Source organism: Neisseria sp. P0014.S009, assembly GCF_051958155.1.
GTDB lineage: Bacteria > Pseudomonadota > Gammaproteobacteria > Burkholderiales > Neisseriaceae > Neisseria > Neisseria flavescens_C.
Genome location: NZ_JBQCVS010000007.1, coordinates 57,672 through 114,304, shown reverse-complemented (window position 1 = coordinate 114,304; position 56,633 = coordinate 57,672). Strand labels below are relative to the sequence as shown.

Annotated in this window: 53 protein-coding genes and 4 tRNA genes (1 of these 57 only partly in view); 39 read left to right on the top strand and 18 right to left on the bottom strand. The window is 48.9% G+C overall.

The features are described from left to right. The first annotated feature begins 455 nt into the window (after positions 1–455). A complete protein-coding gene (locus tag ACTHS4_RS07200) occupies positions 456–2,315 on the top strand; it encodes an acyltransferase family protein (RefSeq protein WP_070825906.1) in 1,860 nt (619 codons plus the stop codon). Positions 2,316–2,390: 75 nt separating this feature from the next. Beyond that, the gene (tyrS, locus tag ACTHS4_RS07195; protein ID WP_440365651.1) at positions 2,391–3,686 is read left to right on the top strand and encodes a tyrosine--tRNA ligase; all 1,296 of its coding nucleotides are present in this window, start codon (positions 2,391–2,393) and stop codon (positions 3,684–3,686) included. A 170-nt stretch (positions 3,687–3,856) separates the two neighbouring features. On the opposite strand, the gene hslO is transcribed toward tyrS, so the two are convergent. Further along, positions 3,857–4,753 carry an Hsp33 family molecular chaperone HslO gene (gene hslO, locus ACTHS4_RS07190; RefSeq protein ID WP_440365650.1) on the bottom strand — a complete coding sequence of 299 codons (897 nt, stop codon included), beginning with the start codon at positions 4,751–4,753 and terminating at the stop codon, positions 3,857–3,859. A 260-nt stretch (positions 4,754–5,013) separates the two neighbouring features. Here hslO and ACTHS4_RS07185 point away from each other — a divergent pair, with 260 nt between their 5' ends. Both ACTHS4_RS07185 and ACTHS4_RS07180 read left to right on the top strand, forming a co-directional pair. Next, positions 5,014–5,643 carry a C40 family peptidase gene (locus ACTHS4_RS07185; RefSeq protein WP_440365649.1) on the top strand — a complete coding sequence of 210 codons (630 nt, stop codon included), beginning with the start codon at positions 5,014–5,016 and terminating at the stop codon, positions 5,641–5,643. An 8-nt stretch (positions 5,644–5,651) separates the two neighbouring features. Then, on the top strand, positions 5,652–5,873 hold the full coding sequence (locus ACTHS4_RS07180; protein WP_004519529.1) for a hypothetical protein: 222 nt from the start codon (positions 5,652–5,654) through the stop codon (positions 5,871–5,873). Positions 5,874–5,954: 81 nt separating this feature from the next. Here the strand turns inward: ACTHS4_RS07180 and ACTHS4_RS07175 are convergent, their stop codons facing one another. Genes ACTHS4_RS07175 through dxs form a run of 3 tightly spaced genes read right to left on the bottom strand, consistent with a single transcriptional unit; the run spans position 5,955 to position 10,330 of the window. After that, positions 5,955–7,355: an L-serine ammonia-lyase gene (locus tag ACTHS4_RS07175; protein ID WP_440361970.1), complete on the bottom strand. Its 1,401-nt coding sequence runs from the start codon at positions 7,353–7,355 to the stop codon at positions 5,955–5,957. Positions 7,356–7,394: 39 nt separating this feature from the next. Continuing rightward, positions 7,395–8,405, bottom strand: coding sequence for a glycosyltransferase family 2 protein (locus tag ACTHS4_RS07170; RefSeq protein WP_070625169.1), 1,011 nt, complete (start codon positions 8,403–8,405; stop codon positions 7,395–7,397). 35 nt (positions 8,406–8,440) lie between these two features. Continuing rightward, positions 8,441–10,330 (bottom strand): 1-deoxy-D-xylulose-5-phosphate synthase, encoded by a 1,890-nt coding sequence (gene dxs / locus ACTHS4_RS07165; RefSeq protein WP_440365648.1) that lies wholly within the window; start codon positions 10,328–10,330, stop codon positions 8,441–8,443. A 133-nt stretch (positions 10,331–10,463) separates the two neighbouring features. On the opposite strand from dxs, the gene orn reads away from it, so the two are divergent. The 6 genes from orn (at position 10,464) to ACTHS4_RS07135 (ending at position 15,272) form a co-directional block, all read left to right on the top strand. Continuing rightward, positions 10,464–11,021 carry an oligoribonuclease gene (orn, locus tag ACTHS4_RS07160; RefSeq protein WP_039862353.1) on the top strand — a complete coding sequence of 186 codons (558 nt, stop codon included), beginning with the start codon at positions 10,464–10,466 and terminating at the stop codon, positions 11,019–11,021. A gap of 63 nt (positions 11,022–11,084) precedes the next feature. Continuing rightward, complete coding sequence (gene queD, locus ACTHS4_RS07155) at positions 11,085–11,507, top strand: 6-carboxytetrahydropterin synthase QueD (RefSeq protein ID WP_003748900.1); 423 nt, start codon at positions 11,085–11,087, stop codon at positions 11,505–11,507. A 73-nt stretch (positions 11,508–11,580) separates the two neighbouring features. Further along, positions 11,581–11,952, top strand: a complete 372-nt coding sequence (locus ACTHS4_RS07150; protein ID WP_070825899.1) for a DUF1304 domain-containing protein — start codon at positions 11,581–11,583, stop codon at positions 11,950–11,952. Between the two features lie 106 nt (positions 11,953–12,058). Continuing rightward, positions 12,059–12,694 carry a 7-carboxy-7-deazaguanine synthase QueE gene (locus ACTHS4_RS07145; RefSeq protein ID WP_070825898.1) on the top strand — a complete coding sequence of 212 codons (636 nt, stop codon included), beginning with the start codon at positions 12,059–12,061 and terminating at the stop codon, positions 12,692–12,694. Positions 12,695–13,025: 331 nt separating this feature from the next. Beyond that, positions 13,026–14,612: an L-lactate permease gene (locus ACTHS4_RS07140; protein ID WP_049332627.1), complete on the top strand. Its 1,587-nt coding sequence runs from the start codon at positions 13,026–13,028 to the stop codon at positions 14,610–14,612. Between the two features lie 297 nt (positions 14,613–14,909). Next, positions 14,910–15,272, top strand: a complete 363-nt coding sequence (locus tag ACTHS4_RS07135; RefSeq protein WP_003748906.1) for an ACP-like domain-containing protein — start codon at positions 14,910–14,912, stop codon at positions 15,270–15,272. A gap of 140 nt (positions 15,273–15,412) precedes the next feature. Here ACTHS4_RS07135 and dnaN read toward each other — a convergent pair whose 3' ends face one another. Both dnaN and dnaA read right to left on the bottom strand, forming a co-directional pair. Beyond that, positions 15,413–16,516: a DNA polymerase III subunit beta gene (dnaN, locus tag ACTHS4_RS07130; protein ID WP_070825897.1), complete on the bottom strand. Its 1,104-nt coding sequence runs from the start codon at positions 16,514–16,516 to the stop codon at positions 15,413–15,415. Between the two features lie 105 nt (positions 16,517–16,621). Beyond that, the gene (gene dnaA / locus ACTHS4_RS07125; RefSeq protein ID WP_070825896.1) at positions 16,622–18,187 is read right to left on the bottom strand and encodes a chromosomal replication initiator protein DnaA; all 1,566 of its coding nucleotides are present in this window, start codon (positions 18,185–18,187) and stop codon (positions 16,622–16,624) included. Between the two features lie 318 nt (positions 18,188–18,505). Between dnaA and rpmH the strand changes: the two genes are divergently transcribed. From rpmH to yidC, 4 genes are all read left to right on the top strand, one after another. Beyond that, complete coding sequence (rpmH, locus tag ACTHS4_RS07120) at positions 18,506–18,640, top strand: 50S ribosomal protein L34 (protein WP_002214728.1); 135 nt, start codon at positions 18,506–18,508, stop codon at positions 18,638–18,640. A gap of 2 nt (positions 18,641–18,642) precedes the next feature. Continuing rightward, on the top strand, positions 18,643–18,984 hold the full coding sequence (gene rnpA / locus ACTHS4_RS07115; protein ID WP_070825895.1) for a ribonuclease P protein component: 342 nt from the start codon (positions 18,643–18,645) through the stop codon (positions 18,982–18,984). Then, positions 18,981–19,202 (top strand): membrane protein insertion efficiency factor YidD, encoded by a 222-nt coding sequence (gene yidD / locus ACTHS4_RS07110; protein WP_063069052.1) that lies wholly within the window; start codon positions 18,981–18,983, stop codon positions 19,200–19,202. Before rnpA ends, yidD begins: the two co-directional genes overlap by 4 nt. 118 nt (positions 19,203–19,320) lie before the next feature. Further along, positions 19,321–20,967: a membrane protein insertase YidC gene (gene yidC / locus ACTHS4_RS07105; RefSeq protein ID WP_070825894.1), complete on the top strand. Its 1,647-nt coding sequence runs from the start codon at positions 19,321–19,323 to the stop codon at positions 20,965–20,967. Positions 20,968–21,062: 95 nt separating this feature from the next. Here the strand turns inward: yidC and ACTHS4_RS07100 are convergent, their stop codons facing one another. Both ACTHS4_RS07100 and ACTHS4_RS07095 read right to left on the bottom strand, forming a co-directional pair. After that, a complete protein-coding gene (locus ACTHS4_RS07100) occupies positions 21,063–21,773 on the bottom strand; it encodes an SAM-dependent methyltransferase (protein ID WP_070825893.1) in 711 nt (236 codons plus the stop codon). Positions 21,774–21,827: 54 nt separating this feature from the next. Then, the gene (locus ACTHS4_RS07095; protein WP_070825911.1) at positions 21,828–22,418 is read right to left on the bottom strand and encodes a Maf family protein; all 591 of its coding nucleotides are present in this window, start codon (positions 22,416–22,418) and stop codon (positions 21,828–21,830) included. Between the two features lie 55 nt (positions 22,419–22,473). Between ACTHS4_RS07095 and ACTHS4_RS07090 the strand changes: the two genes are divergently transcribed. The 10 genes from ACTHS4_RS07090 to ACTHS4_RS07045 all read left to right on the top strand — a co-directional run bounded on the left by ACTHS4_RS07090 (position 22,474) and on the right by ACTHS4_RS07045 (position 30,595). Further along, positions 22,474–22,977 carry a YceD family protein gene (locus tag ACTHS4_RS07090; protein WP_004520416.1) on the top strand — a complete coding sequence of 168 codons (504 nt, stop codon included), beginning with the start codon at positions 22,474–22,476 and terminating at the stop codon, positions 22,975–22,977. 33 nt (positions 22,978–23,010) lie between these two features. Beyond that, entirely contained in the window at positions 23,011–23,190 is a 180-nt protein-coding gene (gene rpmF, locus ACTHS4_RS07085) for a 50S ribosomal protein L32 (RefSeq protein ID WP_002240035.1), read from the top strand. Positions 23,191–23,282: 92 nt separating this feature from the next. Then, entirely contained in the window at positions 23,283–23,807 is a 525-nt protein-coding gene (locus tag ACTHS4_RS07080; RefSeq protein WP_150537211.1) for a phosphoribosyltransferase, read from the top strand. Between the two features lie 121 nt (positions 23,808–23,928). Beyond that, positions 23,929–24,999, top strand: coding sequence for a phosphate acyltransferase PlsX (gene plsX / locus ACTHS4_RS07075; protein WP_150537210.1), 1,071 nt, complete (start codon positions 23,929–23,931; stop codon positions 24,997–24,999). 152 nt (positions 25,000–25,151) lie between these two features. Beyond that, positions 25,152–26,114 (top strand): beta-ketoacyl-ACP synthase III, encoded by a 963-nt coding sequence (locus ACTHS4_RS07070; protein ID WP_070825887.1) that lies wholly within the window; start codon positions 25,152–25,154, stop codon positions 26,112–26,114. 51 nt (positions 26,115–26,165) lie between these two features. Next, positions 26,166–26,513 (top strand): DUF1294 domain-containing protein, encoded by a 348-nt coding sequence (locus ACTHS4_RS07065; protein ID WP_070825886.1) that lies wholly within the window; start codon positions 26,166–26,168, stop codon positions 26,511–26,513. A gap of 9 nt (positions 26,514–26,522) precedes the next feature. Next, a complete protein-coding gene (fabD, locus tag ACTHS4_RS07060) occupies positions 26,523–27,449 on the top strand; it encodes an ACP S-malonyltransferase (protein WP_070825884.1) in 927 nt (308 codons plus the stop codon). A gap of 73 nt (positions 27,450–27,522) precedes the next feature. After that, positions 27,523–28,524 (top strand): hypothetical protein, encoded by a 1,002-nt coding sequence (locus ACTHS4_RS07055; RefSeq protein WP_070825883.1) that lies wholly within the window; start codon positions 27,523–27,525, stop codon positions 28,522–28,524. Positions 28,525–28,784: 260 nt separating this feature from the next. Then, positions 28,785–29,504: a hypothetical protein gene (locus ACTHS4_RS07050; protein ID WP_440365647.1), complete on the top strand. Its 720-nt coding sequence runs from the start codon at positions 28,785–28,787 to the stop codon at positions 29,502–29,504. A gap of 236 nt (positions 29,505–29,740) precedes the next feature. Then, the gene (locus tag ACTHS4_RS07045; protein WP_084824536.1) at positions 29,741–30,595 is read left to right on the top strand and encodes a glycosyltransferase family 2 protein; all 855 of its coding nucleotides are present in this window, start codon (positions 29,741–29,743) and stop codon (positions 30,593–30,595) included. Between the two features lie 248 nt (positions 30,596–30,843). On the opposite strand, the gene galE is transcribed toward ACTHS4_RS07045, so the two are convergent. Continuing rightward, complete coding sequence (galE, locus tag ACTHS4_RS07040; protein WP_371460486.1) at positions 30,844–31,860, bottom strand: UDP-glucose 4-epimerase GalE; 1,017 nt, start codon at positions 31,858–31,860, stop codon at positions 30,844–30,846. A gap of 315 nt (positions 31,861–32,175) precedes the next feature. Between galE and fabG the strand changes: the two genes are divergently transcribed. The 6 genes from fabG (at position 32,176) to ACTHS4_RS07010 (ending at position 35,652) form a co-directional block, all read left to right on the top strand. Then, on the top strand, positions 32,176–32,922 hold the full coding sequence (gene fabG, locus ACTHS4_RS07035; protein WP_070825879.1) for a 3-oxoacyl-ACP reductase FabG: 747 nt from the start codon (positions 32,176–32,178) through the stop codon (positions 32,920–32,922). A gap of 268 nt (positions 32,923–33,190) precedes the next feature. Then, the gene (locus ACTHS4_RS07030) at positions 33,191–35,173 is read left to right on the top strand and encodes a monovalent cation:proton antiporter family protein (protein WP_070825878.1); all 1,983 of its coding nucleotides are present in this window, start codon (positions 33,191–33,193) and stop codon (positions 35,171–35,173) included. A gap of 69 nt (positions 35,174–35,242) precedes the next feature. Further along, positions 35,243–35,318 (top strand) — tRNA-Val (locus ACTHS4_RS07025). Between the two features lie 33 nt (positions 35,319–35,351). Beyond that, positions 35,352–35,428 (top strand) — tRNA-Asp (locus tag ACTHS4_RS07020). A 39-nt stretch (positions 35,429–35,467) separates the two neighbouring features. Beyond that, positions 35,468–35,543 (top strand) — tRNA-Val (locus ACTHS4_RS07015). A gap of 32 nt (positions 35,544–35,575) precedes the next feature. Further along, a tRNA-Asp gene (locus ACTHS4_RS07010) sits at positions 35,576–35,652 on the top strand. A gap of 291 nt (positions 35,653–35,943) precedes the next feature. Here the strand turns inward: ACTHS4_RS07010 and dacB are convergent. Beyond that, on the bottom strand, positions 35,944–37,356 hold the full coding sequence (gene dacB, locus ACTHS4_RS07005; protein ID WP_371460256.1) for a D-alanyl-D-alanine carboxypeptidase/D-alanyl-D-alanine endopeptidase: 1,413 nt from the start codon (positions 37,354–37,356) through the stop codon (positions 35,944–35,946). 70 nt (positions 37,357–37,426) lie between these two features. Next, complete coding sequence (locus ACTHS4_RS07000; protein WP_440365646.1) at positions 37,427–38,854, bottom strand: MFS transporter; 1,428 nt, start codon at positions 38,852–38,854, stop codon at positions 37,427–37,429. 136 nt (positions 38,855–38,990) lie between these two features. Here ACTHS4_RS07000 and ACTHS4_RS06995 point away from each other — a divergent pair, with 136 nt between their 5' ends. The 3 genes from ACTHS4_RS06995 to ACTHS4_RS06985 all read left to right on the top strand — a co-directional run bounded on the left by ACTHS4_RS06995 (position 38,991) and on the right by ACTHS4_RS06985 (position 41,722). Then, a complete protein-coding gene (locus ACTHS4_RS06995; RefSeq protein WP_440365645.1) occupies positions 38,991–39,557 on the top strand; it encodes an NADPH-dependent FMN reductase in 567 nt (188 codons plus the stop codon). 144 nt (positions 39,558–39,701) lie between these two features. Continuing rightward, a complete protein-coding gene (locus ACTHS4_RS06990; RefSeq protein WP_063068250.1) occupies positions 39,702–40,370 on the top strand; it encodes a response regulator in 669 nt (222 codons plus the stop codon). Between the two features lie 38 nt (positions 40,371–40,408). Further along, positions 40,409–41,722 (top strand): ATP-binding protein, encoded by a 1,314-nt coding sequence (locus ACTHS4_RS06985; protein ID WP_440365644.1) that lies wholly within the window; start codon positions 40,409–40,411, stop codon positions 41,720–41,722. A 130-nt stretch (positions 41,723–41,852) separates the two neighbouring features. Here the strand turns inward: ACTHS4_RS06985 and aroB are convergent, their stop codons facing one another. From aroB to pilM, 7 genes are all read right to left on the bottom strand, one after another. Continuing rightward, positions 41,853–42,932 carry a 3-dehydroquinate synthase gene (gene aroB, locus ACTHS4_RS06980; RefSeq protein ID WP_440365643.1) on the bottom strand — a complete coding sequence of 360 codons (1,080 nt, stop codon included), beginning with the start codon at positions 42,930–42,932 and terminating at the stop codon, positions 41,853–41,855. Between the two features lie 22 nt (positions 42,933–42,954). Then, positions 42,955–43,467, bottom strand: a complete 513-nt coding sequence (locus ACTHS4_RS06975) for a shikimate kinase (protein WP_440365642.1) — start codon at positions 43,465–43,467, stop codon at positions 42,955–42,957. A gap of 132 nt (positions 43,468–43,599) precedes the next feature. Next, a complete protein-coding gene (pilQ, locus tag ACTHS4_RS06970; protein WP_107697146.1) occupies positions 43,600–45,732 on the bottom strand; it encodes a type IV pilus secretin PilQ in 2,133 nt (710 codons plus the stop codon). 20 nt (positions 45,733–45,752) lie between these two features. After that, positions 45,753–46,295 (bottom strand): pilus assembly protein PilP, encoded by a 543-nt coding sequence (locus tag ACTHS4_RS06965; protein ID WP_107697145.1) that lies wholly within the window; start codon positions 46,293–46,295, stop codon positions 45,753–45,755. 15 nt (positions 46,296–46,310) lie between these two features. Next, on the bottom strand, positions 46,311–46,982 hold the full coding sequence (locus ACTHS4_RS06960; RefSeq protein WP_004520855.1) for a type 4a pilus biogenesis protein PilO: 672 nt from the start codon (positions 46,980–46,982) through the stop codon (positions 46,311–46,313). After that, a complete protein-coding gene (locus ACTHS4_RS06955) occupies positions 46,982–47,605 on the bottom strand; it encodes a PilN domain-containing protein (RefSeq protein ID WP_107867828.1) in 624 nt (207 codons plus the stop codon). Before ACTHS4_RS06955 ends, ACTHS4_RS06960 begins: the two co-directional genes overlap by 1 nt. Positions 47,606–47,609: 4 nt before the next feature. Next, positions 47,610–48,701, bottom strand: coding sequence for a type IV pilus assembly protein PilM (pilM, locus tag ACTHS4_RS06950; RefSeq protein ID WP_070713662.1), 1,092 nt, complete (start codon positions 48,699–48,701; stop codon positions 47,610–47,612). 153 nt (positions 48,702–48,854) lie between these two features. Between pilM and ACTHS4_RS06945 the strand changes: the two genes are divergently transcribed. From ACTHS4_RS06945 to ACTHS4_RS06920, 6 genes are all read left to right on the top strand, one after another. Then, positions 48,855–51,251, top strand: coding sequence for a penicillin-binding protein 1A (locus tag ACTHS4_RS06945; protein ID WP_440365641.1), 2,397 nt, complete (start codon positions 48,855–48,857; stop codon positions 51,249–51,251). A 60-nt stretch (positions 51,252–51,311) separates the two neighbouring features. Continuing rightward, the gene (locus ACTHS4_RS06940; protein ID WP_440365640.1) at positions 51,312–52,148 is read left to right on the top strand and encodes a PHP domain-containing protein; all 837 of its coding nucleotides are present in this window, start codon (positions 51,312–51,314) and stop codon (positions 52,146–52,148) included. A gap of 135 nt (positions 52,149–52,283) precedes the next feature. Continuing rightward, positions 52,284–53,126, top strand: coding sequence for a class II glutamine amidotransferase (locus ACTHS4_RS06935; protein WP_049333539.1), 843 nt, complete (start codon positions 52,284–52,286; stop codon positions 53,124–53,126). Positions 53,127–53,325: 199 nt separating this feature from the next. Continuing rightward, on the top strand, positions 53,326–53,778 hold the full coding sequence (gene nrdR, locus ACTHS4_RS06930) for a transcriptional regulator NrdR (RefSeq protein ID WP_003748978.1): 453 nt from the start codon (positions 53,326–53,328) through the stop codon (positions 53,776–53,778). A gap of 14 nt (positions 53,779–53,792) precedes the next feature. Beyond that, the gene (ribD, locus tag ACTHS4_RS06925) at positions 53,793–54,896 is read left to right on the top strand and encodes a bifunctional diaminohydroxyphosphoribosylaminopyrimidine deaminase/5-amino-6-(5-phosphoribosylamino)uracil reductase RibD (protein WP_070825870.1); all 1,104 of its coding nucleotides are present in this window, start codon (positions 53,793–53,795) and stop codon (positions 54,894–54,896) included. 574 nt (positions 54,897–55,470) lie between these two features. Next, positions 55,471–56,633 carry the 5' portion of a nucleotide sugar dehydrogenase gene (locus ACTHS4_RS06920; protein WP_070460459.1) on the top strand. Its footprint extends 145 nt past the window's final position, so the window shows 1,163 of its 1,308 coding nt (coding positions 1–1,163); the start codon lies at positions 55,471–55,473; its stop codon lies beyond the right edge, outside the window.

The following is a 56,633-nucleotide window of genomic DNA, read 5'->3' as shown; positions in this document are numbered from 1 at the left end:
CGGGTATCCGGGGAGGATTAAGGGGATATTTGGGTAAAATCAGGAGTAATTAGGAGCGGAAATAGACGAAAACCTGTTTTGGAGTTTCAGCTGTCGAAGGAAGGGCTTTTTTGCAAAGGTCTCCTCCCATTTATTACCGACGCTTCACCTAAAAATAGCGCAAGGTTACATCATCAATAACAATACCACTGATATGACAATAAATAATTAAACAATATCACATCGTATTGATTCATTATAAAAACAACATATTAAATATTATGTTGAAACTATCAACTTTATTCCTACTCTAATCTAATCCTATTCAAACGCATATCATCAGCAATCATTCTAAGAAGGCAAACAAACTGCCCAGTACTGACAAACGATGGCTGATCTCTGAAATGCTACCATTCTCGGCAGGAATCACTTTTCAGACGACGCTATTAAAATAAACTAATTAAAATCAAAATATTATGAGAAAAGTTTTATCTTACCGCCCAGATATTGATACATTGCGTGCCGTTGCTGTTCTATCCGTTGTCGTTTTCCATATTGAAAAAAACTGGCTGCCTGGCGGCTTTCTTGGTGTCGATATCTTTTTTGTCATTTCCGGCTTTCTGATCACGATGATTATCCATCGTGAAATGAGCAGTGGGATTTTTTCGTTCAAAAAGTTTTACATCCGCCGTATCAAGCGGATACTGCCCGCATTTTTTACCGTATTGACGGTAACGCTGATATGCGGCTTTCTTTTATTCACCAAAGATGATTTCTTCCTTTTATGGAGGACAGCCCTGTCCACCTTGGGGTTCATCTCCAATATCTTTTTTGCAAAGGGTCAGGGCTATTTCGATCCCATACAAGAAGAAAAACCTTTGCTTCACATTTGGTCTTTATCGGTCGAAGAACAATATTATTTCGTCTTCCCGATATTGCTGTTGCTGGTTGTCCGCAAAAGCTGGCGCACCCAGTTTGCCTTCCTCATCACGCTATGCGTATTCAGTATTTTGGCTTCTTTTATACCGACTGCGCTGGATAAATATTACCTTCCCCATCTGCGCGCCTGCGAAATGCTGATCGGATCGTTGACGGCAGTGTGGATGCAATATCGGCAACAACAAGGGCTGGATACCGGCAAACAATATGCAGCGGCAGGCTCATTACTTTCCGTATGCGTACTGTTTGCCTGCCTGTTTACCTATACGGAAAAAACTGCCTATTTCCCGGGGCCTGCCGCCATCATTCCTTGTTTGGCCGCCGCCGCATTCATTTACTTCAATCAATTTGAACACCGGCTGAAAAAATTTTTCCAATGGAAGATTACTGTCGGCATAGGCTTGATTTCCTATTCGCTGTATCTGTGGCATTGGCCTGTATTGGCTTTTATGAGATACATCGGTTCAAATAATCTGCCTTCGTATTCGACTGCGGCCGCGATTGTCTTAATGTTTGCACTCTCTCTGTTTTCTTATTATTTTGTCGAGAAGCCGTTTAAAAACTGGAAAGGCTCTTTTGCCCAATCTGTGACATGGGTTTATGCCGTCCCCATGCTTGTTTTGGCTATTACGCCTTTTCTTGCCATGAAGCTTCCGTTTATGGAGCAATACGACCGTATGGGATTGGCGCGTTCCTACACTTCTTGTCACAACAACACCGACAAACAATGTATTTGGGGCGATACCGACAAACAGCCGGAATTACTGATTCTAGGCGATTCTCATGCCGACCAATATAAAACGTTTTTTGATACCGTCGGCAAAAAAGAAAAATGGTCGGCAGCGATGGTTTCTGCGGACAGTTGTGCCTATGTAGAAGATTATGCCGCGCCCGTATTCAAGAAAAACGCCTCCTGCCGTGCCGTTTATCAGTATGCCAAAGAGCATCTGCCCCAATACTCAAAAGTACTTTTGGCCATGCGCTGGGGCAGCCAAATGTCTGAAAACAGCAACTCCCTTGCTTACGATGCCGATTTTTTCAAAAAATTCGACCTCATGTTGCAAAAACTTTCTTCGGAAAAACAAGCGGTTTACCTGATGATAGACAACCCTAATCTGTCATACAACGGCTTGCGCGCCTATATTCTGTCTTACCGCATACCGGGATTTAGTCAAAATCTTGCCATTGATGAAACAGTCACTTCAAAAGGAAATGAACGCATCAAAGAATTGGCGGAAAAATATACCAATGTGCACATTGTCGATGCTACCGCCTATATTCCGGAAAATTTCAAAATCAACGGATTGCCGGTTTATTCCGATAGAGACCACATCAACCCTTACGGCGGCAGAGAATTGGCCAAACGTTTTTCTGAAAAACACACGCTTCTTCAGTAAGCCATAGCCATTCATCCGATGAAATTTGTTACAATTAGCAGTTTGTAAAACTGCTAATTTTTTTGGAAGATATCAATGAGCGTCATCAAAGACCTACAATCGCGTGGCTTAATCGCCCAAACTACCGACATCGAAGCCTTAGACGCTTTGCTAAACGAACAAAAAATTTCCCTCTATTGCGGTTTTGACCCGACGGCCGACAGCCTGCACATCGGCCACTTGCTGCCTGTATTGGCATTGCGCCGTTTCCAACAAGCCGGCCATACGCCGATTGCATTGGTGGGTGGCGCGACCGGCATGATTGGCGACCCAAGCTTCAAAGCTGTGGAGCGCAGCTTAAACTCTGCCGAAACCGTTGCCGGCTGGGTAGAAAGCATCCGCAACCAACTGAAACCTTTTTTGAGCTTTGAAGGCGACAACGCAGCTATTATGGCGAACAACGCCGACTGGTTCGGCAGCATGAACTGCCTCGACTTCCTGCGCGACATCGGCAAGCATTTCTCCGTCAACGCCATGCTGAACAAAGAGTCCGTCAAACAGCGTATCGAGCGCGACGATGTGGGCATTTCCTTTACCGAGTTCGCCTATTCCCTGCTGCAAGGCTACGACTTTGCCGAATTGAACAAACGTCATGGCGCAGTTTTGGAAATCGGCGGTTCCGACCAATGGGGCAACATCACTGCCGGTATCGACTTGACCCGCCGTCTGCACCAAAAACAAGTATTCGGCCTGACCCTGCCTTTGGTAACCAAATCCGACGGCACCAAATTCGGCAAAACCGAAGGCGGCGCAGTATGGTTGAACGCGAAGAAAACTTCTCCGTATCAGTTCTACCAATTCTGGCTGAAAGTCACCGATGCCGATGTGTACAAATTCCTGAAATACTTTACCTTCCTGTCCATCGAAGCAATCGACGCCATCGAAGCCAAAGACAAAGCCAGCGGCACCAAGCCAGAAGCGCAACGCATTCTTGCCGAGGAAATGACCCGCCTGATTCACGGTGAAGAAGCCCTTGCCGCCGCCCAACGCATTTCTGAAAGCCTGTTTGCCGAAGACCAAAGCCATCTTACCGAAAGCGACTTCGAGCAGCTGGCACTCGACGGCCTGCCAACGTTTGAAGTTTCCGAGAGCCTCAACGTGGTGGAAACTTTGGTGAAAACCGGTTTGGCGTCTTCCAACAAAGAAGCACGCGGCTTTGTCAACAGCAAAGCGGTTTTGCTCAACGGCAAACCTGCCGAAGCCAACAATCCGAACCATGCTGCTGAAAAACCTGACGATGCCTACATGCTGACCGACGAACACAAACGTTTCGGCAAATACACCATCGTCCGCCGTGGCAAACGCAACCATGCTTTGTTGGTTTGGAAATAATCTTGAAACATTAAACGCATCGTTTAAAACAATCATGCCGTCTGAAATCAGCCACGCTTTTTTTCAGACGGCATTTTCTATTTTTAGCATTCAATTTTCCAAAAAGAAAGGACAGGTTTTGCACCTGCCCTTCTATTAAGCCAATTTTTTAAGAAACTTTTATCCCGTACTTACTGCAAACGCTCATTTTCTTGACGGACGGCATTCACCACATCCGCGCCAAACAAAGCGTTGACATCGGTTTCATCAAACACATACTTGCTATGGCAGAAATCGCAATCGATTTGAATGCTGCCTTGTTCTGCCACCACGCCACCGACTTCCTGACCACCAAGCATCAACAGCATATCGCTGACTTTGCCACGGGAGCAGGTGCAGGCAAACTCGATGGCTTCCGGTTCAAAAACGCGGGGCGGGGTTTCATGGTAAAGGCGGTAAAGGGCGTGATGCGCATCCAAACCGGTCAATTCTTGCGGAGTAAGCGTTTGCGCAAGCGTAGTCACATGCTCCCACGCGGCATCATCCAATTCTTCTTCCGGCAGGCGTTGCAGCAATAATGCACCTGCTGCTTGGTCGTCGGCGGCAAGCGTAATATAGGTATCGAGCTGCTCGGAACGTTTCATATAGTTGACCAGCATTTGCGCAATGCTGTCGCCTTCCAGCGGCACAACACCTTGCCAAGGGTCGGCATCTTTAGGCTGATGGGTCAAAACGAACACGCTGTTTTCGCCCAACAGCGCAGTCAGGCTTTCATCATCACGAATTTCAGCGGTTTCGTCCCAACGCGCGGTAGCACGGACAGTATTTTCAGAAGTCGCTTCCACCACCAACATTTTCAGACGGCCCTGACCTTGAACTTGAACAATCAGCGTGCCTTCGTTTTTAAGGTTGGCAGACAATAAAGAACCGGCGGCTAACAATTCGCCCAATGCGCGACGGATGGCGACAGGATAATGTTTTTGGTTGACGATGTGGTGCCAAACCTTTTCGAGGCGGATGTGCATACCGCGGATAGGCATATCGTCGAAGATAAAGCGTGTACGGATATCGCAGTGATTTTGTGTCATGTCAGTCTCTGAAAATAAATCAATGAATGCCGCTTATATGGTTGCAGCAGAGGATAAATCAAGCGAAACCGCATTTAATGTTTTTCTAGTTTGTTTGGAAACAAGGGTTTAACGCAAAATAACAGCAGTTTTTTTGCCAAAAAGACAGTTTTTGAATACAATCAAGCAGATAACAAGAGAATGATACGGGATAACATCTCAGAAACCGGCAATGTGCCTGCAATCGGCAGGGAATGCCTTCTGAAACGGAAGTTTTTATAATGAATTTTTTACTCCGGCTCGCAGCAGTTTGGACTTCGGTCGCCATGCTCGCGAGCGTCAATTTTTCTTACGCCGATGATTTGGAAAACCTGATTACCACCCGTCAGCATGTTTTAAACCAATTCAACGACAACGCCAACGTTTACGGCAATACGCGTCAGGCAACCCCTGTCCACCCCGTCAATACACGTCCAGCCCCAAGCAACAATACGCGCGCACCTTCAGGTAATTCAGACGAATTGATCGGCAGCGCCATGGGCTTGCTCGGCGTGGCCTACCGCTACGGCGGCACATCAGCCTCTACCGGCTTTGACTGCAGCGGCTTCATGCAACACATCTTTAAACGCGCCATGGGCGTAAACCTGCCGCGCACCTCTGCCGAACAGGCGCAAATGGGCGTTGCCGTGAGCCGTTCGGAATTGCAGCCGGGCGACATGGTCTTTTTCCGTACCATGGGCCACGGCCGTATTTCCCACGTCGGCCTTTACATCGGCAACAACAATTTCATTCACGCACCGAGAACGGGCAAACGTATCGAAATTACCAGCCTCGGCCACAAATATTGGAACGGAAAATACGCCTTTGCCCGTCGCGTGAAGAAAAACGACCCATCCCGTTTCTTGAATTGAGGTGTACGATGGCGATGCCGCAAATGCCCAAATGGTATGACGACGACGGTCAGATTGTTTCCTGCACCGAAAAAGTCAAAGTCATGACCGAAAACTTGAACGAACTGTACCAAATAGCGCAGGACGCATTTGAAGACGCGCTGCTGATGGGTTGTTCCGAAAAACAGTTGCGCGAATACTTCCGCGACTTAATGGCCGGACTGGAAAACCCTTATCAAAAAAACGGTTAGTTCTTCGATCCATACAAAAAAAGGCCGTCTGAAAGTTTCTCAGACGGCCTTTTTTTATCGGGCATATCCCCTACCCTATTGCTAACATTCCACCACGCGCACGGATACCGGTATGGCTTTTTTCTGCAAGGTAATGGCCAGGCCTGCGAGTGAGGTTTCTTTGTAAGTTGCCTTCATATCGCGGCCGGTTTGCAGCATGGTTTGAATCACTTCATCAAGTGAGACTTTTTTATCTGTGCCGTCTTCCAAAAGCGCAAGGGTGGCGAGCTTGAGGGCTTTTTCGGCGGCAATGCCGTTGCGCTCGATACAAGGGATTTGCACCAAACCGCCGACAGGGTCGCAGGTCAGGCCCAAGTGATGCTCCATAGCCATTTCGGCGGCGTTTTCCACTTGTTTTGGTGTACCGCCGATAACTTCGGCGTATGCACCCGCCGCCATAGAACATGCCACACCGACTTCGCCTTGGCAGCCGACGTCCGCACCGGAAATCGACGCGTTGGTTTTGTACAAAATGCCGATAGCGCCGGCAGTCAGCAGGAAATCTTCGACGCGCGATTGGTTGGCGTGCGGATTAAATTTACGGAAATAGTGCAATACGGCAGGAATAATGCCTGCCGCGCCGTTGGTCGGTGCGGTGACGACGCGGCCGCCGGCGGCGTTTTCTTCATTGACCGCCATGGCGTACACCATCGGCCAAAGTTGGGTATTGACGATTTCGCTCTCGCGCAGGACTTTGAGTTTGGCCGCCAACTGCGGCGCACGGCGGCGCACGTTCAAGCCGCCCGGCAATTGCCCTTCCGCGCCCAAGCCGCGCTTGATACAGTTTTCCATCACATCGGCCACGGCAGCCACACGGCGGCGCACTTCCACCTCATCGCAACCTGCCAACGCTGCTTCATTGGCCAACACGACTTCGGAAATATTCAACTGGTTCAGACGGCATTGTGCCAGCAACTCGTCGCAGTTTTTGTAAGGATATGGCACATCCGAATTTTCCTGCGCTTCTTGTGCAAACCCTTCGTCTGTTACGATAAAACCGCCACCGACCGAATAATAAATCTGCTCTTTCAGCTTCAGGCCGTCTGAATGGTAGGCGATAAAGTTCAAACCGTTCGGATGTTTGGGCAACACTTTGTCGCCGCGGATATCCAAATCTTTTTCAGGATTGAAGGCCATTTCACGGCCGTTGAGTTTTAAAACGTGTTGCGTGCGGATGCGTTCCAAGCGTTGAGGGATGTCCGCAAGCGGAATATCGTGCGGCAGGCTGCCTTCCAAACCAAGCAATAATGCATCGAATGTACCGTGTCCGATACCGGTCAAAGCAAGCGAGCCGTACACTTCAATGACAATGCGCGCCACTTGTGTATCCAAGTTTTCGGCATTCAGCAAATCGGCAAAAGCGGCCGCGGCCTTCATCGGGCCGACGGTGTGCGAGCTGGACGGGCCGATGCCGATTTTAAAAATATCAAAGATACTGATCATAAGGTTTTCCTATCATTGTGTGTGCGGGCTGGCTGTTTTTCAGACGGCCTTAAAGCCTAAAGAGGAATCTTTTGCACCGCTTGCCAATGCAAGTACCAAATGTCCGACAATCATCAAAGGGTCGCCTGCTTCCGGCGAGGTGTATTTCAGCATCAGCGGTTTTTTACGCAAAGGTTCGTAACGGCTGACTCTACAATGCGTGTCTTCCAAACTTGTAGAACCGGCGCGGTATCTGTATGCCAACAGCCGTAAATCGTTCAAGTCCATCTTCATGCCGTTGTCCAACAATTCGCGCAACTGGTTTTCCCAGGCAATATCGTTGCTTCCATCTTTAATGGCAATCAAGATGGTCTTTTCGAGGATTTTTTTGATGTGCTGGTTCAAGGATCGGATTGGGAAATGCCCCAGCCACAACAAATCGGTCTCTGCAAATTGGGCGGAAAACTGCTCGATAAACCAAGAATGCAAGCCTCGATAATTCGGCGAATGAAACAGGGTTGATTTAACCTTGTTGCCATCTTTATCCAACATGTAATGGCAGCCGATAATCACGCTGCAAGATTCAGCAGCCCATCTGGGGATAATGACTTTGGGGGTAAAGAGCGTTTCGAGGCGTTGCTCGGTAAATTGTGTGGTGAAATCGGGGTTGTATTGCAACGATGTCGGCAAATAGCCGCGCCAAAGGTACATGCCGATCTTGTTTTCACCGATGACATCCAAGAGTTGTTCCAGCATGGTACGGCTAGGACATGAAATAAATTCGTCCGCATCCAGCGGAAAAACGAAATCTATCGCTTCATCTTTTGCTACAAGCTGCTTCATAAGCAGGTTTACCAATTGGTCTTGATTGAACTTGAGCGCTTGATATTGATAGATAAATACCGGTAAACCTTCTTCTTTCAATTGAATCAGGATTTCCCTTGTGCCATCGCTGCTGCCATGATCGATGATGTGCATTTCATCCATCAGCTCGAGATTATGACGGACAAATGATTCGATAACGTCGTTTTCGTTGCGCACCATACTGATGCTGATTAATTTTTTTCCCATAAATTACGCAATGTATTGAGATGTTTTAATATTTTTCAGACGGCCTCTATCCAACCGGCAATGCGTTTTTCAACGGCTTCGGCATTCAGTCCCAAATCGGCTAAGAGTTTTTTCGGGTCGCCGTGTTCAGTAACTTTGTCTTCTACACCCAGCAGCAATACCGGTTTGCAAATGCAGTGTTTTGCCAACACTTCCAACACCGCGCTGCCTGCGCCGCCTTGTTCGGCGTTTTCTTCGGCGGTAACGATGTAATCATGGCTTCGGGCAAGACTGACGATTAGTTCTTCATCTATCGGTTTGACAAAGCGCATATCGGCAACGGTGGCGTTCAGATTCTCAGCCGCGGTCAATGATGGGGCAACCATGCTGCCAAAGGCGATAACGGCAATTTTCTCGCCTTCGCGACGGATGCTGCCTTTGCCGATTTCAACGGTTTCCAGGCCGTCTGAAACGGTTGCGCCCGTGCCTGTACCGCGCGGATAACGGACGGCGGATGGCGAATTTGCCTGATAGCAGGTTGAGAGCAGCAGGCGGCATTCGTTTTCGTCGCTGGGTGCGGCAATAATCATGTTCGGCACGCAACGCAAAAAGCTTAAGTCGTATAAACCGGCATGGGTAGGGCCGTCTGCACCGACAATACCTGCACGGTCAATGGCGAACAAAACAGGCAGGTTTTGCAAGGCAACGTCGTGTACCAACTGGTCGTAAGCGCGTTGCAGGAAAGTGGAGTAAATCGCCACGATAGGCTTGATGCCTTCGCATGCCAAACCGCCAGCAAAGGTAACGGCGTGTTGCTCGGCGATGCCGACGTCGAAATAGCGGTCGGGGAATTTCTGTTCAAACTCAACCAAGCCGCTGCCCTCGCGCATGGCAGGCGTAATGGCAACCAAACGCTCGTCAGCCGCTGCTTGGTCGCACAGCCATTGGCCGAACACTTGCGTATAAGTCGGTTTGGCCGCGGCAGGTTTGACTTCCGGCGCAGGCACTTCGCTCGGCAGCTTGGCAACAGCGTGATATTTGACAGGATCGTTTTCGGCGAATTTGTAGCCGTTGCCTTTTTTGGTGATGACGTGCAACAACTGAGGGCCTTTTCGGCCGCGCAAGTCTTTTAATACGTCCACCAGATTTTCAACGTTATGGCCGTCCACCGGGCCGGTATAACGGAAACCGAAGTTTTCAAACAAAGACAACGACTGTTTGGCGTGTTCCGCTTCGCCTGCCAAGGTTTTGATTTTATTTTCGACTTTTTGGGCAAGCTCCATTGCGCCGGGCAATTTGTCCAACACTTTGCTTGATTGGGCTTTGATGGTGCTCAATAGGCCGTGCATATCGCGCACGACGTTACTGGCGAGATATTTCGGCAGCGCGCCGACATTGGGGGAAATCGACATTTCGTTGTCGTTGAGGATAACCAGCAAATCGACATCCATATCGCCTGCGCAGTTCAGGGCTTCAAACGCCTGACCTGCCGTCATGGCGCCGTCGCCGATGATGGCGACGCTGCGGCGGTTGTTGCCCAACTGTTTGTCCGCAACGGCCATGCCCAATGCCGCGCCGATGGATGTGGAAGAATGTCCTACGCCGAACGCGTCGTATTCCGACTCGCTGCGTTTCGGAAAACCCGCCAAACCGCCGTATTGGCGCATGGTGTGCATTTGATTTTTGCGGCCTGTAAGGATTTTGTGCGGATAGCTTTGATGGCCGACATCCCAGACCAGATGGTCTTCGGGCGTATCGTACACATAATGCAGCGCCACCGTCAGCTCGACCGCACCCAAGTTACTGGCAAAATGGCCGCCCGTCTTACCGACGGAATCCAACAGAAATTCGCGCAATTCGGCGGCGACTTGCGGCAGCTGTTTTTTCTCCAGACGGCGCAAATCCTGAGGCGTATCGATAATATCGAGCAAAGGGCTTGGGTTCATGATTTTTGGCGGTGATTTTTTGTGTAACGGACGATTATATCAAGAGATTGCACAACTTGTTACAAATGCTTTCAGACGGCCCGAACCTTTATCCTTTATAATACTGCCAACTGAAAACACAAGGCCGTCTGAAATGACCCAAAACGCAAACAATCTCTGCTGGCTCGATATGGAAATGACCGGCCTCAACCCGGAACACGACCGCATTATCGAAGTCGCCATGATCATTACCGATTCCGATTTAAACGTACTGGCGCAATCGGACGTTTACGTCATCCATCAAAGCGACGAGTTGCTCGACGGCATGGACGAGTGGAACACCGCCACCCACGGCCGCACCGGCCTGACCCAACGTGTACGCGAATCCAAACTGACCGAAGCCGAAGTCGAGCAAAACCTGTTGGACTTCATGTCCGCATGGATACCCGAGAAATCCACACCCATGTGCGGCAACTCCATCCATCAAGACCGCCGCTTCATGGTCAAATACATGCCGCGTTTGGAAGCCTATTTCCACTACCGCAACTTGGACGTATCCACGCTGAAAGAATTGGCTAAACGCTGGAATCCGGCCGTCGCTAAAAGCGTGGTCAAACGCGGTTCGCACAAGGCATTGGACGACATCCTCGAAAGCATCGAAGAAATGCGCCATTATCGCGAGCATTTCCTCAAACTCCCTTCCGAACAATAATCCCAAGGCCGCCTGAAACAGGTTTTACACCGTTCAGACGGCCTGATCGGCTTCCCTCATCTCATGAAAATCACCAAAATCTTTACCTTCGATTCCTCGCACATGCTCGACGGGCATGACGGCAAATGCCAAAACCTGCACGGCCACACCTACAAACTCGAAATCACCGTCTCCGCACCCGTTATCCAAGGCGGCGCAAAAGACGGCATGGTGATGGACTTTACCGACCTGAAAGCCATCGTCAAACAACACATTACTGACCCATTCGACCATGCCTTCATCTATCACGGCAACAACGAACGCGAAAGCCAAATCGCCGCGCTTTTGGAAGGCTGGAACATGAAAACCCTGCGTCTGCCCTGCCGCACCACCGCCGAAAACATGAGTGTAGAAATGTATGGCCGTCTGAAAAACGCCGGTGTCAAAGTGTGCAGCGTGAAACTATGGGAAACGCCGACTTCATGTGCAGAATATGAAGGGGAATAAACCGGCATTTTGTATTTTTCAGACAGCCTGTTCCCATAAATACCTCATACGCTAAACATCAAAAGGAATCTTCATGAAAATCATCTCCACCCTCCTCGTCCTCTTCGTCGCTGTCGAACATTTCTACATCGCCTGGCTCGAAATGACGCAAATCCCAAGCGAAAAAACGTCAGAGCTGTTCAATATGCCTTACGAATTTATGGAACAAAAACGCGTACAAACCCTGTTTTCCAACCAAGGCCTGTACAATGGCTTCCTCGCCATCGGCTTAGTATGGGCGCGCTTTGCCGCACCCGACAACGCCGTTTACGGCGCGACCATCCTATTCCTCGGCTTCGTCCTCATCGCCGCCGCATGGGGCGCGTTTTCATCCGGCAACAAAGGCATTTTGTTCAAACAAGGCTTGCCGGCATTTTTGGCCGCCGCAGCCGTCATTTACGCTTAAACACACCAGCCATTCTTTCCCCTCGAACTAACAGAAAGAATGGCTGCCTCAACCGATTTCTCAAAACGCTTCACCACAACAATTAAATCCCACACACCCGACATTCATGACCATTCAAATCACACCAAACAATCCCCAATACCGCATTGTCGAAATCTTTGAAAGCCTGCAAGGCGAAGGCTGGAATACAGGCATGCCCGCCGTTTTCATCCGTTTGGGCAAATGCAATCTCGCCTGCAGCTGGTGCGATACCGACTACCTCAAATTCGGCATGATGAGCCTGTCCTATATTTTAGGCCGTCTGAAAACCTACACGGCACGCAACATCATCATTACCGGCGGCGAACCCACCATCCAACCGCATTTGGATACCCTGCTCAATGCACTCAAAGCCGAAGGCTATTTTCTGTGTATTGAAACCAACGGCCTCAACCCCGCGCCGCCGCAAATCGACTACGTTGCCACCAGCCCTAAGGCCTGCTACGCCGCCAAATACGAAAAAAGCTGCATCGAGAAAGCAGATGAAGTGCGCATTGTCGCCGACGGCGAAGTCATTGCGTTTTGTCAGGAAATGGAACGCAAAATCCGCGCCCAACATTACTACCTCTCGCCTTGCGAACAAGACGGTGTGATGAATATCTACGACACCATCCGCCAAATCGGCGTATTAAACAGCCGAGCCGACGCCCCCGTCCATTGGCAACTGAGCGTACAGACGCATAAATGGGCAGGAATAGAATAATTCGTTTGAAATCAATTAAAAACAAAACCTTTACAAAATATTGAATGTAAATACCATTCGATATTCGACCAAATGCACTACTGGCAATGCTCTCAGGCCGTCTGAAAACCCAATTTCAGACGGCCTTTTTTGTTACAAACCTCTTGACCGATTACATAAGATTACGTAAAGTGTGCAACAGTTTTCATAAATTGGTAAAACCAATTTACCTGATAACTGGTTGCATCTAAAAAGTGGCAATCCTTATTCGAAAAACATCTATTACTCAACACATCGCATCAAACCGCCATTGATTGACGGTTATGGTGCCCGTTGCCCCGAGGATATTCCTATGGCTCTCTTTCTCAGCATTTTCCCCATCATCCTGCTGATTTGGCTGATGGTTAAGAAAAACAGTATGCCGTCTTACATTGCGCTGCCGATTACCGCCGCGCTGATTTACGTCATCAAACTGTTTTATTTCGGCGACAACGCCATGTTGCTCAACGCAACGGCAGCGTCAGGCCTCGTTTCTACCCTGACCCCGATTACCGTGATTTTCGGTGCCATTATGTTCAACCGCATGATGGAAACCACCGGCTGTATCGACGTCATCCGCAAATGGCTGGCTACCATCAGCCCGAACCCGATTGCCCAATTGATGATCATCGGCTGGTCTTTCGCCTTTATGATTGAAGGCGCGTCCGGTTTCGGTACGCCTGCCGCCATTGCCGCGCCAATCCTGATGAGCTTGGGCTTCAACCCGTTAAAAGTAGCCATCTTCGCTTTGGTGATGAACTCCGTACCCGTATCCTTCGGTGCAGTAGGTACCCCAACTTGGTTCGGCTTTGCGCCTTTGGGCTTGGATCAAAAGAGCATTATGGAAATCGGTATGCAAACCGGCGTAATGCACTTCTTTGCTGGTTTCATCATCCCTGTTATCGGCTTGAGCTTCATCGTACCTTGGGCTGAAATCCGTAAAAACCTGGGCTTTATCGGTATCGCCGTATTCTCCTGTACCCTTCCTTACGTTGCATTGGCAATGGTCAATGAAGAATTCCCATCTTTGGTTGCCGGCGCAATCGGCCTGATGGTGTCCGTATTCGCAGCAAACCGCGGCTGGGGCTTGAGCAAAGATTACGCCAAAGACCCGAATGCAGAAAAAGTACCTTTCGCACAAGTTGCCAAAGCACTGGCTCCTTTGGGTATGCTGATCGGCATGCTGGTGGTCACCCGTATCAAACAGTTGGGCATCAAAGGCCTGCTGACCAGCAAAGAAGAATGGTTCAGCTTCCAACTGCCGTTTGATTTGTCCAAAATCACCGTCAGTGACTCCCTGACCATCACCTTCGGCAACATCTTCGGCCAAGGCGTAAACGCTTCCTACCAAACCCTCTACGTTCCGGCTTGGATTCCGTTTGTCTTCACCGTTTGGATTTGCATCCTGCTGTACAAAACTAAATTCAAAGATGCATGGTCTTTCTACGCTGCAACCTTCAACCAAACCAAAAAACCTCTGCTTGCCCTGATGGGTGCGCTGATTATGGTTCAACTGATGATGGTTGGCGGTGACGACTCCATGGTGAAAATCATCGGTAAAGAGTTTGCCGCGATGGCAGGCGAACACTGGGTGTACTTCTCCCCTTACCTTGGCGCAATCGGTGCATTCTTCTCAGGCTCCAACACTGTATCCAACCTGACCTTCGGTCCGATTCAACAACAAATCGCGCTTGATACCGGCCTGTCCGTTACCCTCATCCTCGCCCTGCAATCTGTCGGCGGCGCAATGGGCAACATGGTCTGCATCAACAACATCATCGCCGTGTGCAGCGTGTTGAACGTGAACAACGCCGAAGGTGCCATTATCAAGAAAACTGTCATCCCGATGACCATCTACGGCATCATCGCCGTGACTGTGGCTGCAATTTTCTTCTTGTAAACCGCTTCATATCAAAGGCCGTCTGAACATTCAGACGGCCTTTTTTGTATTCTTTCGCTATATTTCTTAAAGAATCATTAATGTATATATTCCGCAACAACCTGCATAACCACTTTGCAACACCAAATTACAAACAACTTTCTATTAATAAACAATCGGGTAATCATAAGTAAACACTGTTTTGCAATTTACCTAATTGCCACTACCGACAAAACGCCTAAAATACGCTTCATCTGCAAACGGAAACCCTTTCTCACTTTGCAAGATAACACACAACCCTCATATGGAGCTTAGATCATGAAATTACTTTCTGTTATCACTGCAGCCGCATTGGCTACTGTTTCCTTCTCTGCTGCCGCTGCACCTGCCGGCTTCGTTTCTTACCGTTGTGACGGTGGCAAATCACTGAACGTGATGTACGGCTTTGACCGTAGCGGCCGTGCAGTTACTGCTGACGTAAACGCCGGTGGCAAAAAAGCCTCTTTGGTTGTCGACAAAAAACGTTCTGACAGCACTGGCACTACTTTCACCAACCGTCGCGGCTATGTAATGTCTGCCGGTTTCATCGACAAAAACACCCACACTACTTCTGAAGTTGTCGGTGTGAACGCCCCTAACGGCTCATTCCTGGTGAAAAACTGCGAACCACGTCCACGTTAATCCCAGTTTTCCTATTTAACCGAATCATCCCGGTTTAATCAAAAGGCCGTCTGAAAAACAATTTTCAGACGGCCTTTTGATTCAAACCTATAAAAAAGAGCGTGTACCGTACACGCTCTTTTTATTTATTCACACACCAATTAAATACGCATCGGCATCACGATGTATTTGAAATTCGGATTATTTGGCACGGTAAACAGCGTTGAACGGTTGGCATCGCCGAAAGCAAGCTGCATATCGTCGGAGTGGATGTTACGCAACACATCCATCAGGTAGCCGATGTTGAAACCGACTTCGAGTTCTCCGCCTTGGTAAGCGATTTCCAGCTCCTCGCGCGCTTCTTCCTGCTCGTTGTTGCTACATACGACACTCAGCAAACCAGGCTGCAGGAACAGTCGTGCGCCGCGGAATTTTTCATTGGCAAGAATGGCAGCACGCTCGAGCGCACCCAAAAACTGGGTACGGGACACGAGGAAAATCTTGTCGTTATCCAAAGGAATCACGCGGTTAAAGTCAGGGAACTTGCCATCGATGACTTTGCTGACAATGGTCGTACCATTACATTGGAAGCGTACTTGATTGTCCAAAAGCTCAACGGTGATGGACTCGGACGGATTGTTCAATAGCTTGAAGAGTTCCAATACCGTTTTGCGCGGCAGGATTACTTCCGTTTTCGGCAGTTCTGCTTCAATTTGGCTGGCCGCATAAGCAAGGCGGTGGCCGTCGGTTGCAACAAGGCGCAGTTGGTTTCCTTCAACCTGCATCAGCAAGCCGTTGAGGTAATAGCGGATATCTTGAACCGCCATGCTGTATTGCACTTGCGAAAGCATGGTTTTGAAGGTTTCTTGAGTCAGCGAGAAAGTCGCGCTGACGTCGCTGCCGACATTCATCAACGGAAAGTCTTCGGCCGGCAGGGTTTGCAAGGCAAAACGGGATTTGCCCGCGCGCAAAGTTAGACGGTTGTCCGCCCAATCTAAGGACACCAACGCACTGTCTGGCAGGGCGCGCAGGATGTCTTGGAATTTTTTAGCATTGGTCGTAATGCGGAAATCGCCTGCCTGACTCTCAGGGCCGGCGGTATTGATTTGGATTTCCAAGTCGGTTGCCAAAAGTTTGGTTTGTCCGTCTTTGCTTTCCAGCAACACATTGGACAGAATTGGCAGAGTATGGCGACGCTCAACGATACCGGTAACGGCTTGCAACGGCTTGAGCAGACTGTCGCGATCGGCTTGTAAAATCAGCATGTTCCATTCCTTTGAATTTGAAATCGGTTGATTTGGGTATTTTAAAATATTTTTTGTTTTCAGACGGCCTCATATTGACATCAGGCCGTCTGAAATTGCATTGGGTCAGTTCTGAATCAAAATCAGCAGTTTTTCGTAGTCTTGCGCCAATTCGGGGTCTTCTTCGCGTAATTTCGCCACTGCTTTGACGCCGTGCATCACAGTCGTGTGGTCACGACCGCCAAAGGCATCGCCGATAGAAGGCAGGCTGAGCGTGGTCAGCTCTTTGGTCAGGCTCATGGCAACTTGGCGCGGACGGGCGATGTTGCGCGTGCGTTTTTTACCTAATATATCGCTGATTTTAATACGGTAGTATTTGGCTGTGGCATCGATGATGATGTCGGCGGTAATGACTTTGTGTTTCTCGGCAATAATATCCTGCAAAGCCGTACGCGCCAAATCCATGTCGATGACTGGGCGGTTCATAAAACGGCTGCTGGCGCTGACACGGTTAAACGCGCCTTCCAACTCACGCACATTGGAACGGATCAGATTGGCGATAAACAATGCGGCTTCGTCTTCGATACTGATACCGGCTGCTTCTGCCTTTTTCTGCAAAATCGCCACGCGCATTTCCAATTCGGGCGGCTCGAGTTCCAAAGTCAAACCCCATGAGAAACGGGATTTAAGACGGTCGTCCATGCCCTCGATTTTGGCAGGCAATACGTCGCACGTCAGAATCAGCTGTTTTTTCTCGTTGTGGAAATGGTTGTACAGATAGAAAAATTCTTCCATCGTACGGTCTTTGCCTTTAATAAACTGAATATCGTCGATAATCAGCAGGTCATATTGTTTATATTGTTGCTTGAACACATCATAAGTGTTGTTGCGCACTGCCTTCATAAAGCTGCGGATATAGTCGTCCGAGTGCATATAGCGCACTTTGGCATCAGGACGGTTTTTCAGCAATTCGTTGCCGATGGCTTGTACCAAGTGGGTTTTACCCAAACCGGTACTGCCGTATAAGAAAAACGGGTTATAGCCCTGCCCCGGATTTTCAGCAATCGCTTGGGCGGCTGCGGCGGCAAGGCGGTTACCCTTACCTTCCACCAAGGTTTCAAATGTATAGTCGCGCGACAGATTGGTCTGTTCGTAGCGCGCTTCTTCCGCATCGTGTTGTGCGTCGGTTTTGGCTTTGGCCACTGCTTTAGACTCAGCCGGAGCAGCAGTTTGCACTTGAGGCTCATGCGGCAGGTTTTTCATGCGTTGCGCCAAAATCTCGGCAGCCGTCATGGCAGCGGCAGGTTTGGAAACCGTTTCAAACGGCCTATCTTCTTCCATTGCAGCAGTTTGCAAAGGCATTTGAACAGACTCTACAAATTCTTCAACTTCAATGACTTCTTGCACTTGCACCGGCGCAACAGCCTGAGCCGCCATTTCATAATGCGCACCTACGCCCGGCTTAAACGTGAAAGCAGCCTGCTGGGGCACCAATTCGGCACGCACGGCGTCAATTTTAGCGGCAAACTGGCTTTTGAGCATATTGCAGGCAAATTGGTTTTTACCATACACCACCCATACGCCGTTTTCCTCGCCCACGGTCAAAGGCGCAATCCATTGCGCAAACTGCCCGGCAGGCAACATTTCGTGAAGGCGGCAAAGGCACAGCGGCCAAAATTCAGCTAACGTCATGAGATTAAGCTCGGAAAATGGAAGATTTGGGAAATACAAGAAGGCAGAGCAGACGGCAATCCGATAAAAATCAAATTTTTACGATACTCCCGCTGCTTTCAGACGGCCTTGCGCACAGAGAAAGGCAAGGTTGGGCGATTATACCCATTCCGCTCTTTTTTATCCACAACCGCCGCAAAATTTTATCCACAAATTCTATCAATGCATAAAACCCGTTGTCACACTTTGGCCAACGAAAAGTTTTTATATTGATTGACAAAAGCGGCAAATTGGAGTGTAATTCACGGTTTAATTATCTACCAATTTTTAGGAAACATCATGAAACGCACTTATCAACCTTCCGTTACCAAACGCAAACGCACCCACGGCTTCTTGGTTCGCTCCAAAACCCGCGGTGGTCGCGCAGTATTGGCTGCTCGTCGCGCCAAAGGCCGCAAACGCCTGGCTGTATAATTTTGAATTACGGCTTCTCGAAGCAGTATCGCTTATTAAAAACGGATGATTTTTCATCCGTTTTTGCGTTGAAAAACCGACGCAGCCGCGATTTGCTGCAAGTCTCCCAGTCCGCAGACAATACGCTCGGCCATCCGCGCCTTGGTTTGGTCGTCAGCAAAAAGACCGCCAAACGCGCCCATGACCGCAATTACATGAAGCGCGTCATCCGCGACTGGTTCAGGCTGAATCAACACCAGCTACCGCCGCATGATTTTGTTGTGCGCGTGCGTCAGGCGTTTAATCGGGAAACTGCTCCGGAAGCCCGAAACCAACTTGCCCAGCTGATGAAAAAACGCCGATGAATACCCTGCTTTCCAAGCTCATCCTTGCACTCATCCGCTTTTACCAATACTGCATCAGCCCCCTCATTCCGCCGCGCTGCCGCTATACCCCGACCTGTTCACAATACGCAGTCGAAGCCGTCAAAAAATACGGCGCATTCAAAGGCGGATGGCTGGCAATCAAACGCATCGCACGATGCCATCCTTTCGGCGGGCACGGTCATGACCCTGTTCCATAATGCTGCTGTCAACCATTTAAAGAACACGATTTCCTTTAATTTCCCGTCGGTTTCTATATAATGCCGTCTGAAGCAGTTTTCATCTCGATTACCTATCCGTCAATTCCAGGAATCTCTTATGGATTTTAAAAGACTAATGGCGTTTTTTGCCATTTCAGTGGCAATCTTTGCCGGCTGGGAACATTTTTTCCCCAGCCCCAAACCTAATCCGGCGCAACAAGCCACGCAACAGCAAACGGCCGCCACTCCGGCAAAAGCCGCTGCCGAAGCCGCGCTTGCCCCGGCTTCTCCCATTACCGTTACCACAGACACGGTCAAAGCCGTCATCGATGAGAAAAGCGGCGACCTGCGTCAGCTGACCCTCTTGCAATACAAAGCAACCGGCGACGAACACAAACCTTTCGTCCTGTTTAACGACGGCAAAGAATACACCTACGTTGCCCAATCCGAGCTTTTGGACGCACAAGGCAACAACGTTCTGAAAGGCATCAGCTTTACCGCTCCGCAAAAACAATACAGTTTGGAAGGCGACAAAGTTGAAGTCCGCCTGAGCGCACCTGAAACCAACGGCCTGAAAATCGACAAAGTTTATACTTTTACCAAAGGCAGCTACTTGGTTAATGTCCGCTTTGACATCACCAACAGCAACGGCCAACCCGTCAACCTGAACGCAGACTACCGCATCGTTCGCGACCACAGCGAACCTGAAGGCCAAGGCTACTTCACCCGTTCTTACGTCGGCCCGGTGGTTTACACCCCGGAAGGCGGCTTCCAAAAAGTCAGCTTCTCCGATTTGGACGACGATGCCAAATCCGGCAAATCCGAAGCCGAATACATCCGCAAAACCCCGACCGGCTGGCTTGGCATGATTGAACATCATTTCATGTCCACTTGGATTTTGCAGCCTAAAGACGGCCAAAGCGTATGCACTGCAGGCGAGTGCAACATCGACATCAAACGTCGCAACGACAACCTGTACAGCGCAAGTGTCAGCGTGCCTTTAGCCGCCATCCAAGCCGGTGCAAAAGCAGGAACCGCCATCAACCTGTACGCCGGTCCGCAAACCACTTCCGTTATCGCCAACATCGCCGACAAACTGCAACTGGCCAAAGACTACGGCAAAGTACACTGGTTCGCCTCCCCACTCTTCTGGCTCTTGAACCAACTGCACAACATCATCGGCAACTGGGGCTGGGCAATCATCGTTTTGACCATCATCGTCAAAGCCGTACTGTACCCATTGACCAACGCCTCTTACCGCTCTATGGCAAAAATGCGTGCCGCCGCACCTAAATTGCAAGCCATCAAAGAGAAATACGGCGATGACCGCATGGCACAACAACAAGCCATGATGCAGCTTTATAAAGACGAGAAAATCAATCCGCTGGGTGGCTGTCTGCCTATGCTATTGCAAATCCCCGTCTTCATCGGCCTGTACTGGGCATTGTTCGCCTCCGTAGAATTGCGCCAAGCGCCTTGGTTGGGTTGGATTACCGACTTGAGCCGTCCGGATCCTTTCTACATCCTGCCTTTGATTATGGCGGCGACCATGTTTGCACAAACTTATCTGAATCCGCCGTCAACCGACCCTATGCAGGCGAAAATGATGAAAATCATGCCTTTGGTTTTCTCCATCATGTTCTTCTTCTTCCCTGCTGGTTTGGTTCTGTACTGGGTAGTCAACAACCTATTGACCATCGCCCAACAATGGCACATCAACCGCAGCATCGAAAAACAACGCGCCCAAGGCGAAGTCGTTTCTTGATAAAGGTTTAGGTAACACAAAGGCCGTCTGTTGTTCAGACGGCCTTTTTTTATTTCCTCAAACAAATACAATTTGAGATTGAACCCAATCCAGTTTTAAGCGGCATGCAACACAAAAATCGTCGGGCGTTTTTTCAAGTTCGGCATTTCTTTTCTTTTTCGCCACTGCGCAATCGTCTGGCTGATGATTTCCTGTGTCGGCAAGGTCAAGTCCGTAGCCACGCACAAGCGCGTTTCGGGATGCAAGTTTTCCACCGCATCAGCCAACAACGCATCGTTGCGATAAGGCGTTTCGATAAACAGCTGCGTTTCATTCTGCTGGCGCGAACGTTGCTCCAAAGCCTTCAAACTCTGAATGCGCTCATTTTTTTCAGACGGCAGATAACCCTTAAACGCAAAGTTTTGCCCATTCGCACCCGAAGCCATCAGTGCCAGCAACAAGCTGGACGGGCCGACCAAAGGCCGTACTTCAAAACCGTGTTTATGCGCCAAAGCCACCAAATTCGCGCCCGGATCGGCAACAGCCGGACAACCCGCCTCGCTGACAATGCCCATACTGCGCCCTTCTTGCAAAGGTTTCAGCAGTTCCGGCAAAGTCTTCAAATCCGTGTGTTCATTTAGCGTTTGCAGATTCAGCTCGCGGATAGGCGTAGTCACGCCCAAATGTTTCAAATGCGCACGCGCCGTTTTTTCCGCTTCCACGACAAAATCAGTCAGCCCGACAATCGCCTGTTGTTCATGCGGCAACAGGCATGACGTATCAGGCGCACCCAAAGGGGTAGGAATCAAATACAAAATCGGTTTCATTCTTGCAACTCCAAAAAATCTCAGACCGTCTGAACACATTCAGACGGCCTCAAACTATAAAACTTCCACACCTTCGTTTTTCAAAAAATCAATCAGACGGAAAATCGGAAGGCCGATTAAAGCATTCGGATCCGTACTTTCAATCCGCTCCAACAAAGCGGCGCCCAAACCCTCGCTCTTCGCCGCACCGGCACAATAAACCGCATCCGGCTCGCGTTCCAAATATCGGCTGATTTGCGCCTGCGCCAACTGTCGCATGGCAACCACCGTATGATCGACATGATGCTGAACCTTGCCCGTAGCAGTATTCAAAAGCACGATTGCGCTGTAAAATTCAATCCGTTTCCCGCTCAAGTCCGCCAGCATCTGTTGTGCATTTGCGACGTTCATCGGCTTGCCCAATTGACGTCCTTCGCACCATGCGACTTGGTCTGCACCGATAATCAGCGCGGCAGGGAAAGTTGCCGCCAATGAACGGGCTTTACCTTCAGCCAAACGCAGCGCCGTCTCGCCCGCATGCTCGCCCGCAATAGGCGTTTCGTCAAAATCAGGCGATGCCGTCTGAAAATCGATACCCAAACGGCGAAGCTGTCCGCAGCGGAAAACCGAACTCGACCCTAAAACCAAAGGCAGTTTTACTTCCATATTTTTACTTAAAAACATTGACGTTAGACTGCCGAAATTATATCATACTCCGTTTATGTCATACCCTAATTTGATTGACCCAGAAGTTTTCGCCGCCGAAGGGCAGAATCTGCAAGGCAGCTTCCTGCTCGAAGAATTGGATGAACGAGTCAGTTCGCACGATTATCCGGCCGACAAACAGACACGCGTGTCGTTTACGCTGCAAGGCGGTCGCGACCGGTTGCAACGTCTGTTTCTCGATTTAAACGTCAAAGCCGACATGCCCCTGATTTGCCAGCGTTGCATTACGCCCATGCCGTTTCTGCTCGATGAAACCAGCCGTATCGTCCTGTTTGCCGATGAAGAGAGTTTGGACGAAGCCATGCTTGCCGATGAAGAATTGGAAGGCATGCTGCTCGAAAAAGAGCTTGACGTGCGGACTCTGGTTGAAGACCAAATCCTGATGTCGCTCCCTTTCTCCCCTCGACACGAAGACTGCGGCAACAATGGAACACTGGATGAAGTCAATCGGGACAAACCAAACCCCTTCGCTGTTTTAGCAGGTTTGAAAAGCAGTTAATTAGGACACAGTTTATTTATCTAGGAGCTTGAAATGGCCGTTCAACAAAACAAAAAATCCCCTTCTAAACGCGGTATGCACCGTTCACACGACGCTCTGACTGCGCCTTCTCTGTCTGTTGACAGCGCAACCGGCGAAGTGCATCGTCCACACCACATTTCTCCAAACGGTATGTACCGTGGCCGTAAAGTGGTAAAAGCTAAAGGCGAATAATCCGTTCGTCTGACTGAAAAAGCCAGAATATTGCCATGCAATGACTGGCTTTTTTGCATTGCACCCTGTATTTTCCTCTTCGGAAGCACACCATGAAACGTAAAATCTGGTACACCTACGACGACATCCACCGCGTAATCAAAGGATTGGCGGAAAAAATCCAAAACTCCGGCACCAAATACGATGCCATGATTGCCATTGGCGGCGGCGGTTTTATCCCTGCCCGCATGTTGCGCTGCTTCTTGGAAATTCCGATTTACGCCGTCACCACAGCCTACTACGACAGCGATAACGAAGGTCAAGTTACCGAGGAAGTGAAAAAAGTCCAATGGCTTGATCCCGTTCCAGATGTCCTGAAAGGCAAAAATGTACTGGTCGTTGACGAAGTGGATGACAGCCGCGTTACCATGGAATTTTGCCTGACCGAATTGCTGAAAGAAGATTTCGGCACCATCGGCGTGGCAGTATTGCATGAAAAAATCAAAGCCAAAGTCGGCAGAATTCCCGAAGGCGTCCCTTATTTCAGCGGCATCACCGTTGAAGACTGGTGGATCAACTATCCTTGGGACGCGCTGGACATCGACGAACACAACAAATTGGCCGCGCAAAACCAATAAGTCTGGCACGACGTCGCAACAAGCCTTTTCATCTGATTTTCAATTCAATCTCCTGAAAATCAGATGAGTGTGCTTGTCCGATTGTCTGAGGCCGTCTGAAACACACAAACCGGAGAACAACATGATTACACTGGCCGTAGATGCCATGGGCGGAGATGCAGGCCTTGCGATTACCGTCCCCGGTGCAGTGGATTTCCTGAAACAGCAATCCGACGTACATCTGATTATGGTCGGAGATGAAGCAGCAGTCCGCCAAGCATTAAGCTTGGCAGGCGCGCCTATGGACCGCATTACCGTCTGCCATGCAGCGCAAGTCGTTGAAATGGATGAAGCGCCGCAATCCGCGCTGAAAAACAAAAAAGAATCATCCATGCGCATCGCTATCAACCAAGTCAAAGAAGGCAATGCGCAAGCCGCCGTATCGGCAGGCAATACCGGCGCACTGATGGCGACCGCCCGATTCGTCCTCAAAACCATTCCCGGCATTGAGCGTCCTGCCATCGCCAAATTCCTGCCATCCGACAGCGAACACGTTACTTTGGCTTTGGATTTGGGTGCCAACGTTGACTGTACGCCCGAACAACTGGTTCAATTTGCCATCATCGGCAGCGAGCTGGTACATGCGCTACACCCCGAAAAAGGCAGCCCGCGTGTCGCCCTTTTGAACGTCGGTACAGAAGACATCAAGGGTACGGATGCCGTCAAACAAACCTTTAAACTGTTGAGCAGCAGCAAACTCAACTTCATCGGCAATATCGAAAGCAACAGCGTTTTGTATGGCGAAGCCGATGTCGTTGTCGCAGACGGTTTTGTTGGCAACGTTATGCTCAAAACCATCGAAGGCGCGGTTAAATTCATGAGCGGCGCCATCCGTCGTGAATTCCAAAGCACCCTGTTCAACAAACTTGCCGCGATTGCCGCCCTGCCCGCACTCAAAGGTCTGAAAGGCAAATTGGATCCGCGCAAATTTAACGGCGCAATCCTGCTTGGTTTACGCGGTATTGTGATTAAGAGCCACGGCGGAACCGACGAAGTCGGCTTCCGTTATGCTTTGGAAGAAGCCTACCACGAAGCCAAATCTGCCGGCCTCGCTCAAATCGAACAAGGCGTAGCCACCCAGTTGGCTGCTTTGGAAGCCGCCAAAGCAGCAGCCGAACTGGAAGAAACCGCTGCTCCAGTAACGGAAGCTTAAGGCTGATATATACAGGCCGTCTGAAACTCCAAAATGTTCAGACGGCCTGTTTTTATCTTTAATCACCGACTTCATTCTTCATATTGGGAATTTTCCCATTTTCGCTTACAATACCCGACTATCTGAATCAACTCTCTAAAAAGGCCGTTCTCATGCAATATGCCAAAATTTCCGGTACAGGCAGCTACCTTCCTGCCAACCGCGTCAGCAATGACGACCTTGCCAAAAAAGTGGACACTTCCGACGAGTGGATTACCACGCGTACAGGTATCAAATTTCGCCATATTGCAGACGACAGCGAAAAAACCAGCGACTTGGCCGCCGAGTCAGCGCGCCGCGCCTTGGCAGATGCCGGCTTGCAGGCTGACGATATCGACCTGATTATCGTCGCCACAGCCACTCCCGATATGCAGTTCCCTTCTACGGCAACCATCGTGCAGCAAAAATTGGGCATTGCCAACGGCTGCCCCGCCTTTGACGTCCAAGCCGTGTGCGCCGGTTTTATGTATGCCATGACCACTGCCAATGCCTACATTAAAAGCGGCATGGCAAAAAACGCTTTGGTCATCGGCGCGGAAACCTTCAGCCGCATCGTCGATTGGAACGACCGCACCACCTGCGTCCTCTTTGGTGACGGTGCGGGCGCGGTTGTCTTAAGCGCATCTGACGAACCAGGCATCATCCACAGCAAACTCAAAGCCGACGGCAACTACCTCAACCTTTTGAACGTCCCGGGACAAATTGCCAACGGCCAGATTTGCGGTTCGCCCTACATCAGCATGGACGGCCCCGGCGTATTCAAGTTTGCCGTCAAAATGCTGTCCAAAATCGCAGATGACGTTATCAAAGAAGCCGGTTATACCACCAATCAAATCGATTGGCTTGTGCCGCACCAAGCCAATAAGCGCATTATCGACTCTACCGCCAAACACTTAGGCTTGAGCATGGACAAAGTGATCTTAACCGTCCAAGACCACGGCAACACGTCCGCTGCCTCCATTCCGCTGGCACTGGATGTCGGTATTAAAAACGGCCAAATCAAACGCGGACAAAACCTTTTGCTCGAAGGCATCGGCGGCGGTTTTGCCTGGGGTGCGGTTTTGGTGAAATACTAACGGCTGGGCCGTCTGAACATCCCTTTCAGACGGCCTATTCTGCTCAAACCCATGAAATCCCTAACGTTTGCACTCTGCATCAACTGCCTGTTTTTAAGCATAACGGCTGTAATATTGCCCAAACTGGCAATCGCCTATCTCGCACTGAGTACATACATTTTCCTGCTTTACTACCTAGACAAACAGCGCGCACGCAACCACGGCAGACGCATACCCGAAGCAAAATTGCACCTGCTCAACCTGCTTGGCGGCTGGCCGGGCGGTTATTGCGGCAGCGTCGCATTCAGGCATAAAACCAGCAAACCCAGTTTTGTCCGCACCTTCCGACTGACCGCCGCAACCAATACTGTCGCCACCCTCCTTCTGCTGGCGGACACCCTCAAACATTCAAACCAATAAGGAATTACCATGTCTTTCGCATTCTTCTTCCCCGGACAAGGCTCACAAAGCCTAGGCATGATGAACGGCTTTACCGAGCAAGCCATCGTTAAAGCCACATTTGACGAAGCTTCCGCCGTATTGGGTCAAGACCTGTGGGCAATGATTAACGGCGAAGATGCCGAATTAATCGGACAAACCGTCAACACCCAGCCCATCATGCTGGCTGCCGGCATTGCCACCTACCGCGCCTACTTAGAAGCCGGCGGTAAAATCCCTTCCGTCGTTGCAGGCCACAGTCTCGGCGAATACACCGCCCTCGTCGCTGCCGGCGCATTGGATTTCGCAGACGCAGTCAAACTCGTCCGCCTGCGCGCCGAACTCATGCAATCTGCCGTACCGCAAGGCGTAGGCGCAATGGCCGCTATTTTGGGGTTGGAAGACGAACAAGTGAAAACCATTTGTGCCGAAGCTGCACAAGGCGAAGTCGTTGAAGCCGTCAACTTCAACTCCCCAGGCCAAGTTGTGATTGCCGGCAATACCGCCGCAGTCGAACGCGCCATGGCCGCCGCCAAAGAAGCCGGAGCCAAACGCGCCCTGCCGCTGCCCGTTTCCGTTCCCTCACATTGCAGCCTCATGAAGCCTGCGGCGAAAAAACTTGCCGAAGCATTGAAAGACATCACCATCAAACAACCGCAAATCCGCGTTATTCATAACGCCGATGTTGCCTCTTACGATGATGCCGACAAAATCAAAGATGCCTTGGTACGCCAGCTGTACAGCCCGGTGCGCTGGACAGAAACCGTCAACGCGCTTGTTTCCGAAGGCATCACCGAATCCGCCGAATGCGGCCCCGGCAAAGTCCTCGCAGGACTCGCCAAACGCATCAACAAAGAAGCCGCGTGCAGCGCATTGACCAATGCCGATCAAGTGGCTGCATTTATCGAAGCCCACTAAAACGTTTTCAGACGGCCTTATCCTGTCAGGCAAGGCCGTCTGAAAAATCAGCCCACTCCAATCCGAACACATTATGAAAAAAACCATTATTCTTGCCGTTCCCTACATGTACGGACTGGATCAATGTATCGAAAAAAATCTGCGTTTTCTTGGTTTTGATGTCATTAATCTGTGCTATGACGACCGAGATTCCTATTACCCGAACTTGGGCAGCAGACTCAAAAACCTCTACCACAAACACATCACCAAAGACGGCAACTATAAAAAATACCTTAAATACAGCCGCCACGTCGACGATATTCAGCAAAAATTGGCCTTGCTAAACGGCAAAAAAGCCGATTATGCGCTCTGTATCCGCGCCAATATTTACCCCAAAGAAATCATCGCCACCATCCGCGAACACAGCAATGTTTGTGTGAATTATCAATGGGATGGCGTAGGTCGTTTCCCAGATATTATTGAATATTTGGATTATTTTGACCAATGCTGGGTTTTCGACCCCGACGATATTCAAAAATATCCACAATGCCATTTCAAAGCCACCACTAATTTTTACTTTGACTTTCCCGTGGCGGAATATGCCCCCACCAACAAACTCTACTTTTTAGGTGGCTACGAACTTAGACGCGAAGAACAAACCAAACGCTTTATCAAAGAAACCGAACGCCTCAACCTACCCTTGGATTTTCATATCTACTGCAAAGATGACAGGGCTGAAAAAGCTTTTGGACACAACGGCATCCACTATCTCGACCGCAGCAGCATCCTCAGCTTTGAAGAAAACCTCAGCCAAGTGCAAAGTTGCGGCGCGGTCGTCGATTTTGCACAGTTCGAACATTATGGCTTATCATTCCGTATCTTTGATGCGTTGTGTTTCGATAAAAAACTGATTACCACCAACAAACATATCTTGGAGACCGACCTATACCACCCAAACCGCGTGTTCGTATGGGACGGCGGTAATTTAGACGCATTGTCTGAATTTTTGGCGCGCCCGTATCAGCACCCTGCCCCTGAAATCAAAGCCTATTATTCATTTACACAATGGCTAAACCGCCTGCTCGGCATTGATTAACCCTATTGCCTATGGCAAATACTCCTGCCTGACAAAATATTATATTGAATACATTATGAGTAAGAAAAAAGTCATTCTCGCCATGCCGGAACTCTTCAAAATCCACGAACTCATTATTGAGAACTTGGAAAAATGCGGATTTGAAGTGCTGTCTCTGACCTATGAAGAAAAAGAGTTCAAATACAAAAATGTATTTCAACGGCTGAAAAAAAATCTGGTATCGAAATATTCTTGGACAACAAGACTTCAAAAAACGGACCATGTTCCGCGCCGTAGAAGAACGCCTCAATACCCTGTTAAGCGAACATCCCGAACAAGCGGATTATTGCTTCATGATTTGGCTGGGCGCCTACCCGAAAGACTTCATCGCCAAGCTCAGAGCGCATTCCAAATTAATGGTGTACTACAACTGGGAAGCCCTGACCTTCTTAAAAGAAGACTTCGACAACATCGAATTTTTCGACAAATTTTACTTTTTCGATCCGTTTGACCAAGGCAAACAACCTGAATACACCGAAAAACTCTTTCCAACCACCAGCCTCTACTTTGATAGCTTCAGGCCGTCTGAAAACCCGCAAAACAAAATCTTGTTTATCGGCTCGTACGCTGCCGACCGCAACAATGATATCCGTGCATTTTGTAAAGCTGCCCGTTCAATCGGTTTAGAAATAGATTTCCGCTTGGCCAGTAAGAAAATTGAAGAAGAAAAAGCGGCTTTAGGCATTCCAGAAGTCGAGTTCTTCTCATTTGAAAACGCCCTCTCCCATCGTCAAAACTTAGAAGAAGCAGCCAAATCCTCCGTATTAGTAGATTTCCTCAACCGAAAGCACTACGGCCTCTCTTTGCGGATTTTCGAAGCGATTGGTTTGGACAAAAAACTGATTACGACCAATTCGACCATCGTACATTACGATTTTTATCACCCGAACAATATGTTCTACTGGAATGGAAGCAACCTTGACGACTCAAAGCCTTCCTGACCTTGCCGTATGTACCGCTTACCCCCTGCCTGAAACACAAATACAGTTTTAGCAACTGGATCAGCTGTGCCTTTAACATCGATCCCAACATCCCCATTACCCTGCCCCAAGCGGACTCAACCACTCTGGAGAAACAACATGTTTAAAAAACAAATAATCTTAGACTAAAATCACCAAAATTTACTATAATCTTAAATATCGAGAAAATTTTAAATTAATTTAACAGTGAAAAGAAAATGAATACCTCCCACCCCTTAGTATCTATTATTATTCCATGTTATAATTCAGCCGCTTATATTAAAGAAACTTTATTTAGTGTTTATCAACAATCCTATAAAAATTTTGAGATTATTGCCATAGATGATGGATCCACTGATGATACACTAAATATTCTATATGAATGTGCCACAAAAGAGCCTCGCTTAAAAGTCATTCCTCAAAAAAATACTTATTACGTCAAAGCACGCGTAAATGCCATTCAACATGCTCAAGGTGATTATCTTGTATGTTTAGACTCAGATGATATTTTAGGAATAGACTATCTAAAAGTTTGTATAGAAGCAGCTGAAAAAGATAAAGAACTATCTATTGTATATACCGATGCTATTCTTTTTGACTCTAAAAACAAACCGTGGAATCTACCTAAATTTGAATTAAGAAGGTTCTTATTACAAAATTGCATCTACGTTACTGCTCTCATTAGAAAGTCTCATTATGATGCAGCAGGTGGTTTCGATATAAACATGACTCAACTCGAAGATTGGGAATTATTTATTTCCATAATAAAAAATGGCGGCAAGATTAAACAAATACATAAATCATTATTTTATTATCGCCAACGTTCAGACAATTCATCTGTCAGCAATTTATCCAATAGTAATAAATTATCTGATAATATGCTAAGAATTTATAATAAACACTATGATTTTTACAAAAAAAATGACATATACTTTCAATCATTAGTATCCCCAGCTATCAAACAATATGATGAACAACTTAAATTTATTAAAAAATTCAAAAATTACTTAAAACTTATTTTTTACAAATATTTTAATAAGAAAAGGTACAACAAGTTAAAAAACAAGGAATAAGAGACATTGAAATTTTAAAAATTTATATTTTAAAATAGAGTTCATCCTGAATAGCTAGAAAAATTTAATCACTACCATCATCCTAACTATATAAGGTGGGGAATATACCCCTAAAAGGAAGAAAATAAAGAGAAATATGATAAAATAACGTCTTAAGAAGGATAAAATGTTACTTGACAACTCAAATAACATTTTCTATGAATAGGCAAGATTTTTACAAAGATCTCCATTTGTATATATAGTTCCACTTAATCGTCGTAGCCATTTGGATTGTTGCTGACCCAACGCCATGAGTCTTCCATCATCTGCGCCAAATCACGCTTGGTTTCCCAACCGGTTTGCGCTTTGGTGTAGGCAGGGGCGGCGTAACAAACAGCAATATCACCAGGGCGACGGTCTTTAATTCGATAAGGAATTTTCAGGCCTGAAGCAGCTTCAAAGGCTTTAATCATATCTAGTACGGAATAGCCGTTACCTGTACCTAAATTGAATATATGTACGCCGGACTTGGTTGAATGGCTTTGCATAGCTTTCAAATGGCCATCAGCTAGATCAACAACATGGATATAATCGCGCACACCTGTGCCATCAGGGGTAGGGTAGTCGTTTCCGAATACTGACAACTCTGTCAGTTTACCCAAAGCGACTTGGCAGATATACGGTAAGAGGTTATTTGGAATACCATTTGGGTATTCTCCGATTAAACCACTTTTGTGTGCGCCTACAGGATTGAAATAGCGTAGCAGAATCACGCTCCAGCGTGGGTCGGCTTTTTGAATATCAGTCAAAATACGTTCGACCATATATTTTGATGTGCCGTAAGGATTGGTTGTACCTCCTACTGGCATATCTTCGGTAATCGGCGTGCGAGCAGGGTCACCATATACTGTGGCAGATGAGCTAAATACAATACTAAATACTCCTGCCTTAGCCATTTCTTCTGCCAAAATCAAGCTACCCGACACGTTGTAATCGTAATATTTCATAGGTAGTGTATTGCTTTCGCCTACCGCTTTCAAACCGGCAAAGTGCATCACAGTTTGGATTTTATGTTCGGCAAAAATCTTTTGCAGCATAGCACGATCTCGGATATCTCCTTGATAAAAAGGAATATCCTTGCCAGTGATTTTTTTTAGACGTGGCAGAATGTTGATACTGGAATTGCACAGATTGTCGAGAATTACGACATCGTAGCCCGCTTCAATCAGCGAAATAGCGGTATGCGAGCCGATAAAGCCCATACCGCCGGTAACCAAAATGGCCATGTGTTTTCCTTATTTTTTTTTGAAATTATTCCGTATGGTACAGCATCCGTTGTAGATAATCATGTATTTATTGATAAGTAAACGAATGCTGCCTGCATTAACTCTAAATTTTTAATTAGTCTTGAGATAAATCTTGCTTGCAAAATACAGTTTCGGCAACTTGATCAACCATGTTCTGAATATTCCGCCGCAGATAGCAATCGACTTGCCCGAAGCTGATTCATAGCATGTGCAGACAAAAGTTAGATTAAAAAACCTATTCGTGGTATAAGGCCGTCTGAAACCATTTTTCCAATCGCAATTAAGGAATAAAACATGAGTACACAAGATTTGAGCGGCAAAATCGCTTTGGTAACCGGCGCATCGCGCGGTATTGGTGCGGCGATTGCCGATACTTTGGCTGCAGCCGGTGCAAAAGTTATCGGTACAGCCACCAGTGAGAGCGGCGCCGCTGCAATCGGCGAACGCTTGGCACAATGGGGCGGCGAAGGCCGTGCATTGAATTCTGCCGAACCTGAAACCATCGAAAATCTAATTGCCGACATCGAAAAAGAATTCGGCAAACTGGATATTCTGGTCAACAACGCCGGCATTACCCGCGACAACCTCCTGATGCGCATGAAAGAGGAAGAGTGGGACGACATCATGCAGGTTAACCTCAAATCTGTGTTCCGCGCCTCCAAAGCCGTATTGCGCGGCATGATGAAACAGCGTACCGGCCGCATCATCAACATCACATCTGTTGTCGGCGTGATGGGCAATGCCGGTCAAACCAACTATACGGCCGCAAAAGCAGGCTTAATCGGCTTCTCCAAATCTATGGCACGTGAAGTCGGCAGCCGCGGCATTACCGTCAACTGCGTTGCCCCCGGCTTTATCGACACTGATATGACCCGCGCCCTGCCGGAAGAAACCCGCAAAACCTTTGAAGCGCAAACTTCTTTGGGCAAATTCGGTGAAGCACAAGATATTGCCGATGCAGTCTTATTCTTGGCTTCGGATCAGGCAAAATACATTACCGGTCAGACACTTCATGTCAACGGCGGCATGTTAATGCCTTAAACCGTTTGTTTATTTAAAGGCCGTCTGAATATTTCAGATGGCCCTTTTTGTCAATCAAAACACTACTTTACATTCTATCTTGATATAATCTTAATAATCCGTTAGATAACGCTCGAAACAGTAAGTCCAAATAAGCATGATACGGGAAATCAAATCGCAGAAATGAAGTTCATTCTGTGCGTTTTTATTTGGGTTTGCTGTCGGTTTTCGACGTGTTTCAGACGGCCTATATAACAATAGCTACTTTTAACGAAAGGCCGCCCACTCTATGCACGAATTCTCCCTCGGTCCTATTGTCATTGTCCTGTTGGTTTCCGTCATTACGGTTATCTACTGTCGCAAATTCAACATTCCTTCCATGCTCGGTTATCTTTTAGTCGGCTTTATTGCCGGTCCGGGTATGTTCAAACTGATTCCGCAAAGCCACGCCACCGACTATTTGGGCGAAATCGGCATTGTGTTCTTGATGTTCAGCATCGGTCTCGAATTCTCCCTGCCCAAGCTCAAAGCCATGCGCCGCCTCGTATTCGGATTGGGCGGTTTGCAAGTCATCATTACCATGCTCTCAATTATGGGCATTTTGATGGCAATGGGCACGCCGTTTAACTGGGCGTTTGCCACTGCGGGCGCACTGACCATGTCGTCCACTGCCATCGTCAGCCGCATTCTGTCGGAGAAAACCGAGCTGGGTCAGCCGCATGGTCAAATGGCCATGGGTGTTTTGCTGATGCAAGATATTGCCGTTGTACCGCTGATGATTCTGATTCCGGCACTTGCTGGCGGCAGCGAAGGCAACTTGTGGGTAGAGTTGGGCTTGGCCGGTTTGAAAATGTTGCTGACCTTAGGCATTTTGTTTGTTGTCGGCAGCCGAGTGATGTCGCGCTGGTTCAGACTGGTTGCCAAACGCAAATCGTCCGAACTCTTCATGATCAACGTTTTGCTGGTTACTTTGGGCGTGGCCTATCTGACAGAGCTTGAAGGCCTGTCTATGGCATTGGGCGCATTCGTCGCTGGTATGTTGCTTTCCGAAACCGAATACCGCATTCAGGTGGAAGACGACATCCGTCCATTCCGCGATATCCTGCTGGGCTTCTTCTTTATTACCGTCGGCATGAAGCTGGATATTCAGGCGCTGATCGGCAACTGGCAGCAAATCCTGATTTTGTTGGCAATCCTGTTGGTCTTGAAAGCACTGGTCGTCTTCATCATCGCTTTGCGCATGAAAAACCCTACGAGCGACAGCCTCAAAAGTGCGCTTTATTTGGCACAAGGCGGCGAGTTCGGCTTCGTAATGCTGGCTATTTCCAGCAAAATCAATATGGTTTCGCCCGAATTGGAACAAGCAGCCACTGCTGCCGTCTTGCTTTCCATGATTGCCGCTCCATTTATCTTGGGCAGCAGCGATGCTATCGTCAGCCGCTTCGTCAAATCCGACTGGGACATGAAAGCCTTGGACTTGCACTCCATGCTGGTGGAAACCATGAGCAAATCCGAACACGTCCTGATTATCGGTTTCGGACGCGGTGGCCAATCGGTTGCCCGTGTATTGGCGCAAGAAAGCATCCCCTACTTTGCCCTTGACTTGGACATTGCCCGCGTACAAGTGGCACGTAACGCAGGCGAACCGGTTTCCTTTGGCGATGCCAAACGCCGTGAAGTCTTGGAAGCCGCCGGCTTGGGACGCGCCAAAATGGTGGTCATCACGCTGAACAATATGCATGAAACCCAACATGTTCTCGGCAACATCATGTCCATGCATCCGAGCATGCCGGTTTATGTTCGCGCCACCAATGACGATTACGTTAAAACCTTTACCGAAATGGGTGCTGAAGAAACCGTCTCCGATACCAAAGAAACCAGCCTGGTTCTGGCAAGCTATGCCATGTTAGGCCACGGCCTCTCCTACAACCATGTTTATCAAACCATAACCCACATCCGTCACAGCCGCTATGCATCTTTGCAAGACTTATTTGTCGGCAGTGATGATGACAGCTTCTCCGACGAAGACAGTAAGGCCGTCTGCCGCCATGCCTTCCCATTGCAAGGCGAAGCACACGCCATCGGCAAAACCATCCGTGAATTGCCATTGGCAGCGCATTATCTGAAACTATTGTTTATCCGCCGCAATACCGGAAAAATCCAAGACCTTGACCCTGATTTTGTTTTGGAAAACGGTGATATTTTGGTTGTCGCAGGCAAACAGGAAGAAATTATTTCCTTTGAAAACTGGTGCTTGCAGGGAGATATCTAATTATCGGCAAATAAATCTTGCGCGCATCAGAATTTTTTGGTTTAATAGCGTCTTCGCAATTTTGCGCATGGGTGATTAGCTCAGTTGGTAGAGCGTCTGCCTTACAAGCAGAATGTCGGCGGTTCGACTCCGTCATCACCCACCAAGTTTCTTTTTCATTGTCTTTGACAGTGAATGCGCGGTGGTAGCTCAGTTGGTTAGAGTACCGGCCTGTCACGCCGGGGGTCGCGGGTTCGAGCCCCGTCCGCCGCGCCATTATTTAAAAATACTGATTTTTCAGTATCTCCCTTTTTCGGGTGATTAGCTCAGTTGGTAGAGCGTCTGCCTTACAAGCAGAATGTCGGCGGTTCGACTCCGTCATCACCCACCACTTTCCTTTTCATTGTCCCTGACAATGGATGCGCGGTGGTAGCTCAGTTGGTTAGAGTACCGGCCTGTCACGCCGGGGGTCGCGGGTTCGAGCCCCGTCCGCCGCGCCATCAAGTTAAAAGTAAAAAATACCGGTTTTTACCGGTATTTTTTTCGTCTGTACCCTATGCCTTTTTATAAAAAATCGAGCTTTTTAGATAGTATAAACAGGACAACACAATAAAGCAGACATACGGTTTAAACCCTGAAAGACCATCTATCTCAAGCGGATTCACACCAAACGCTTATCCATTAAATCCCTATATCATCTATTCAAAATAGACATAAATACTTGCCTCCCCTTCTTACACAAAGGCCGTCTGAAAACGTCAATGCATTTTCAGACGGCCTTTTTTAGCTTATCAAGCCTGATACCTAATCATGCAGGAAGCCTTAGCATCAATCCAATGTTCGCCACCGGGCTGAACAATTTTAGACACCAGCTTATCCAAGTCGCGTAAATAATCGGTTGACTTTTGGCTGTTGATAATGACGACAACCAACAACGGCTTTTCGCCCAACCAATACCCAGCCAGTGCGCGGACATCTTTGAGTGTACCGGTTTTGAGGCGCAGGTTTTCACCGGGCTGTTTCAAGCGTGTTTTAAGCGTGCCGTCTTTACCGGCAATCGGCAGCGTACTGATAAACTCGTTTTTAAACGGGCTGAAGTAGGCTTTTTCCAACATTTGCGCCATCATTCGCGCATTGAGCCGTTCTACGCGGGACAGGCCTGAACCGTTTTCCAACACCAGCCCTTCCGTATTGATACCGGCAACCGCCAGCTCGCTTTTTACGATAGAAGCAGCCTTAGTCTGCGCCAGTTTGTAATCAGACATGTTTCCGGCAAATTTAAGGAAAACCGAACGGGCAATCAGATTATTGGAATGCTTGTTCATATCGGTGAGGATATCGGCAAGCGGTTTGGATTGATGACTCACCAACACATGCGCGTCATGAGGCGCAGCACCTGTCGTCAGGCCGTCTGAAATCGTGCCGTCTTGTTGGCGCCATTGGTTGACAAAACTTTTGCCGACAAATTCTTTCATGCTGTACATATTCAGATACAGTTCTTTGCCCAAGCAGCTTTCCGACAGCTTGCCCGATACGGTCAGCGTATTGTTTTTATAGAAAGTCTTCATGTAGTTTTTTAAAACACTGCACTTCCCTTCTTTATTCTCAAGCGTCAATTTGTTTTGAATGTTCAGATTCGGCAGCGGCGGATTGGTACGGATGACCAAGCTTCCGTCTTCTTCTTTTTCAGCACGAAGCTCAACAGTTTTATACGCCAACATATTGGGATCGGGCGGCGTCATAAAGCTTTCGGCAGAATCGGAAGCAAAATCATCCGGATTCTTCACATCGCCCCACAGGCTGCGGTCGAGTATCAGATGTCCGTCAATATGGCGTATGCCCTTATCGCGCATCTGTTGCTGCATTTGCACCAGATCATGCTGGTCAAACACAGGATCGCCGCTCCCCACCCAATACACATTGCCTTTCAACGTATCGCCGTTGATCGAGCCGTTGGTTTTAAACTCGGTTTTCCAACGATAATCGCCGCCTAACATACGAAACGCGGTAAACGCCGTTACCAGCTTCATCGTCGAAGCAGGATTGCGCAATTCATCGGCACGGTGTTCGACAATCACTTTGCCGCTGTCCAATTCCTGCACATAAACAGAAATCTCATTTTCAGGAATACGCCCGAAATCCAAAGCCCATGACGGACAAACCGCCATCATCAGGCCGATTGATAGAATACTTTTCAACTTCATTGTGTTACAAAAATCTTATAAATTCTTACGAGGTACTTAGGCCGTCTGAACGTTTCAGACGGCCTTTTATTTATTTCTGATGCGCTTTCAAACGCAAAGCAAACATGACGACCCCAACGCCGACAACCAAAGCGCAACCCATCGCCAAATGGATACCGTCCAGCATTGCCTGTTGTGGCATATCTGCGCTGGAAAGTTTCTCGCCGATATTGGTCGCACCGACAAAAAACGCCGCGCCGATGGCACCGGCAATCGGGTTGATGGTGGTCAGAATCGCCGCGCCGTGCGGATTGAGCGTTTTCGGCAACGCGTTCAGACCATGGGTTTCGCCGGTTACACAAGCAGACACGGAAAGCGCCAACAGCGTAAACATCGCCGTCAGCATCATCACTTGCGTGTCAATCCGTAAAAACAGCCACAATACCGCCAACGACACCACCAGCATCACCGTGGCCGGCAAGACGACAAAGCGTCCGCCCTTTTTGTCCAACAATTTGCCGAACAAAGGTGCGGCAACCGCTTGGGCAATACTGGCGGGCATCAGGATCAGGCCGGTTGCCGTACCGGTCAGCATCAACACTTGCTGCGTGTACATCGGCACCATCAGTTCCAATCCCAAAAACAGGAATACCGCGCCGGCTAAAATCACAACGCAATATCTGAACTGTTTGTATTCAAACGCACGAAGGTTCAACAACGGCGTAGCCAAACGGAACTGCCGGTGCGCAAACCAACCCACCAGCACAACGGAAGCGGCAAAGAGCAGGATAAATTCCAGCAGCGGTATATGGGCAAAATTACTGCTCGCATAAACCAACCCGCCGAAGCCCGCAATCGACAGCACAGCTGACAACATATCGATTTTCGGACGGCTGATGTTGCTTAAATTGACCGTCAAATATTTACCCACCAGCACCATCGCCGCCAACATAAACGGCGCGGTAAAACCGAACAGCACGCGCCAATGCGTATGGTCGATGATGATACCCGACAGCGTCGGTCCCATTGCAGGCGCAGCGGTAAACATCATGGTAATCACGCCCATCGCCGTTCCGCGCTTGTTGGGCGGAAAAATCGACAATACGCCGTTAAACAGGAGCGGGACAAAAAACGCGGCAGACACTGCCTGCACCATCCGACCGACCACCAATACGCCAAACGTCGGTGCAAACGCGCAAATCAGTGAGCCAGCTAAAAACGTCGCCTGCGTAAACAGCACCATTTTGCGCGTTTCAAACCATTGAATCACGCCTGCCGTAATCGGCGTAAATGCCCCCATGACCAGCAAAAAGCCCGTTGTCAGCCATTGAACCGTGGTCTTATCGACACCAAAATCTTTCATAATCGGCGTAAGCGCGACATTCAGCAGCGTGTCGTTGAGATAGCCGAAAAATGCGCCGATGAATAAGGTGGCGACAATGGTTTTAGCAGGAAAGTCGGGGTTGTCGGCATAGTATTCGTGTGCCGTTGCGTCCTCTTGCGAATCAGAAGCGTGCATAATAATTTGAAATATCAGCGAAACCGTTATTTTAGCATAAACCATTTTGACAGGCCGTCTGAAACCTTGACCGCTTCCCCAGATAACACTAAAATTTAGAATTGTTTTCATTTTTATTATTAAACAGGAGAAAAACATGTTAAAGAAAGTCAGCATCTTGGTCGGCAGTCTGCGTAAAGGCTCGTTCGCACGAAAAGTCGCACAAAACGTCATTTCCATGTTCCCCGAAGGCTACGAAGCGCAAATCGTCGAAATCGGCCATTTGCCTTTATACAACTTCGACTACGACGATCCTACCGTTACCGACTTCCCTACTCCGTCCAGCTATACCGAGTTCCGTGAAACCATCAAAGCCTCTGCCGGCGTATTGTTCGTGACTTCCGAAAACAACCGTACCGTCCCCGCCTGCCTGAAAAACGCCATCGACATCGGCTCCAAACCCAATGCCGATGTTGCTTGGAAAAAAACACCGGCCGGTATCATCAGCCATTCCGTCGGCAAAATGGGCGGTTATAGCGCGCAAAAAAATCTGCGCCTTGCCCTTTCGTATTTCGATATGCCGTTGACCGGCCAGCCGGAAGTATTCCTCGGCAACTCGCCCACCCTGTTTGACGACAACGGCCAACTCATCGAATCAGCGCGCGGCTTTGTTCAAGGCTATATCGACCAATTGGTTGCCTTGATTGAGAAAAACCCTAAATAATCGGGATTGAAGTATACAGGCCGTCTGAAAAACGAAATTTCAGACGGCCTCTTCTTTTGCAAAAAATCAGTTTTTCGACAGTTCCTAAATTTTTACTAATTGAGTGCGGTTATAATCAATCCACCCATCCTCCGGAGAACTTCCATGCGCGTATTATTGGTTGAAGACGATGCCATGATTGCCCAAGCCGTCAGTGCCAATCTGAAAGACACCGGCTACGCTGTCGATTGGGTCAGCCGCGGTTCGGAAGTTGCCGCAGCAGTGGCGGCGCAAGCATACGATTTGCTGCTCTTGGATTTGGGTTTGCCCGGCAAAGACGGTTTGGACGTATTGGCGCAAATCCGCAACGGTGGCTGTACCGTTCCCGTCTTAATCGTGACCGCACGCGATGATTTGCACAGCCGACTCAACGGCCTAGACGGCGGCGCAGACGACTACATCGTCAAACCCTTCGACATGGCGGAACTGCAAGCCCGTATGCGCGCCGTATTGCGCCGACACGGCGGACAGGCGCAAACGCTGCTGAGCAACGGCATCATCACGCTCAACCCCTCCACCCATCAGGCGGAAGTGGTCGGGCAGGAACAGGCCATCATGCTCAGCAACAAAGAATTTGCTGTCCTCCAAGCCCTACTGCTGCGTCCGGGCATGATTCTGTCGCGCAGCGATTTGGAAGACAAAATTTACGGCTGGGGCGAAGAAGTCGAAAGCAACGCCGTTGACTTCCTGATTCACGCCTTACGCAAAAAACTCGGCAAAGAAGCGATTCAAAACGTCCGCGGGGTCGGCTGGCTGGTTGCACAAAACAACTAGGCCGTCTGAAAAACCACAACAATATCAACACACAAACCATGCAACGCCTTATCCACACCATCAAACAATCCCTGCAAGTTAAGATCAGCCTCGCCCTGATCTGTATGCTCCTACCCCTCTCCATTCTTGCAGGCATATTTTCATATTACGATACTTATCACGAGACCCAAGAGGTTCAAGACGACCTATTGCGCCAAGTCGCGAACTATCTCGACCCGAGCGATGCCGATGACGAGAATCACTCGCTCGACAACGACAACAAGATTTCCGTTCAATTTCCCAATACGCCCAACCCCATTGTCAGCCTGCCTGAGAAGATTTCAGACGGCCTACACACCATTCAGGCCGATGACGACGACGATTACTACCGCGTTTATACCCGCGACACCAAGCAAGGCCGCATTGCCGTCATGCAGGAAAGCGACTACCGCGAAGAGCTGGCCGAAATGGCCGCCGTGCAGAGCATCCTCCCCATGCTCCTCGCCCTGCCCCTGATTATCCTGCTCACCGTCTGGATTACCCACCGCGCCATGCGTTCCGTCAAAACCCTGTCCAACGATTTGGAACAGCGCAAAATCAATGACCTCTCGCCGATGGACACGCAAAACATTCCCAGCGAAATCCAAGGCTTTGTCGTCGCCATCAACAACCTGTTGCAGCGTACCGACGAAAACGTCCGCCAACAGCAACGCTTTATCGCCGATGCCGCACACGAATTGCGCAGCCCCATGACCGCCCTCTCCCTTCAGGCAGAGCGGCTCAACAATATGCAGCTGTCCGCCGAAGCGCGCGAGCAGTCCGCCCTGTTGCAACAAAGCATACAGCGCAACCGCCACCTGCTCGAGCAACTCCTTTCCCTCGCACGCGCCCAAGCACCCGAAACCCAACGCCCCAAAACCCTGATCAGCCTGCAAAACCAGTTCCGCCGCGTCTTGCAGGAACTCATGCCACTGGCGCTGGCCAAAGGTCAAGACATCGGCGTCGCCGTTGAAAACGACTGCCAAATCCACGCCGACGACACCGAAATCTACACCCTCATCAAAACCTTTACCGACAACGCCATCCGCTACACCCCAAAAGGCGGCCGCATCGATTTGGGCTTTGACGAAACCGCCGAATACCTCAACATCTGGGTGGAAGACGACGGCCCCGGCATTCCCCCAAGCGAACGCCAACGCGTAATCGACCCCTTCTACCGTATTCTCGGCACCGAACAACAAGGCACCGGCCTGGGGCTTTCCATCGCAAACACCATTGTCAAATGCCATCAAGGCCGTCTGAAACTGGCCGACAGCCGACGCTTTGACAGCGGCTTGTTGATTATTGCCGAGTTAGATAAAAAGACGCTTTAAATGATTGACCCGCTCAAATTGGTTTATCTAACTTTAAGCCGATGAATCAAAACGCTTAAAAAACCAAAGGCCGTCTGAAAATGACTTTCAGACGGCCTTTTTATATTTTAAAGCAAACCTCATTCATTCTTCACAAATACGGCTGCAAGGTTTGGCGGAGGATTTCCATATCGGTAATTTCGGTGATATTGGCTTTGCCCAAGTATTCCAAACCGACAAAACGCATGATGCCGCTGCTGACTTTTTTGTCGTGGCTCATGTGCTCGATCCATTTTTCAAATGAGAAAACAGGCGGTGCGGACGGGAGGGAGGCGGCTTCCATTAAAGCGGCAATGCGGTCGGTGTCGGCTTGTTGGGTTTTGCCCAAAATTTGCGACAAACGGGAAGCGAGGACGCAACCGGCGGCAACGGCTTCTCCGTGCAGCCATACGCCGTAGCCCATTTCAGCTTCGATGGCATGGCCGAAAGTGTGGCCGAGATTAAGCCATGCGCGGATGCCCTGCTCGGTTTCGTCTTGGGCAACAATATCGGCCTTCATTTTGCAGCAATGGTAAACGGCTTCTGCCATTTTTTCTTGGTGTTGTGCCATCAGGTCGGCCATATTTTCTTCCAACCAAGCAAAAAATTCGGCATCGCCCAATGTGCCGTATTTGATGACTTCGGCCATACCTGCGGAAAGTTCGCGTTGCGGCAGCGTTTGCAAAGCGGTCAAATCGGCCAGAACGGCTTGCGGCTGGTAGAACGCACCAATCATGTTTTTACCGAGCGGATGGTTGATGGCAGTTTTACCGCCGACCGAGGAATCGACCTGACTAAGCAATGTGGTCGGCACTTGGATAAAAGGTGCGCCACGCTGATAAGTCGCCGCGGCAAAGCCGACCATATCGCCGATCACACCGCCGCCCAAAGCGATTAAAGTGGTTTTGCGTTCGGCACGGTTTTGCATCAGGCCATCATAAATCAGGTTGAGCGTATGCCAGTTTTTATATTCTTCGCCGTCGGGAAGGATGATGCTGAAATGCGGCACGCCCAGTCTGTCTAAGGCCGTCTGAAGCTGTTTGAGGTAAAGCGGCGCAACGGTTTCGTTGGTAATGATGGCTGCTTTTTTACCTAAATAGGGCTGAAGCAGCGTATCTGCCTGCTCAATCAGTTTATGCCCGATAAAGATGGGGTATTGATGGGACGGGGTTTGGACAGTCAGTGTGTGCATAGTATTCCTTTGCAAAGCGTATTTATTCGCCTAAAGCCTGTATCAGGCGTTTGAGCGTTTTGTGACAGCTGTCGGATTCAATGACAAGATGGGCGGTTTGACGGTACAGCGTATCGCGTTGGTCATACAGCTCTTGCAGTTTGCCCAAAGGATTGGCAACTTGCAACAGCGGCCGGTTGCTGTCGTAACGAGTACGCTCCAGCAAGGTTTCGGGACTGGCATGCAGATAAACAACCGTGCCGTTTTGGCGCAAAATCTGTCTGTTTTCACTGCGCAATACGGAGCCGCCACCGGTCGATAAAACGATGTTGCGCCGGGAAGCGAGCTTCTTCAGCATATTGGTTTCACGGTTGCGGAAGCCTTCCTCCCCTTCCATCTCAAAAATGGTCGGAATGGTTACGCCCGAAGAAGTGCAGATTTCGTAGTCGCTGTCGTAAAACGGGCATTCAAACATTTGGGCAAGCTGCTTGCCCAAAGTGGTTTTGCCCGCGCCCATCAGCCCGATTAAAATTAAATTACCGTTGATTTTTTCCATGTGGGTCATTTTATACGATATGGTGGTTTCGTGGAAAAGTTCGTCGTTTTTCAGACGGCCTTTTCATCTCAGGCCGTCTGAAAACCAAAACAGGCATACCTTTGCAGATATGCCTGTTTGTCATTTTAAAAATCAGTAACGCAGATTGTTACCCACATTATCCATAATGCGCGGCGTGATGAAAATCAACAGCTCACGGCGATTTTCACGCTTGCCGCGTGATTTGAACAGATTGCCAACAACAGGAATATCGCCCAAAACAGGGACTTTGTTCACTGCATTGGTGCTTTCTTCTTCGTAAATACCGCCGACAATCAGCGTGCCGCCATCTTCAACCATGGCTTGGGTATTCAAGTGTTTGGTGTTGATACACTTGGTTGTCAGAGAATCTACGGTACAGTCGATCGGGGTATCACGATTAATCTTCACAGTCATGATGATTTGACCGTCAGGCGTAATGTTCGGCGTTACGGTCAAGCCCAAAACGGCTTTCTTGAAGGTAATCGAAGTCGCACCGCTGGAAGAAGCTTCTTGGTAAGGAATTTCCGTACCGGATTCAATTTTGGCTTCTTTACGGTCTTGTGTCAGCACGCGCGGATTGGAAATAGTTTTGCTCTTACCTTGTTCTTCAGACGCGCTGATTTCCAAACCCAATGCACCGGACGAGAACGCACGCACCAGCGCAATGCTGTTGACTGCGGCTGCGGTCGGCAGACTGACGTTCGGATCCAAAGTCCATGTGCGGTAGCCTACGTCGCCACGGTTAAATGAGGCATTGGTATTGTAGTTGGTTTGCGCATTGCTCCAGTTGCTACCCCATGCCGTACGGCCGCTCGCACCACCGGAACCGAATTTAACGCCCAAGTTGCGGAAGAAGGTATCTTCTGCCTCCACAATACGCGCTTCCACCATCACTTGACGGGTCGGAACGTCCAGTTCATCAATTAGTTTGCGGAATTTCTCAATCACGCCGCGGTTGTCGGTTACGATCAGTGTATTGGTAGCCGGATCGATTAAGGCACTGCCTCGGTTGCTCAACAGAGTGTTGCGGGTATTGGAATTATTGCTGTCGTATTCTTCCAAACGCAGAATTTTGCGGAATTCTTCCACGTTTTTGTATTTCAACTGGAAGGTTTGAGAATACAGCGGACCCAATTCGGCAATCTCTTTTTCCGCCTGCAAGAAGGCTTTGTCTTTTGCCAACAATTCATCGCGAGGCGCAATATTAATGATGTTGCCTTGACGGCGCATATCTAAATTGCGCGCCTGCATGACCAAGTCTAAAGCCTGATCCCAAGGCACATCTTTCAAGGACAGGGTCATGGTGCCTTTGACGGTATCGCTGGCAACAATATTCACGCCGGATTCTTTCGCCAAAATCTGCAAGATAGTACGAACTTCTACATCTTGGAAATCCAAAGAAATTTTACGGCCTTTGAACGATTTGTTTGCATTTTGGTTTAAGCCGCCGGATTCGGTATTGGCGGCTTTAGGCGATACTTCAAATACAAAACGACCGGAAGAAGCTTTGGTATTGATGTCCCAATTCGCATTATTGTTGCGGATAATAAGCTGGGTAGAGTTGCCGATACGTTTGAGCGTAACGTTTTGTACAGGCGTATTGAAGTCAGCCACATCCAAACTGCGTTGCGCTTGTGTCGGCAGAGTATGGTTTTTCAAGGTAACAACCACGCGGTCGCGCTGCTGTTTAATGTCCGGCTGTCCGCTGAAACCTGGGGCAGACAATTCAATAATGCCGGAATTGCGTGCGCCTTTGCGGAAATCGATATTGGCTGCTGAAACGGCTTGATAAGTCTGAGCAGCGCGCGCGGTAGACGGCGTAGCCGCACGTTCATTTGCAACAGCCGCATTGGTTTGGTCAGTAGATTCGTTTACAAATACCCAAACTTCGTTGCCGCGAATCTCAGTATTGTATTGGCTGATTTTGTTCAAACCCAAAACCACGCGTGCGCGGTCATTGTTTTGCGCCGCAGTAATTTGATTCAGCAATGGGTCGGCATATTCCAAAACAGGCTGAGGCAAACGGATATTGGTGTTGGCAAAATCCAATGCGATACGCGCCGGAGTAGATGTTACAAAACCATGAGGTGTAGTGACGTCTTTGTCGAAACGGATTTTGATGATTTTTTGGTTGTCAGGCAAAGTGGAAACGTTGATATCGGTAATATTGCCTGCAAAGGCCGTCTGAACAGCGAGGGCAACGCTGAAGCCGGCAAATAATTTTGTCATGTGCTTGGTTTTCATAATTGAGTGAGACCCCTAAATTAATTTGAATTCGAACTATCTGAGCTATTGGAAGAATCCGCCTCTTTACTGCTCAATGGCAATTCGGCCTTCCGGTACACCCAGTTGCCGTAGCTGTCTTCAATTTGCTCGGTCAAGATAATTTTATCTTCGGTAATACTTTGGATTCTGCCGTAATTCTGACCGATGTAGTTTCCGGGATAAACGGTATAAACATGGTCGTTGACCTTAATAAATCCGGAAACTTTGCCACCGCTTTGCAGCGTTCCGACAAAGGCCATATTTTCCAAACTGAAGGCTTCCAATGTTTCTTTCGGACGGTTCACATCCGGCGCATTGCCACCTTTAGGAGCAGTGTCCAAACGGCGTGAATCAAACGCATTCATGCCTTTAAAGTTCGGCGGGCTATACGGCTTAGGCAATGTAACCGTCGGCTCTTCAAACGGAATAATCTTGGATTTTGCTTCCTGACGGGTTTGTGTCATCCATTGAGTCAAATCTTCATAGCTTTGCGTACAGGCTGCCAAGGGAAGAAGACTTAAGAGTAAGATGATTTTTTTCATGATTTCCCTATTCTTTTATTTTTGCTCATTCTCGGCAGGTTTGCCTTCTTCTTGTGCCTGTTGCGCAGCCAATTCGGCAGCAATCTCTTCGGCCGGACGTGCTTTGTAAGTCGTCGCAATCGCGCTCAATGTCAACTCGCCTTTATTGCCTTTGCCTTCTTTGTCCTCACCTGCGTTCACGAGTTTTAAAGAATCTAAAGTAATAATGCGCGACAAATCGCCTACATCACGGGTAAATTGGCTGATCTGAGAGTATTTGCCTGTGATGGAAATCTGATACGGCAGTTTTTGAATTGGACCATCATTTTCAGGTTGGAGTGGTGCAACGCTGTCCAAACGCAGTCCGTTGGTTGAACCTGCCTGATGCAGCTCTTGAATCAGGTTCGGAATTTCCGCGTCGGTCGGCAGTTGTTTCAACAAAACATCAAATGCAGAACGGATTGAAGCCAACTCGGCCTTCAAATTGTTCAAACTTGCCGCCTGAATGCTTTTACGCGTAAAGGTTTCCTTCAGCTCTTCTTCTTTGGCTTCCTGCGTATTCAAGGTTTCAATCTGATCTTTAAATACGCCGACATAGCCCAAAGCCAACATACCGACAATCAATAAACCTGCCAGCAAAAGTTTTGAAGGCATATTAAGCAGGTACAGGTTTTGTACGTCCAATTGTTTCAGGTTTTTAGATGCCATTATTGAGCCTCCGGAGCAGGTTCTGCCACAGGTTCGGCCATTTCACCGCTACTTTGGGCAGTCGGTGCAGGAGCCGGCGTATTCACTTGGTTGATTGAAGATTTCAAAGTAAATTCTTGGTAGTTATCTACTTTTTTAATGCTCAACAATTCAGGCTGCAAGAAAATACCTGTACTTGGCAGGGAGCGCATCATAACGGCGATTTTATTGTCGCTGATGGCATGACCGCTGATTTTATAGCTGGTCGGGCTTTCTGCTTCCAACGCAGTCAAATAAGTATTATCGGGCGTAAGCGCATTCAAAGAATCAAGGATATAGGCCGCTTGATAGCGTTTTTCCTGCAATTCTTCCACTTTCAGCTTCTTGGCCAAGAAGGCTTCTTTTTCTTGCTGAAGTTTATCAATTTCGCCTAATTCCCTATCAAGTCTGTCGATTTCGGTTTGCAAGAAGTTGTTGCGGCCTTCTTGATTGCTGATGGCGCTGTCAATACCGAGATAAGTAGCGGCCGCCAAGCCCAAACCCACTGCAAAAGCACCAAGCATCAATATTTTGAATTGCTGCTGCTTGCGCTGTTTAATTTCTTCCCGATACGGAAGAAGGTTGATTCTGGTTAATTCGATCATGTTCTCAAAGTCCCCTTAATGCCAATCCGAACGCCAAAGTCAGTGACGGCGCATCAATTTGAAACTGCGGCAATTCTACTTTTGCACTGCGTTCCACATATGAAATCGGATGCAGATATTCTGTTGGCGTATTGGTTTGCGAGAAAATGCTTTCTGCCAAACCTGCCTGCTGCGCAGTAAAGCCGGTCAACAGAATGTGTTTGATATTATGAAAAGAATCAGTAGCTTGCGTGGTATAGTAAAATTGCAGAACACGCTGAACTTCCTGCGCAACCTGTACATTAAAACGGTCGGCAATCTGAGACTGGTAGTCGGAAGGCTTGTTTTGAGAAGCCATCATTTGTGCGGCTTTTTCTTCCGTTACCTGATAAGTACGCTGAATCAGCTGATTGAGCTGCTCAGTACTGACCGGCGTTTCTTGTTTGTAGAGGATACGGCCGTTTTGCAGAATCAGGGCATACATTTGCGTCGCATGAATGCCGAACACGGCAACTTTTTCCTCTGCCATTTCGGGAGCATGCGTATTCATCCAATAGACAAAGGCATTACGTTGCGCCAGTAAGTCCAAATCCAAAGCGGATAAAGGCAAGCCCGCATTTTCAAACATTTCAATGCGTGGCTCGACATCGTCTTTTTTGGCGGCAACAGCTAAAACATGCTGGCTTGAACCGACTTCTTCGGCTTGAAAGTCGTAGTTCATCTCTTCAATAGGCGCAAATTGGCCGACTTCCGCCTCGATAAACTCTTCCAAGTCCAAATCGGTATCACGCGGGTTGTAAATAATTTGCTCGACTGTTGCCAAATTTTGTGGCACAGCAGCAACAATATTTTTGCAAGAACTGCGTAATTGTGTGTAAGTATGTTGGATGTAAGTAGCAAGCTGATCGTAGTCTTGAATTTTGTTGCCTTTGACAATATTTTTAGGCAATTTGGTAATAACGTATTTTTCCAGCTGAATTTGGTTTAAACTACGGCCTGTCAGTTGTACCATCTTAATGGCATGTTGACTGATGTCGACGCCGATGGCAGAGCGGTTGTTCAATCCGCTAGAAGCCTTGCCTGTTTTGGTATCTTTCGTGCTTTTAAATAAGCGCATGATTTGACTTCCCTGTATCATTTAGGAGTGAGTAACTGTTTCGTTATCCGTAAAGGACTTCTTATTCTTTACACAGTATTGACTGTGGCTGATAGAAATCGTTTCCCATTTTACTTTATTTATCGCCATTAATGGCAAAATTATTACCTAGTCATGATTAAAAAGATTATAACGACCTGCATGGGTCTCTTATTAGGACTGGCTCTTTTTGGTGTAGGTCTGATTGCAATTGCAATTTTGGTAACCTATCCAAAACTGCCGTCTTTGGACTCTTTACAACACTACAAACCAAAAATGCCGCTGACGATTTATTCTTCAGACGGCCAAGTCATTGGCGTTTACGGCGAGCAACGGCGTGAATTTACCAAAATCGGCGACTTCCCGAAAATTTTGAAAGATGCCGTGATTGCCGCCGAAGACAAACGCTTCTATGACCACTGGGGCGTGGACGTTTGGGGTGTGGCGCGTGCCGCAATCGGCAACGTCATGGCCGGCGGCGTTCAATCCGGTGCCAGTACGATTACGCAACAGGTTGCCAAAAACTTCTACCTGAGCAGCGAGCGTTCGTTCACCCGTAAATTCAACGAAGCCCTGTTGGCCTACAAAATCGAGCAGTCTTTAAGCAAAGATAAGATTTTGGAGCTGTACTTCAACCAAATCTATTTGGGCCAACGTGCTTATGGTTTTGCATCTGCCGCCCAAATTTATTTCAATAAAAATGTTAATGAATTAACATTGGCCGAAGCCGCCATGTTGGCCGGCTTGCCTAAAGCACCTTCTGCCTACAACCCGATTGTGAACCCTGAGCGTGCCAAACTGCGTCAGACTTATATTCTGAACAATATGCTGGAAGAAGGCATGATCACCTTGCAGCAACGCGATCAGGCTTTGAAAGAAGAGTTGCATTACGAGCGTTTTGTACAAAACATCGATCAAAGCGCCCTGTACGTTGCCGAAATGGTACGTCAAGAGCTGTTTGAGAAATACGGCGAAGATGCCTACACTCAAGGCTTTAAGGTATATACCACTGTCGACACTGCACACCAGCGCGTGGCCACCGAAGCCCTGCGCAAAGTTCTGCGCAACTTCGACCGCGGCAGCAGCTACCGCGGTGCAGAAAACTACATCGACCTGAGCAAAAGCGACAACGTAGAAGAAACCGTCAGCCAATATCTTTCTACGCTTTACACCGTTGATAAAATGATTCCGGCGGTTGTATTGGAAGCCTCACGCAAAGGTGTACAGATTCAGTTGCCAAGCGGCCGTAAAGTCACGCTGAACAGCCACGCTTTGGGCTTTGCCGCCCGTGCCGTCAACAACGAAAAAATGGGCGAAGACCGCATCCGTCGCGGCTCCGTCATTCGCGTTAAAGGTAGCGGCGATACCTTTACCGTTGTTCAAGAGCCTTTGTTGCAAGGCGCATTGGTGTCTTTAGATGCGAAAACCGGTGCAGTCCGCGCATTGGTCGGCGGCTACGACTACCACAGTAAAACCTTCAACCGCGCGACTCAAGCCATGCGCCAACCCGGCTCGACGTTCAAACCGTTCGTTTATTCCGCCGCTTTGGCAAAAGGCATGACTGCTTCCACCATGATTAACGATGCGCCGATTTCCCTGCCGGGCAAAGGTGCAAACGGCAAAGTGTGGAACCCGAAAAATTCAGACGGCCGCTATTCCGGTTACATCACGCTGCGCCAGGCTTTGACCGCTTCGAAAAACATGGTGTCCATCCGCATCCTAATGTCTATCGGTATCGGTTACGCGCAACAATACATCCAACGCTTCGGCTTCAAGCCGTCTGAAATTCCTGCCAGCCTGTCTATGGCTTTGGGTACAGGCGAAACCACGCCGTTGCGTATTGCAGAAGGTTACAGCGTCTTTGCCAACGGCGGTTACAAAGTATCTGCCCACGTCATCGACAAAATCTACGACAGCCAAGGCCGTCTGAGAGCGCAAATGCAACCTTTGGTAGCCGGTGAGAACGCACCTCAGGCCATTGACCCGCGCAACGCCTACATCATGTACAAAATCATGCAGGACGTTGTCCGTGTCGGTACCGCACGCGGTGCAGCCGCGCTCGGCCGCTCCGACATCGCCGGTAAAACCGGTACCACCAACGACAACAAAGACGCATGGTTTGTCGGCTTCAACCCTAGCGTTGTGACTGCCGTCTATATCGGCTTTGACAAACCGCGCAGCATGGGTCGTGCAGGTTACGGTGGTACAATCGCCGTACCGGTATGGGTAGAATACATGCGCTTTGCCCTGAAAGGCACCAGCGTCAAACCGATGAAAGCCCCTGAGGGCGTGGTTTCGAACGGTGGCGAAGTGTATATGCGCGAACGCATGACCACCAGCTCCGACCTGGCCTTGGACAACAGCGGCGTTGTACCGCGCCCCGCTCAACCTGCCCGTCGCGCGGTTCCGAATGAAAACCGCCACCGCACCGAGAGCGGCAATGCGCCAGCCCGTGAAGAATTAGACGAAACCCCAGTTCTGCCAAGTAATACCGGCAACAATAACAAACAACAACTGGACTCTCTGTTCTAACAAATCAAGGCCGTCTGAAACGTTCAGACGGCCTTTTTTGAGAAAATTCAAAGCAAAACCATGATTGATTTACACTGCCATTCGACCGTTTCAGACGGCATGCTGTCTCCAACCGAAGTTGTCCGACTCGCCCGTAAAAACGGTTGCACCCTGCTCGCCCTGACCGACCACGACCACACCGGCGGACTCACCGAAGCACGTGCCGAAGCCGATACCCTCGGCCTCCCCTTCGTCAACGGCGTGGAAATATCCGTCACTTGGCGCGGCCGCACCATCCACGTTGTCGGCTTGGACTTTGACGAACACAACGAAACCCTGCAAAGCCTGCTTGCCGAAGTCCGCAAAGGCCGTCTGAAACGATTGGAAGCCATCGCCGCCAAATTGGAGAAAAAAGGCATAACAGGCGCGTATGAAGGCGCGCTGGCATTGGCCGCCAACAAAGAAATGGCCAGCCGCACCCACATTGCCGAATTCCTCATCCGCGAAGGCCATGTTAAAAACAAACAGCAGGCGTTTACCAAATATCTGGGCGACGGCAAATCCTGTTCCGTCAGACATGAATGGGCCACACTAGAAGACTGCGTAGCCGCGATTACAGGCGCGGGCGGCATGGCCATTATCGCCCACCCGATGCGCTATGAATTATCCGCCACCGCCAAACGAAACCTCTTTCAAGAATTTAAAAACCTCGGCGGCGCAGGGATTGAAGTACACAGTGGCAACTGCTGTAAAAACGACCGCCTCAACTATGCCCTGCTTGCCGACCGCTTCGACTTTCTCGCCAGCGCAGGCAGCGACTTCCACCGCCTCAACGACTTCAGCGGCGGCATACTCGGCGCCTGCCCCGACTTACCCGAACAATGCCGCCCGGTCTGGGAACACTTTAAGGCCGTCTGAATTTTTGACAGCAATTTTTCAGACGGCCCGCCAAGTATGAGACAGTTATAAACATATCACACTCTACATATTGAAACTGCCTGCCCGATACACCATAATAACCCTATAAATACCCCAAAAATAAAGGTTAACGCCATGTGCCAACTGCTCGGCATGAATTGCAACACGCCCACAGACATCATGTTTTCTTTTGAAGGCTTCCGCCGTCGCGGCGGCATTACCGACCACCACGCCGACGGCTTCGGTATCGGCTTTTTCGAAGGCAAAGGCGTGCGCTTGTTTCACGACGACAAACCCAGCGCCAACTCGCCCGTTGCCGACTTGGTGCGCGCCTACCAAATCAAATCTGAAAACGTTATCGCCCATATCCGCAAGGCCTCACAAGGCCAGACCTCATTGGCGAACACTCATCCCTTCATGCGCGAGATGTGGGGCGAATATTGGCTGTTTGCCCACAACGGCCATTTGATTGATTTTTACCCCGAGCAGGGCGAGTACTACCATGCCGTCGGCACGACCGATTCCGAACGCGCGTTCTGCTTTATTCTCAACCGCCTGCGCAGCCGCTTTGCCACCAAGCCCGAACCTGAAGTTTTGTTTGATGCCATCGCCGGCCTGACCCATGAAATCCGCCGCTATGGCTTGTTTAATTTCGTAATGTCCAACGGCGACTGCCTGTTTGCCCACGCCAGCACCTTACTGCACTACATCGTGCGCAAAGCCCCGTTTGGTAAAGCGCGTTTGCTGGACGATGATGTCATGGTCGATTTTTCAGAAGTGACCACCCCGAACGATAAAGTTTCCGTCATCGCCACCCTGCCCCTGACACGAGATGAAACCTGGTCGCAATTGGCAGTCAATGAATTGGTGATGTTTCAAGACGGCGACATTGTCCTCAGCGACCGTCCCGAGAATCCGGTTTATATGAGTGCGGAAGAAGGTTTGGAAATCGCCCGTGCCGTCGGCGTATCGGTTTAACGGTTGATTGGCTGAAAAACTCAAGGCCGTCTGAAAAGCTCAACTTCGCTCAAGTTGCCCTTTCAGATGGCCTTTTTATACTTAATCTATAGTCAAAGCCTTTACTATACGAAAATAGCGCAATCCGCTACAATAATAGGTCACAAACAATAAATTCAATTGCTTAGCGACCTTGCCGAGCGTATGACAAGGAAACCCGATGAAGTGCCCGTTTTGCCAACACCCCAACACACAAGTAACCGACTCGCGATGGCTGGAAGACACCAACAGCATCCGTCGCCGTCGCAAATGCTTGGAATGCGGACAACGCTTCAGTACTTTTGAAACCGTTGAAATGCGGATGCCGCAAGTCATCAAATCCAACGGCACACGGGTTCCCTTCAATCCGCATAAACTGCAAACCAGCCTTGAGCGCGCGCTGCACAAACGCCCTGTCACGCAAGAACAAATCGATGAAACCGTTGCCCTTATCGAGCAGCGCCTCTACCGTTTGGGCAAAAAAGAAGTCGCTTCACGCATCGTCGGCGAAATGGCGATGGAAGAGCTGGCAAAAATCGACCAAGTCGCTTATGTCCGCTTCGCGTCCGTCTATAAAAGCTTTAAAGACGTTTCCGAATTCACCCAAGTCATCGCCGAATGTAAAGCCAAATAAGGCCGTCTGAAACCATGTTTTCCGCACTTGATACCCAAATGATGCAAACCGCCCTCGAGCTGGCAAAGCTTGGGCGGTTTTCTACTTCCCCAAATCCCCGCGTCGGTTGCGTGATTGCACACGGCGCCCAAATCATCGGACAAGGTTTCCACGTCAAAGCAGGCGAGCCGCACGCTGAAGTTCACGCATTAAGGCAGGCCGGAGCGGCGGCCAAAGGCGCAACAGCCTATGTCACGCTGGAACCTTGCAGCCATTACGGCCGCACACCGCCATGCGCCGAAGCGCTGATTCATTCCGGCGTAACGCGCGTGGTCGCCGCCATGACCGACCCCAACCCGTTGGTCGCAGGCAAAGGTTTGTCCATGCTGGAAGCCGCCGGAATACGTACCGAAAGCGGTTTGTTGGAAGCTCAGGCACGCGAACTCAACCGTGGTTTTCTGTCGCGTATCGAACGTGACAGACCGTTTATCCGCCTCAAATGCGCCGCCAGTTTGGACGGCAAAACCGCCCTTTCAGACGGCCGCAGCTTTTGGATTACCGGCGAAGCGGCGCGCGAAGACGTACAAATTCTCCGTGCCGAAAGTTGCGCTGTTCTGACCAGTATCGGTACCGTACTTGCCGACAACCCAAAACTCAACGTCCGCAGTTTCCCCACCCTGCGCCAACCTGCGCGTATCGTCTTGGACAGCCAACTGCAAATCCCTTTGGACTGCCACCTCGTTACCAATACCGACAGCCCGACCGTTATCGTTACCCTTTCCTCAGACGAACAACGTTTGCAGGCTCTAAGTGCATTTGAACATATCCGCATCATCAGGCCGTCTGAACACATCAACGGCCGCATCAATCTTCTTTCACTCATGCCGCAACTGGCAGAACTTGGCTTTGGCGAAGTTCTGGTAGAAGCAGGCTCAACACTTGCTTCAGCCTTCCTGAAGGATGAATTGGTAGATGAAATCGTCCTCTACCAAGCGCCGAAACTGTTAGGTGCAGGCAAACCTCTTTTCTCCCTTCCTGAAAATCCGGCCGTCCTACTTTCAGACGGCCCTTGGCAAAGTCAATCGGTAGAAATCATCGGGAAGGACATTAAATGGGTCCTCCGGAAAAAATCCGTCTAATTGCCTCAGTTTAATAATTAAACCATTTTCAATAGAATATATATATCATTTACATTGCAATAAATGTGGTTTTTTCGTCAATATATTACAATGCTTATAACGTATTCCAATTTAAAACTTTGACTTGGGTTAACTATCCTCAAGCTGATTGTCGACAAATTTTCCTTTTTTTCATCACGAAATAATGGATTATTAAGATAAGTTAAGCCATGAAAATTTATTAAAATTTTTTATTCTAGAAGGGTTTTAAACGGCATAAACGGTAGTTTAATTTCATGAACCATGCATTTGACAAAGAGATATTTAAAATTAAAACATTTAGTTGAGTGTAATTTCTAAAAACTCAATATTCAAAAATACCTTTTTCATACCTTACAGGCCGTCTGAACGACCGTTAAACTTTTTTGATTGAGACGAATCAGATAAGTGCTTATGATTTCGTCTAATGTAATTATAAGTATGGTTTTAAGGCTTCACACGATACGGCAGCCGGCTATGGCTATGCGGTTGCAGCAAACAACTCAGGCTTCGGGAAAACACTCCCGATTTACTCATTCATTAAACGAAAGACATCATGAAAAACGTTACGATACAAAAATTTGCCGATAAGACCGCAAAAATCGGCATCGTTGGCTTAGGCTACGTCGGTTTACCACTGATGTTGCGCTATGTGGATATCGGTTACCAAGTTTTGGGTTTCGACATTGACACCAACAAAGTCGACAAGCTCAACAAAGGCGAAAGCTACATTGAGCATATCCCTTCCGACAAAATTGCCGCTGCTTCCAACAGTCTGTTTGAAGCAACGACCGACTTCTCCCGCATTGGCGAAGTAGAAGCCGTCATTTTGTGCGTACCGACTCCGCTGAACAAATACCGCGAGCCGGACATGAGCTTTGTGATTGATACTACCGATGCGGTAAAACCTTACCTGCGCGCCGGTCAAGTGCTGTCTTTAGAATCTACTACCTACCCTGGCACTACCGAAGAAGAATTGCTGCCGCGCATGGAAGAAGGCGGCTTGAAAGTCGGTCAAGACGTGTTCTTGGTTTACTCTCCTGAGCGTGAAGACCCGGGTAACCCTAACTTTGAAACCCGTACCATTCCAAAAGTCATCGGCGGCCATACCCCTGCCTGTTTGGAAGTCGGCCTTGCGCTGTACCAACCTGCCATCGATAAAGTTGTTCCAGTAAGCTCCACCAAAGCTGCCGAGCTGACCAAACTCCTGGAAAACATCCACCGCGCCGTAAACATTGGCTTGGTGAACGAGATGAAAATCGTTGCCGACAAAATGGGCATCGACATTCATGAAGTCATCAATGCCGCTGCGACCAAACCGTTCGGCTTCGTCGCTTATTACCCGGGCCCAGGCTTGGGCGGCCACTGTATCCCTATCGACCCGTTCTACCTGACTTGGAAAGCACGCGAATACGGCGTAAACACCCGCTTCATCGAGCTTGCCGGCGAAGTAAACTCCCATATGCCTGACTACGTTATCGAAAAAGTCGGCCTGGCTTTGAATGACCACAACCGTTCTATCAAAGACAGCAAAATCTTGGTATTGGGTATCGCCTACAAGAAAAATGTGGACGATATGCGTGAAAGCCCGTCTGTGGAAGTTATGGACCGCCTGCACAAACTGGGCGCAGTGGTTTCCTACTCTGACCCGCACGTTCCAGAGTTCCCACATATCCCCGGCCACCACTACTTCGACCTGAAGAGCGAAGCGCTGACCCC

Coding starts and splice junctions, on each gene's coding strand:
- ACTHS4_RS07200 (WP_070825906.1), top strand. CDS start 456: ATGAGAAAAGTTTTATCTTACCGCCCAGATATTGATACATTGCGTGCC.
- tyrS (WP_440365651.1), top strand. CDS start 2,391: ATGAGCGTCATCAAAGACCTACAATCGCGTGGCTTAATCGCCCAAACT.
- hslO (WP_440365650.1), bottom strand. CDS start 4,753: ATGACACAAAATCACTGCGATATCCGTACACGCTTTATCTTCGACGAT.
- ACTHS4_RS07185 (WP_440365649.1), top strand. CDS start 5,014: ATGAATTTTTTACTCCGGCTCGCAGCAGTTTGGACTTCGGTCGCCATG.
- ACTHS4_RS07180 (WP_004519529.1), top strand. CDS start 5,652: ATGGCGATGCCGCAAATGCCCAAATGGTATGACGACGACGGTCAGATT.
- ACTHS4_RS07175 (WP_440361970.1), bottom strand. CDS start 7,355: ATGATCAGTATCTTTGATATTTTTAAAATCGGCATCGGCCCGTCCAGC.
- ACTHS4_RS07170 (WP_070625169.1), bottom strand. CDS start 8,405: ATGGGAAAAAAATTAATCAGCATCAGTATGGTGCGCAACGAAAACGAC.
- dxs (WP_440365648.1), bottom strand. CDS start 10,330: ATGAACCCAAGCCCTTTGCTCGATATTATCGATACGCCTCAGGATTTG.
- orn (WP_039862353.1), top strand. CDS start 10,464: ATGACCCAAAACGCAAACAATCTCTGCTGGCTCGATATGGAAATGACC.
- queD (WP_003748900.1), top strand. CDS start 11,085: ATGAAAATCACCAAAATCTTTACCTTCGATTCCTCGCACATGCTCGAC.
- ACTHS4_RS07150 (WP_070825899.1), top strand. CDS start 11,581: ATGAAAATCATCTCCACCCTCCTCGTCCTCTTCGTCGCTGTCGAACAT.
- ACTHS4_RS07145 (WP_070825898.1), top strand. CDS start 12,059: ATGACCATTCAAATCACACCAAACAATCCCCAATACCGCATTGTCGAA.
- ACTHS4_RS07140 (WP_049332627.1), top strand. CDS start 13,026: ATGGCTCTCTTTCTCAGCATTTTCCCCATCATCCTGCTGATTTGGCTG.
- ACTHS4_RS07135 (WP_003748906.1), top strand. CDS start 14,910: ATGAAATTACTTTCTGTTATCACTGCAGCCGCATTGGCTACTGTTTCC.
- dnaN (WP_070825897.1), bottom strand. CDS start 16,516: ATGCTGATTTTACAAGCCGATCGCGACAGTCTGCTCAAGCCGTTGCAA.
- dnaA (WP_070825896.1), bottom strand. CDS start 18,187: ATGACGTTAGCTGAATTTTGGCCGCTGTGCCTTTGCCGCCTTCACGAA.
- rpmH (WP_002214728.1), top strand. CDS start 18,506: ATGAAACGCACTTATCAACCTTCCGTTACCAAACGCAAACGCACCCAC.
- yidD (WP_063069052.1), top strand. CDS start 18,981: ATGAATACCCTGCTTTCCAAGCTCATCCTTGCACTCATCCGCTTTTAC.
- yidC (WP_070825894.1), top strand. CDS start 19,321: ATGGATTTTAAAAGACTAATGGCGTTTTTTGCCATTTCAGTGGCAATC.
- ACTHS4_RS07100 (WP_070825893.1), bottom strand. CDS start 21,773: ATGAAACCGATTTTGTATTTGATTCCTACCCCTTTGGGTGCGCCTGAT.
- ACTHS4_RS07095 (WP_070825911.1), bottom strand. CDS start 22,418: ATGGAAGTAAAACTGCCTTTGGTTTTAGGGTCGAGTTCGGTTTTCCGC.
- ACTHS4_RS07090 (WP_004520416.1), top strand. CDS start 22,474: ATGTCATACCCTAATTTGATTGACCCAGAAGTTTTCGCCGCCGAAGGG.
- rpmF (WP_002240035.1), top strand. CDS start 23,011: ATGGCCGTTCAACAAAACAAAAAATCCCCTTCTAAACGCGGTATGCAC.
- ACTHS4_RS07080 (WP_150537211.1), top strand. CDS start 23,283: ATGAAACGTAAAATCTGGTACACCTACGACGACATCCACCGCGTAATC.
- plsX (WP_150537210.1), top strand. CDS start 23,929: ATGATTACACTGGCCGTAGATGCCATGGGCGGAGATGCAGGCCTTGCG.
- ACTHS4_RS07070 (WP_070825887.1), top strand. CDS start 25,152: ATGCAATATGCCAAAATTTCCGGTACAGGCAGCTACCTTCCTGCCAAC.
- ACTHS4_RS07065 (WP_070825886.1), top strand. CDS start 26,166: ATGAAATCCCTAACGTTTGCACTCTGCATCAACTGCCTGTTTTTAAGC.
- fabD (WP_070825884.1), top strand. CDS start 26,523: ATGTCTTTCGCATTCTTCTTCCCCGGACAAGGCTCACAAAGCCTAGGC.
- ACTHS4_RS07055 (WP_070825883.1), top strand. CDS start 27,523: ATGAAAAAAACCATTATTCTTGCCGTTCCCTACATGTACGGACTGGAT.
- ACTHS4_RS07050 (WP_440365647.1), top strand. CDS start 28,785: ATGTTCCGCGCCGTAGAAGAACGCCTCAATACCCTGTTAAGCGAACAT.
- ACTHS4_RS07045 (WP_084824536.1), top strand. CDS start 29,741: ATGAATACCTCCCACCCCTTAGTATCTATTATTATTCCATGTTATAAT.
- galE (WP_371460486.1), bottom strand. CDS start 31,860: ATGGCCATTTTGGTTACCGGCGGTATGGGCTTTATCGGCTCGCATACC.
- fabG (WP_070825879.1), top strand. CDS start 32,176: ATGAGTACACAAGATTTGAGCGGCAAAATCGCTTTGGTAACCGGCGCA.
- ACTHS4_RS07030 (WP_070825878.1), top strand. CDS start 33,191: ATGCACGAATTCTCCCTCGGTCCTATTGTCATTGTCCTGTTGGTTTCC.
- dacB (WP_371460256.1), bottom strand. CDS start 37,356: ATGAAGTTGAAAAGTATTCTATCAATCGGCCTGATGATGGCGGTTTGT.
- ACTHS4_RS07000 (WP_440365646.1), bottom strand. CDS start 38,854: ATGCACGCTTCTGATTCGCAAGAGGACGCAACGGCACACGAATACTAT.
- ACTHS4_RS06995 (WP_440365645.1), top strand. CDS start 38,991: ATGTTAAAGAAAGTCAGCATCTTGGTCGGCAGTCTGCGTAAAGGCTCG.
- ACTHS4_RS06990 (WP_063068250.1), top strand. CDS start 39,702: ATGCGCGTATTATTGGTTGAAGACGATGCCATGATTGCCCAAGCCGTC.
- ACTHS4_RS06985 (WP_440365644.1), top strand. CDS start 40,409: ATGCAACGCCTTATCCACACCATCAAACAATCCCTGCAAGTTAAGATC.
- aroB (WP_440365643.1), bottom strand. CDS start 42,932: ATGCACACACTGACTGTCCAAACCCCGTCCCATCAATACCCCATCTTT.
- ACTHS4_RS06975 (WP_440365642.1), bottom strand. CDS start 43,467: ATGGAAAAAATCAACGGTAATTTAATTTTAATCGGGCTGATGGGCGCG.
- pilQ (WP_107697146.1), bottom strand. CDS start 45,732: ATGAAAACCAAGCACATGACAAAATTATTTGCCGGCTTCAGCGTTGCC.
- ACTHS4_RS06965 (WP_107697145.1), bottom strand. CDS start 46,295: ATGAAAAAAATCATCTTACTCTTAAGTCTTCTTCCCTTGGCAGCCTGT.
- ACTHS4_RS06960 (WP_004520855.1), bottom strand. CDS start 46,982: ATGGCATCTAAAAACCTGAAACAATTGGACGTACAAAACCTGTACCTG.
- ACTHS4_RS06955 (WP_107867828.1), bottom strand. CDS start 47,605: ATGATCGAATTAACCAGAATCAACCTTCTTCCGTATCGGGAAGAAATT.
- pilM (WP_070713662.1), bottom strand. CDS start 48,701: ATGCGCTTATTTAAAAGCACGAAAGATACCAAAACAGGCAAGGCTTCT.
- ACTHS4_RS06945 (WP_440365641.1), top strand. CDS start 48,855: ATGATTAAAAAGATTATAACGACCTGCATGGGTCTCTTATTAGGACTG.
- ACTHS4_RS06940 (WP_440365640.1), top strand. CDS start 51,312: ATGATTGATTTACACTGCCATTCGACCGTTTCAGACGGCATGCTGTCT.
- ACTHS4_RS06935 (WP_049333539.1), top strand. CDS start 52,284: ATGTGCCAACTGCTCGGCATGAATTGCAACACGCCCACAGACATCATG.
- nrdR (WP_003748978.1), top strand. CDS start 53,326: ATGAAGTGCCCGTTTTGCCAACACCCCAACACACAAGTAACCGACTCG.
- ribD (WP_070825870.1), top strand. CDS start 53,793: ATGTTTTCCGCACTTGATACCCAAATGATGCAAACCGCCCTCGAGCTG.